This window comes from Pseudomonas sp. 2995-1, assembly GCF_002742505.1.
Taxonomy (GTDB): domain Bacteria; phylum Pseudomonadota; class Gammaproteobacteria; order Pseudomonadales; family Pseudomonadaceae; genus Aquipseudomonas; species Aquipseudomonas sivasensis.
In genome coordinates this window covers 1-57,671 of sequence record NZ_LJSA01000356.1, presented here as the reverse complement: position 1 = coordinate 57,671, position 57,671 = coordinate 1, and the positions used below count along the sequence as shown (strand labels likewise).

The following is a 57,671-nucleotide window of genomic DNA, read 5'->3' as shown; positions in this document are numbered from 1 at the left end:
TTGATTTCCAGGTAATCCTCGATCCCGTACTTGGAGCCTTCACGACCCAGGCCCGAGGCCTTGATGCCGCCGAACGGCGCCACTTCGTTGGAGATCAACCCGGTGTTGACGCCGACCATGCCGTATTCCAGGGCTTCAGCCACGCGGAACACACGGCCCAGGTCGCGGGCGTAGAAGTAGGAAGCCAGGCCGAACTCGGTGTCGTTGGACATCGCGATCACTTCGGCTTCGTCCTTGAAACGGAACAGCGGCGCCAGCGGGCCGAAGGTTTCTTCCTTGGCGACAGCGGCGTTTTTCGGCACGTCGACCAGGATGGTTGGTTCGAAGAAGTTGCCTTCCATGACCTTGCCGCCGGCCAACAGCTTGGCGCCTTTGCTCAAGGCATCCGCGATGTGCTCCTGAACCTTGGCCACGGCTTTTTCGTCGATCAGCGGGCCGGTGGTGGTGCCGTCTTCCAGACCGTTGCCGATCTTCAATTTGGCCACCGCGACTTTCAGTTTTTCGGCGAACGCGTCGTAGACCGAGTCCTGGATGTACAAGCGGTTGGCGCAGACGCAGGTCTGACCGTTGTTGCGATACTTGGAGATGATCGCGCCTTCGACGGCCTTATCCAGGTCCGCGTCGTCGAACACGATAAACGGCGCGTTGCCGCCCAGTTCCAGGGAGACTTTCTTGATGTCCTTGGCGCATTCAGCCATCAGTTGACGACCGATTTCAGTCGAGCCGGTGAAGGACAATTTACGCACGATCGGGTTGCTGGTCAGCTCGCCGCCGATGTCACCAGCGCTGCCGGTGACCACGCTCAACACACCTTTCGGGATACCGGCACGGTGGGCCAGCTCAACCAGCGCCAGGGCCGAGAACGGGGTTTGCGACGCAGGCTTGATCACCATGGTGCAACCGGCGGCCAGGGCCGGGCCGGCTTTACGGGTGATCATCGCGGCAGGGAAGTTCCAAGGAGTGATAGCTGCGGTCACGCCGATTGGCTGCTTGATCACGATCAGGCGCTTGTCGGGCTGGTGGCCGGGGATCACGTCGCCATAGATGCGCTTGGCTTCTTCGGCGAACCACTCAATAAAGGACGCGGCGTAGACGATTTCGCCCTTGGCTTCGGCCAGCGGCTTACCTTGTTCGAGAGTCATCAGGCGACCGAGGTCGTCCTGGTTTTCAATCAGCAGTTCGAACCAACGGCGCAGCTTGTTGGCGCGCTCCTTGGCGGTCAGCGCACGCCAGGCCGGCAGGGCCTTGTCGGCGGCTTCGATGGCACGGCGGGTTTCCGCGGCGCCCATCTTTGGCACGGTACCGAGAATCTCGCCCGTGGCAGGGTTGTTGACCTTGATGGTTTGACCATTGTCCGCATCGACCCAAGCGCCATCGATAAAGGCTTGCTGGCGGAACAACTGGGTATCTTTAAGCTGCATGTCGGCTTTCCTTAACAGCACCGCGCGCACGCGGAGCGAATTAGAGTTGTTGAAAGGCGCCTTGTGGGCTGCCGTCAGGGAAATCAGCCCCAGCACGCGAGAAAGATGAATGCGCACGGGAGACAGAGCGTTTGAAATCTCAAACGAATCCTAGGATCAATGGGGGTACAGGGCAATAGTCTGTTCGAAAAAAAGAACGAAAATGGCGCATTAGCCAGAACTTTCAGATCAGCGCGCTCCCGCCACGTTCCCACACCGTTACCACCGGCGCCCGACTTAGGGCCTTTTCCTACCGGTCTAGCGCCAAACACCAGCATGGACGCCCAAGGACGACATGGGTATGATGTCGCCCGCACAAGCATCCGTAGCTCAGCTGGATAGAGTACTGCCCTCCGAAGGCAGGGGTCGTGGGTTCGAATCCCGCCGGGTGCACCAGATACAGATAAAAAGCCCCAGGTCGAAAGACCTGGGGCTTTTTTGTGAGTCAATGCTTGTACAACGCCTCCAGCCGCGCTGGCAGGTTTTCCTCGGGGAAGCGCGCGTGCAGCGCCAGCAGTTTTTCATCCGCGGCTTTGCTTTCACCCGCTTCACGCAAGCGCACAATCGCCTGCAACTCCTCCTCCAATGACGGCAGCGCGAGCGGCGCGCGCTTGCTCAACTTTGCCGCGGACTGATCTGCCAGCGCTCCGGCGATCTCAGCCTGAACCGGTGCACTTTCAACCTTGGGCGCGGCCGCAATGCGAGCCATCGGTGCAGGGGCGGACAACGCTTGCGGCGCAGGGCGAGCGGCTTCTTCGTGCAAGGCGGAGAAGGTCGCTGTGGATATCTCGGCTTGCGGCACCGGTGAGCGCATGACCACGCCGATCATCAGCGCCAAGCCGGCGACGGTGGCGAATGCCATTTGCCAGCGCGGGCGTTGGCAGGCGTGCAGCCAGCGTTGCCACAAGCTCGGCTGCGTCGCCGGGGCTTCGCGGCGGGCGGTGTTGAGGATGAAGGCGTCGAGGGACGCGGGCGGTTCGCCAGGGCTGTGTTGACGAAAGTGCTGGAGCAGCTCGTCGTCAGGGGTATGTCGGGAGTCAGTCATACAGGTACCTCCTCGGCCAGCAGACGACGCAATTTCTGCTGGGCGTAGCGCAAGCGACTTTTTACGGTTTCCAGCGGCGCGTGGGTGAGCGCGGCGATTTGCGGCACGTCCAAATCGCCGTGCAGGCGTAGCAGGAAGACTTCGCGCTGGTCTTCGGGCAAGGCTTGCAGGGCGGCGTCGAGGCGCGCTTGGTCGCGGCTCAGGCTTAGCTGTTGCTCAGGACCGGCGCTGTCGTCGGGCTGGGCGTGCAGTTGCTCGTCGTAGCTGTCGTGCAACGGGTTGTGGATGCCGTGCTTGCGCCAGTAATCGATCAGGCGGTTGCGGGCGATCTGGAACAGCCATGTACGAAAGCTCGCCCGACCTTGTGGCTGGGTGCTGCTGCGGATCAGGCTGAGCCAGGTCTCCTGGTAGATTTCCTCGGCCAGTTCGGCCTTGTTGCTCAGGGACACGAGGAAGCGGTAGAGGCCCTGGCGGTGGCGCGCGTACAAGACTTCGAACGCGGCGGCCTCGCCGGTGCGGTAGCGGGCCAGCAGGGATTCGTCGCTGGGTGGATCATCGGGAACAGCCATGTAGGGGGCAAACTCCTTTTGTAAAGTTAACGCTGTTCAAGTGTGGGAGGGGGCTTGCCCCCGATAGCTGTGGGTCAGTCAAAAATGTACTGATTGATCTACCGCCATCGGAGGCAAGCCCCCTCCCACATTTGATCCGTGTCGTGGTTAAGATCAGGGTTTTAGGCTTTGGGCCAATTCCACCAGTTGCACGAATTCATTTCTCAGGCCGAACGGGTCATCGCCTCGCGCCGAGCGGGCCAGTGCGGCGGTGTCCTTCAAGCTCATGTTGCCAGTGTAGCGGCCATCGCCCTTGAGCTGTTGGGCGAAGGCGGCCACCGCCGCCGCGAAACGCAGGTCGTCGCTGGCCTTAGTGGTTTCGTTGCTGATGGGCCGTTCGATCAAGCGGCTATCACCGCCCGCCGCAGGCTTGTAGCGCACGCGCACCATCGCCAGTTCATTGGACTTACCTTCCGCCGCAGGCGCGCTGGCATAACGCAAAGGCTCCAACCAGCCCTTCTCGCCCTTCGGCACAATTTCGTACAGCGCTGTCACGGTATGCCCTGCGCCGATCTCGCCGGCGTCTACCTTATCGTTGTTGAAATCCTCACGCTTCAAGGCGCGGTTTTCATAACCCAGCAGGCGATATTCGCTGACTTGGGCCGGGTTGAATTCCACCTGCAATTTCACATCCCGCGCAACCACTGCCAGGGTTGAACTGAGTTGGTCCACCAGCACCTTGCGGGCTTCGCGCAGGGTGTCGATGTAGGCGTAGCTGCCGTCGCCCGCATCGGCCAGTTGCTCCATCAGGTGTTCGTTGTAGTTATCCACTCCGAAGCCGAGGGTGGTCAGTGAGACACCGCTTTTTCGCTGCTCGGCGGCCATCTGCTTGAGGCTGTCGAAGTCGCTGATGCCGACGTTGAAGTCACCGTCAGTGGCCAGCAGGATGCGGTTGATGCCCTTGTCGATAAAGCCTTCGCGGGCCATCTGGTAGGCCAGTTCGATGCCGGATGCGCCTGCCGTGGAACCGCCGGCGGTGAGTTGATCAATGGCAATGCGGATCTTGGCCTTGTCGCGACCTGAGGTTGGCTTTAGCACCACGCGGGATTCACCGGCATACACCACCAATGAAACTCGGTCCTGATCACGCAACTGGTCCACCAGCAATTTCAGTGTGCTTTGCACCAGCGGCAACCCTTCGCGGCGATCCATGGAGCCGGACACGTCCACCAGAAACACCAGATTGGCCGGTGCGAGCTCCGCCACTGCACGGTCGGACGCCTTGATGCCGATGCGCAGCAGTTGGGTGCGCGGGTTCCATGGGGTGGCGGCAACTTCGGTGGTCACGCCAAACGGTGAGCCGTCGGTGGGGAGTGCGTAGCTGTAGGGGAAGTAGTTGACCATTTCCTCCAATCGCACAGCGCCTTCGGGCGGCAGGCTGCCTTGGTTGAGGAAGCGTCGTACGTTGGCGTAGCTGCCCGTGTCGACATCGACGCTGAAGGTGGACACCGGCGTTTCGGCCACGCGGTGCACCGGGTTGTCCGGCAGGTTGGCGTATTGCTCGCGGGGTTCGCTGCGATAGTCCATCGCTGCTGATTCCTGCATGCGCATTGGGGCGGGCATTGCCATGCGTTTGACCAACGCGCCTTGGACCGGCGCGCTTTGCAGCTCGGCGACGGGGGCCGCCGGTTCGGCCAGCTCAGGCGAAGACGACAGCCCACACCCGGCCAGCGCTACCAGCACGGTAACCGCAAAGCCTTGGGCAGCAGGACGCAGGAAGAGCAGAGGGTAGGACATGGGCTGAGCCTCGTGAGTGAATAATCCGTTCACAAGGTCAGACGCAAGGTGCGGGTGGTTCGGGTTAAACCTGATTCAGAAAACACTGCAGTTCAAGTGTGGGAGGGGACTTGCCCCCGATGGGGATGGGTCAGTCACCCGATGCAGTGATTGACACTAAGCCATCGGAGGCAAGCCCCCTCCCACATTGATCTGAGGCGCGTTCAGAATCGAGGTCAGTCCGTGCCGTACTTCGGGTTACGCGGGCCGTACAGGATCCCGGCGCGTTGACCCGGCGACAGCAATCGCGCACTGGTGATGCCGGCAATCGGGTGCGCCGCATCGGTGGAGCTGTTGATCACCTGCTTGACCGCTGCCGTAATCAACATGCCCACCAGGCCGCCACCGTTGTTGTTGCCTTCCTCGCTGGACGCACGTGCGGTGCCGGTCCACAGGGTGGTGCCGGTGCGCAGGTCCACCAGTTTGGCCGAGGCGGTCACGGCAGTGTCGCTGGTGATCAGCATGTACTTGGTGCCGTACTCGCTGACGGTGATGTACAGCGCCGCGTCCGCGCCGAAGATGTCATGCAGCTTGGTCGGCGCCAGGCCTTGGATATCGTTGGCGGTGGTCAGGCCGTTCTGGCGGAAGGTTTCGTCCACCAAAGCGATCGGCAACACGTAGTAACCAGCTTCGGCCAGCGGGTAGGTCACTTGCGAGACCAAGCTGTACGAGGCCTGCACTTCCGGCGATTCGTTGATCGGTGGCAGCACCAGGATCGATTTCGGCCGAGCCTGTTTATACGCCGTGTAATCCACGGTCTTTGGCGTCGCGCAACCGCCGAGCAAAGCCAAGGCCAGCAGGGCGCCAGTGAGTTTCAACAGGCTCATTTGGTGGCCACTCCGGTCTTGGCGTTTTTCAGCAGAAAGTCCATGTAAGCAGCGGACTCGGGGAACAGTGCCTTCTCGGTGCGGAACTCCTGCACCATCTGGTCATCCTTGCCCATGCTCAGGTACAGCATGCCCAGGTGCGCGTGGTAACCCGGCGGTGCCTTGCGACCACTGGCGTTGATCTTTTGCAGATCGCGCTCCAGTGCCTCGACCTGCGCTTCCTTGGGCTCGCCCTTGAAGTACTCGTAAACCTGCGGCTGGTAGCTTTCCCATTGATACAGGGGCTGGGGCGCCGTGTGGCACCCGGCGACCGCCGCGATTGCTGTCAGCATCAGCGCCAACTTCACTGCCTTGCTCATCCGTGTACTGCTCCTTGAGGTGTTGCTGATCAGTTGCGCGGGTTCCAGGCGCCGGCGTTGATGCCGTCGACGAGGCGGTTGATCGCTTCGCGCATGGCCAGGTCCAGAACCTTGCCATTGAGGGTGGAGTCGTAGCTGGCGGTGCCGCCGAAGCCGACCACTTCACGGTTGGACAGCGCGTATTCACCGGCGCCCTGGGTGGAATACACCACTTCGGACGTGTTGATGTTGACGATATTCAACGCGACTTTGGCGTAAGCCACTTGGGTCTTGCCACGGCCGAGGATGCCGAACAACTGGCGGTCGCCGGTTTCTTTACGACCGAACTCGGTCACGTCGCCCGTTACAACATAGTCAGCGCCCTTGAGCTTCTGCGCGGTGCCTTTGATCGCTGCTTCCTGGGAGATTTCGCCCATGTTGTCGCGGTCCAGCACGCTGAAGCGATTGGTTTGCTGCAGGTGAGTGATAAGGATGGTCTTGGCCTGACCGCCGAGGCGGTCGACGCCATCGGAGAAGATGCCGCGCATGTAGCTGGAGCGGTTGTCGAACTTACCTACAGCAATCGGCACGCGCACGCCGGAATAGGCGACGTTTGCACTGGCGACTTGCTCCACCGGCAGGGCTCGGTTGCTTTCGGTGGCGCAACCGGCCACGGTCAGCAGCGCTGCGGCGGTGAGGCCTGACAGCAGGATTTTGGAGAGTGCTTTCACGTAGTGCTCCTGGGGTGATAAATCGGGGGGTAGACAGCGTTAGCGAGAAGGAATGGCGCGCAGGTCATCGACGATGTCGCGACTCAAAACGCCGGTATAAAAACGCTCGACGCTGGAGTTACCGGAGTTGGTGATAATGCCGCCCATGGTTCTCCATTTTTGCGCCTCGCCCATTACGCCAGCAGGCACAAGGTTGTTACGCGTCTTGGCAAAATGCAGCACCTCGCCAGCGCCCTTCTTGACCTTGACCTGATAGCTGAAATCGACAGCGGCCAGAATGGTGTTGTCATCAACGATCAACGTCGAGAGGCCGCCTTTTGAGTCCGGGATATGGCGCGTATAGACAATGCTGACATCCAGCAGGTAATCGGCCTTTTCTTTGCTCGGCGCATAACGCTTGGCGCTGAGCAGACGGTCGACCAGATCGACGCCGAGTTGTTGGCGAACCTTGTCATCCGGCAAAAAACGCTCGTTCTTGCCCACGACCTCGACATCAAACGTGTCGAGCCAGTAAGTGGCGTTCTTGGGAATGGTGACCGGCGCCGGGGAGATGTAGTACTCCGGCTTGGAGGCGCAGCCCGCCATCAGGCAGGCAGCAATGAAAATGGCGAACACGCGCATGTATGACTTCTTCCCTGAAAAGTATCGTGCTTTAAACAATCGCGGCATTTTACGGGGTTGAGAGGGCTTCTCAAGTGCTTTTGGTCGCCTGCGTGCGCCGCCGCACATTCCTCAAGTTGTGTAACATCCTGTCGAGACACTGTTTTGTGTTTGTTTATTAATAGGGATATTGCGTGTTTAAAGTTTTCCTTCGGGCTACGGCCCTGATCGCGACGCTGTCGATGACCGGCTGCGTTTCCTACACCGTCACCGGCCCTATCGCCGCCCCGCTCCACCCGGTAACTGTCAGCAGTCCACGCAGCGCGCAAATCGCTGATGTGACGGTGAGTGCTGCCGACGTTAACGAGGCCAACAAGGCTGCCATCAGCAGTTCCCTGACGGCCCAGATCAGTCAGTACGTGCGCACTGCGGGTTACTTCAAGCAGGTCACCGAGTATCCGGTACGCCTGGGAGAGCAAGACGTAACGCTCAAATTCAACATGACTTCTCTCAAAGGCCATCGCAGCCCTCACCCGGCGTACGTACCCGGCGCGCTGCTGACGCTGACCATCTGGATCTGGGTCAACGGCCCGATCTACGTCGACAGCTTCGAGGTGGCCGGCGACCTGATGATCGTCGACCGCAACGGTAAAGAGCTGGCCAAGGCCAAGGATTCGATCAAATTCGAACATAACGTCGGGCTTTACAGCGGCCAATATTGGGCACCTTCGATGGGCGGCCAACAGCTGACCAAACTGGTCGGGCAACTGCTCGATACCGCCACTGCCAACTTGGCCAAGCCATAATTTCAAGGAGCGAAGCATGAAAGGATTGATGAAACACAGCCTGGTACTGGCCGCCGTGTTGTTGACCGGTTGCGTGTCGTATTCACAGCACGAACTGCCAGCCGTGCAACCCTGGCCGCCAACCGCTAACACCCCGGCGCAAAAACCCACGGCGTACGTGCACACCACAGCGCAAAACCACGTCAACGGCGGCCCGGGCAACGCTGCGGTCGGCGCCCCGGTGGTGCTGTGGGAAAAGGCCGTGGCCGATTCCTTTCGCGAGTCCAACCGTTTTACGCGGGTGAGCACCGACAAGGTCGACTCGGATATCTACGTGGATGCCACGCTGCATAACAACGAAGAGTACAGCCCGGTGTCGGCGTTCATCACTGGCTTTACGTTCTTCATCATTCCGTCCACGGCGAAGAATATTTTCACCTTGGAGACGGTGTTCAAAGACAAGGATGGCAAGGAACTGGGTCGGGTCAAAAAGAGCGAATCGGTGCGCACCTGGATGCATCTGGTGCTGATCGTAGGCATCCCATTCCAGGCCGATACACGCGAAGTCGTGGAAGCGCTGACGCGCAGTACGCTGGATGAGGCGGTACAGCGCAAGTTGCTCTGACCTCACCCCACTGAAGCAGGCCCAGTGGGGCTTGTTATGTGATGAACAGAAGCTTTTTTGTGGTGAACAGGGGCTTTTTTGTAGTGAGCGGGCTTGCCCCGCGCTGGGCTGCGAAGCAGCCCCTGGTACAAACACCGCGTCCTTTCAGAAAGAACGCATTGTCTGGCCTTGGGGCCGCTGCGCAGCCCAGCGCGGGGCAAGCCCGCTCACCACAGATCGGTGTTGCAACCTGCTAACCCGTGCAGCGCAAGTTGCTCTGACCTCACACCACTGAAGCAGGCCCAGTGGGACTTGTTATGTGATGAACAGAAGCTTTTTTCTGGTGAGCAGGGGCTTTTTTGTAGTGAGCTGGGGCATTTTTGTGGTGAGCGGGCTTGCCCCGCGCTGGGCTGCGAAGCAGCCCCTGGTACAAACACCGCGTCCTTTCAGACAGAACGCATTGCCTGGCCTTGGGGCCGCTGCGCAGCCCAGCGCGGGGCAAGCCCGCTCACCACAGAGCGGTGTTGCAGCCTGCTAACCGGTGCAGCGCAAGTTACTCTGACCTCACCCCACTGAAGCAGGCCCAGTGGGGCTTGTTATGCGATGAACAGAAGCTTTTTTCTGGTGAGCAGGGGCTTTTTTGTAGTGAGCTGGGGCATTTTTGTGGTGAGCGGGCTTGCCCCGCGCTGGGCTGCGAAGCAGCCCCTGGTACAAACACCGCGTCCTTTCAGACAGAACGCATTGCCTGGCCTTGGGGCCGCTTCGCAGCCCAGCGCGGGGCAAGCCCGCTCACCACGGATAGGTCTTGCAACCTGCTAACCGGTACAGCGCAAGTTGCTCTGATCACAACCCAAGCAGGGCTGATCTGTGGTGAACAGCCTCACCACAAATCAGTATTACGGCCAGACGGTTGCTTAGAACGCGTAGCGTGCTTTGAGCATTACGCCGTCAGCATCAAAACCACTGCGCGCCTGGCGCGTATAGCTGGCGCCCACGCTGAAGTCCGACACCTGATAGTTAACGCCAACACTGGCCTCATAGCTGTCACGCGCCACCGACGCACCGGTCACGGTAAACGCTGAACCACCGGCCACGAAGCTGGAGGTTTGCGCCACGCGATCACCCATCAGGTCGTGATAGGCCATCAAGGTCGCTTCCGGTTGCAGACTGCCAGCGCCCATCGGCAGGTTGCCCGCCAGACGCACACCGGCGCCCAACTCACCCACTTCATAACGCTGCGAACGCGTGCTCAGTGCGGCCGAGGAGCCTTTCTCGTCGTAGCCATCCATGCGCACGTTGGAATAACGCGCAGCCACCCGTGGCTCGACCACCACCGCTTGCGACGGCTTGAAGCTGTAGCCACCGATCACACTGGCCGACAACACATTGCTGTCGTAGCTGCCCTTGGCCGTGGTACCGGCGATGTGGCGCTTGCTGTCGTTTTCGTTGTGGCCGTAGCTGAGGCTGCCATCGACAAACCAGTCTTGCAGCGACCAGTTGCCATACAGCGACAGTGCGTGTCCCTCGACGTCGGTCTTGTTGCCCAGGTCCGAATGGATATTCGAATTGAGGTAGCTGTAAGCTACGCCCAGGGTCGTGGTGTCGCTCACACGACTGTCCACACCCACCGCCATGCCGCTGCTGTTGGCCGAGTAGCCGTTGTTGCCGCCGCGACCGTCCTGATCCATGTTGCTGCTTAGGCCCTGCACCCACACACCGCCGGCTTTTTTGGCTTCACGCTGCTCGGTGAGGCGGTTGAAGATCGCGCCGTTGACCACGGTCTGCCCGGACAAGGCGATGTCCAGCGCGCCACGGTTGACGTCCGGCGCGAGCTGGTCACCAACCCGTGCCAGTTGGTCGGCGGTGCCGGCGTTGGCCAGCGCCTGGAAGACTGCATCGTCTGCGCTGAGACGGCTCAGGACACCGTTCTTGAAGGTATTGACCGCCGTTGCCGACGCACGGCTCGCGCCCACGCCAGAGAGGTCTGTCTCAACTTGCTGGTCAGCCTTGACCGCCACCACGGCCTTGACCGTCTGCGCATCGGACGAGTAGCTGAGCACATTCAGCAGCGCAGAAGAGCTGCCCACGGACAGGCCGTTGTCTTGCACGCTGGTGGCTTGCAACAGGGTGTATTGCGTGCCGTCGTTGGTGCTGGCGAAGTCGCCGGGGTTAGCGCTCACAGTCAGCTTCGACGCCTGGGCGAAATTGGCGGCACCGTTGACGGTCAGGTACGGCGTGGTCGGCACGACGCTGTCGGACAGATGCATATCGATGCCCGCGCCGCTGGCGACGTTGAGGTTGCCGGTGATGGCGGTGCCGGGCGCCGACAGGTTCAGCGACCCTGAGTTGACCGACACCGGTGCGATGATGCGGTTGCCGGTGAACCCCGCCTGGCCGTCGATATTCACCGCGCTCAGGTTGAGTACATCGCCAATGATGTCGCCACCGGTCCAGTTCAGGGTTGCCAGGTTGCGCGCATCGATGGCGGTGCCGGCGTTGCTGCGGATTTCGCCGGCTTGCTGGTTGATCTCGAACGATGACGTTTGATCGGGGCCGACCAGAATCGCCGTGCCATCGGCGATGACCGTGCCACGGTTGACGATGCCGCGCGAACCACTCGCGCTGTTCTGGGCGAAGGTGGCCTCCAGGAACTCAAAGGCATTGGCATTGGTGCCCTTGGCCTCAAGCGTGCCGGTGTTGAGGATGTAATCGATGGTGCCGTTATAAAAAAATATGCCTTTGGCGTCATTGCCGTTGGCAGAAATCAAACCGCTGTTTTCGATACGCAGCGGGCTGGTATCCGTTTCCACTTCGATGCCCCAAGCGCCTTCACCCGTGGCCTTGATAGTGCCGGAGTTGAGGATCTTGCCGCCGATGGTGGTGGGGGTGAAGTTGTCGCGATCCAGCACGATACCGATCGCGCCTTCGCCGGCCATGTCGATCAGACCAGTGTTGGACACATCGCCGCCGATGGTGGTGCCGTGCAGGTAAATGCCCTCGCCCCCACCGATATAGAACGGCGGCGGTGCAGGCGCCGACGGTGCCGTCGAAATGATCGTGCCGGAGTTGATCACGCTGCCGCCAATGTTGGTCTTGCCGATTTCCAGGCCTTCGTCGCCACCGTTGTTCATCAGGATGTTGCCGGCCTGCACCACGTCACCGGTGACAGAGCCCGGGTTGAGGTTGGGCGGGCCAGTCCAGTACATCGGGTCCAGGGCAAAGCCCCGCACGGTGTAGCCGTCGGCATTCAGCGTGATGTCAGCGCGGTTGATCAACGAACCCTGGATATGGGTATCGGCGACACCCAGCCCGGCTGGGGGCGCACTGGTCGGTGTGGTCACCTGGGTGGTTTGCCCGGTGAGGATCAGCGACTCGTTGTAGGTCTCGCTGACAAACTGGGTCTTGCCCGCGCCAAGGTCCACTTCCACCGCGAGCACTTGCGTGCTGATGGCGCCGACCATGATTGCCAACAGGCTTTTCTGGAACTGCTTACGCTTCATTTCAAACTCCATGAACTACAGGTCAAAGCCGCCAACAGGCCCGGCGGCAGTAGGTGTATCGAGTGAGGGATCAACGGATCCAGAGGCATGCCCTCGGCGCGTTTGCGTAATACGCGCGCGCAGCCATTCGCACCGCACAAGGCAGTGGCGAAGAAGGGAATAGGGGGAAAAAGGCTCACATCAATCCTTAATGTTTTTGAAAACGCTGCAGTCCATGCAGCCCGACCGCGTGCGGGTGGGCGCGGTAAAGACCTTCAAATGTACGAAAAGGTTCAGGATTGTGTCGGAAAGTTGTGTAGTCGATCACAATGCGGCGGTGTTTGCGGGGGAGCGGGATTCCGCTGGGCGGGGGCTTATCGTCCGGCCGTCGTCCAAATGGCCACCGGGTTTGGCGACGATTGAGTGAACCGCCCATCTGCTGGCGATTCTGCTGCGCAACGGCTTTGATCGGTTGGATGCGATCAGTCCATGCTCAATGCCAACCCGGCCTGAGTTAAATCAGGCGACCGTGGTGCCGCCCATCCCATCATTGCCCACGGCACACGTTGTAGGCCCGGTTCTCGGCGACCTCTTCCATATGCTTGCCGACGATTGAGTTCAGCACCAACAGGCGTTCCGACTTCCCCGTCGGTCGGTAGGCAGGTCCCTGAGCATCACTGTGCAGACTGAAACCGCTGGCGGCCAGCGCCTTGACCAGTTGTGTGCGCTTGAGCACATCGCCGTTGCCACGAAAGTCGCTGACAGTCAGAAACACGATGCGGTCTTTCTGCAACAGCCAGATCGGCCGATCACTGGTCTGGCTTTCGAAGATGTAGGCACAGTCCACAACGGCAGCGGGAAAACTGGCCTGGCTAACATAACGCCCACTCTCATACCCCACCAGCGTCACCAGCCCGGGTTGCACCACGGCGATTGCATCCTTTGTCTGGCCGCCCTCCTGAACGCCGTAGTTCGTATAAGCCCAGCGCAACCTTGTGAACTCAGCGGGCGTCGCCTCCAGCGCCAGGTCGGCCCGGATCCGCGCCTGATCTTCCGCACCCCGGTAAGGCAGGCCCTGGCAGCCCGCGAGCGCCGTCAGGCAAAGGAGGATAAAAGCTCTGTACAGCATCTGAAATGTCCTTGTTTGTTGATTGTCAGCCACAGGATTTACCGCCATCAAAACGGTCCGCGAGGCTGAGCACCTGGGCCAGATTGCCGGGCTGGATCATGATGGTATTAGCGTCCAGCAATGCGCGCTCAGGCTCAATCCAAAGCGTGCCGACCAAATAGGCGGCCGCTGCTGCGAGCACCACCACCACAGCAACCCGACTGACCATAAATCGCAGCGTTGCCCGCGGCGTGCGAGGCTGCTCAAACACAAACGCGAACAACAGCCCGATGGCGCACCACAGAACACCGCCCGCCGCCGAGCCCAACATCGACGCACGACGATCAAGGTAGACCCAGACCAACATGAACGCGGCAGCGCTGACGACCATTATCAGCAGGCACAGCCATTGCGCAATTCGACAGCCGATACTCAAAACGCGCGACAGTGGTGTTTGAATAAGGGGATTCATTGATCATCCTTGAAGAGAGAAAATAGCTCAGCGCGACGCTTATCCAAGCTGTAGAGGCCAGCCCCATAAACTACATAACGGCAAACCAGTTTAAATTAAAAAATCAGTTTAATTTAATAGATTACCGCCCAGTGTCACACCCTAACAAAAATTCTTCTACCATAGAAAACTAACGAACATTAAAAAACCAAAGTACAAAACCTAAAGCACCTCCAGCTGCGGCCATTTGCAGATAGAAAAATGCATATTCCTCTAATAGGCTAATAACATCCTCGCCACCACTCAGCCAATAACCCGCCACCTGAAAAAACATACACATAAACACTAGCGCTAACGCCGAGGCACAAGGCAGATAAACAGCTACCCACCAAGGTTCATTTTTTCTCATGGCCACTCCTTGCTATGTAAATACGCTGTCTCCTTTCAACTTTATGCAGAGACGCTAAGTACGACGACACTTCCATACAATTGCATAAGGCAACTCATCATCCAGCGAGTCTAGCGACCGAAAATGATACACCACTGACGCGCTCTCCAAGCTTTTATGAATAAAGGCGCCATCAGACATTATTCGATAAGAAGCATGCTCCATGACGTCACCCATCGCCGTCAATGCTTGTTTTATTTGACTATAGGTCGCCCCTGCCCGCTCAGGTATTAGCACTTCTGGTGGATAACCGAGAGCCATATCATCACTTTCAACTTCTCTGAAACAGGCTCTCCGAAACGCACCCTGACTGGCAGCCCAGTAAAACGAGAGCACCCTCAGCGTGTCCTGTCCGTTCTCATTAATCACATCGGCCAGACAGTATTGAGTGTCTGAAATGCTGTAGACACCCTCATCAATGAGTGAACGGGAGCCCTCGGGTATATCAAGGACATCATCCTGTTTGAATCTAAGCAAGCGAGGCCATTGGATCATAACCGTGACTTCCTGATTTATTTGATAAATTCGTGGTTCCCTGTCAACTAGCAGGGCAATGGGAAAACCACAGGGATCAGACCACTATTAATGTAATAGTGGTCTGACCCCTATTTCAAGGGCAGGGAAACCAACATCAAACTTTGACCAGCCAAAGAATCCGAGCTAGTTGGACATTCGCGCTACTTGAAGCCCCAACACATTGATTGATAACAATAAATAATTATCAAAAAGTTTGGCGACCTGAGACCGAATCTATTAATCCGACAGGCGGCAGCTGTTTTGATATCGATTCGTCGGAGAACTTAGAAGCTGCCACTAGTTGGCCGCCAAGTTATTGCGCAGTAAATTAGTAATGGGAAATGCAGAAAAGTTCGCGGGGGTGGGCCTGGGAACTGGATCGCAACAATCACTATTGGCAGGATGAAACAGCCGCCGATGAGGGAGCGTCAGCTAATAAATCTGTAACTGACCCACCGCTACCGGTGCATGGATATAGACGCAAATATTAAAGGCTGCCACACGACTCTGTGGTGAGCGGGCTTGCCCCGCGCCGGGCTGCGAAGCGGCCCCATTAAGACCGGCGCGTTTACTCAGTAAAACGGCGGAGGCAGGTTTTGGGGCGGCTTCGCAGCCCAGCGCGGGGCAAGTCCGCTCACTTCAGAGTTATGGGTCGGCCTTTAGGCGTTGTTTAGCGCACTAGCTGGCGTCTTTGTTCTGGACAGCGCCAGGTACCAAGGTCAACCCCGGTTTCTCCACGTCACGAGAGACATGGGATTTCACTTCCGACACGCCGCCCTCTTCGTCGTTATGAATCACCAGCACGCCTGGCCGGCGCAGTTGCTCCAAGTCGCCTTCTGCCAGGCTGAAGCTTTCGCTCAGGCTCTTGTCGCTGAGGGCCTTGGCCTGGGCGCGACGCTGGGCGAACTTGCGCCCCTTGCGCTGCTGGTAGCGTGCCCAACTGACTAGGATCACGGCGTTGAACAACGCGATCCAGAGGTAGATCTGCAAGGTGTTGAGCGCCGCAAAAATCGGCGCGTCAATGCGCGGGCCGCCGTGGGTATCCAGCATCGAGGTAATCCCTCGCGCCAGCAGCCAAACCAATCCGGCCCAGGCCATCAGGGTCAACACCACGTCGATGATCCACATGACGGTACTTTGGCGAGTTCTGACCAGTTTCATGATCACGCCTCCTCTTCAACAGGTTTGATGCCACGGTCCGGGCTGACCCAGCGCGCGCGCTTCTGGTGCTGGTTGAACAGCACCTTGGGGAAACTGACCAGGGTGGTGAACAGACTGACCAGCCAGAACACCATCGGGTACCACACGGTCCAGAACAGGGTTTTCCACAGGTCTTTCTCGTAGCGGCGGTCGATCAGGATGCTCACGGCAAATTGCAGCAGGCATACCATCGCCAACACCAGGCCGGTAAACGCGGGCGGCATCAGTGAGTCCACCGCGATCGCCTGGGGCAGCGGCGTGAATTTGCCCACGCCCCAAAAGATGACCGACAGCATGAAGGTGAACGCCCAACCGGTGGACAGGCAGTATTCGAACAACAGCGGCCACAGGTAGCGGTGACGCCATTGCCAGATGCCACGGATGTTTTTGAACAGTACTTCGGCGCCACCCTGGGCCCAGCGCAGCCGTTGTTTCCACAGGCCGCCGACGGTTTCGGGCATCAGAATCCAGCACAGCGCGCGGGGCTCGTAGAAGATGCTCCAGTGGTCGAGTTGCAGCTTCCAACTGACGTCGATGTCCTCGGTGATCATGTCGGTGGACCAGTAGTCGATGCGGTCCAGCGCCTTTTTACGAAACGCCACCACCACCCCCGACACGGTGAAGATCCGACCAAACACCCGTTGCGTGCGCTTGATCAAGCCAATGATCGACGAGAACTCGCCCACCTGCACGCGGCCGATCAAGGTCGAGCGTGTGCGGATACGAGGGTTGCCGGTCACGGCACCCAAGCGCGGGTTGTCGAGCATCGGCGCGACCATATAAGCCGCCGCGTTTTTATCGAGCAATGCATCACCGTCGATGCACACCAGGTATTCACTGCGCGCCGCCACGGCGCCCATGCGCAAGGCCACGGCCTTGCCCTGGTTCTGCGCCAGGTGCAGCACCCGCAGGCGTGGATGCTCCAGCGCCAGGGCGTCGAGCACTGCGGCGGTGTTGTCTTTGGAACCGTCGTTGACCGCGATCACTTCGATGTTCGGGTACATCTGACCGAGGGCCGCATGAATGGTGTCGGCGGCGTTATCACCCTCGTTGTAGCAAGGGATGATGATCGAGATCAGCGGGTTGCCGGCCAGGGTCGGCGCCGGGGTGTCTTCTTCCCAGGGCCAGTGGCGCTCCCAGTGCAGCCAGAAGTACAAGCCGCCGGAGATCCACAGCGCCGACATGAACAGCGGGTAGAAAAACACGAAGTCCATCAGGAACTGCCCGGTAACCAGGAAGATCAGTCCCAGGGGCACGCCTAATACCAGTGCCAGCACGAATAAAGCCAGGATTCTGTCGAACATGGTCAAGGGTTCCATTGGTTGGAAAGGGCCGGACGCACAGTCTTCAGGTCCGGGGAGTTTTCCAGGAAATTGTCCGGGTAGTAGCCAAAACTCGTGACACCCTGGCGCTTGAGTACACCCATCCATTCAGCCATTTGCTCGGCGGACAGGTCGGGGGCTGCTGGGGTGCGCCAGTCTTTGGCTTGCAGTTCGAATACCGTTCGCTGCATCGCACCGGGGCGGGCTTTGACCGTCGCCACCAGTTTCTCCAGCCAGGCGTTGGAGTTCTTCAGCGTCTCCCCTTCCATCAGCGGCATGGCCATGGGCGCGGTCCAGTCGTAGGTCTGGAGGAAATCGTCGAGGTTCTGCGCGAACCAGGCTTCGCTTTCTGGGTTGAGCATCGGCTGCGCGAAGATGTTGCGCGCGGTCAGCACCTGCGGCCCAGAGATAGCGCGGACCTTGGCGGTCAGCTCCTTGGTGAAGTCGATCAGGTAGCGGCTCTTGAAGCGCGTCCAGCGCTGCATCACCGCAGGGTCGGCGCGCAGTGCCTCGATGCTGCCCGGCAGGCCGTTGGCAGCATAGGCCTTGAGCGCGGCGGGGCTGGCGTCTTCGAAGTCCGAGAACACCGCATCGTCGTGGTACAGCACACCGTCGATGGCACTGTTGCGCGCCAGGTCTTCATAGATCTCGCCAATGATTTTGCGCACTTGCGGGTCGAACGGCGACAGGCGTTTGTATTGATCCGGGTCGATGCCCACTTTGCCGGTTTCCGGGTCCCAGCGCGTCACACGCGGCAGCTTGGGATCAAGGGCGAAACTCAGCACTGGCATCCAGGCATACACGCTGGCATGGGCACGGGTGTGCAGTTGCCAGGCGACGCGGTTGAACAGGTCGGCGCGCACTGGCAGGTGGCGGTTGGGGAAGTACAGCGAGTGGACCAGGCCGTCACCCTTGGGGTCGGCGAAGGCTTGCAGGAACACCGTGCCGGCGCCCATGTCCACCACGCGCTGCACCAACTGGTCGAGGTTGCGCGCCTGTTGGGCCGGGTCCGGGTCGTAGACGTTATCCAGGTCCACATGCAACACCCGCAGCGGTGCCGGGGTTTGCACGGCGACGATGCTGTTGGCGAAATGCTCGCCGTCCGGGTCGGAGGCCACCAGAAAGCGCGGGCTGTTCATCAGGTCATCGGAGCTGTCGAGGCCGTCTTCCAAGGTCAGGGCCATTTGGTAGCCCTGCTCACCAACAATGGCCAGCGAGGTGCCTTTGGCGGCGCCATACGGCCATACCCAGACCCGTGGTTTCTTGCCGGTCACGGTTTGGATCTTGTTGGAGATCGCGACCACATCCGCACGCAACCGCGCATCGAACTGGGCCTGGCTTTCATAACGACCGGTGGCCGGGTCATAACGCAGGGAAGTCGCAGCTGGCTCCAGGTTGCCCTGGGGGTTGGCCAGGATGCCTTTGTGATTGGCATCGGTGTGCGCGGCGATTTCCACCAGGCCGGACTGGGACACTTCGCGAATCTGCTGCCAGGTCAGGAACTCACCACGCGGCCGGGGTGAACCGGCAAAATCCACCGGCTGGTTGAGCGGTGTGTCGATCCAGCTGCCCACCGGCGCCAGCAACGCCGGCCAATGGTAGGCGCGCAGAATCGGCAGCACGCGGGTGTAGAAGCTCGAATAGCCGTCGTCGAAGCTGAGCATGATTGCTTTGGGCGGCAATGCCGGGCCGCCATGGCGGGCGGCCAGGATCTGGTCAACGCTGACCGCCTGGTAGCCGTTCTCGCGCAACCAAGCCAACTGCTCGATCAAACGCTCGGTACGCACCGCCACCACGGCCTGGTCAGGATCACGATCCGACACATCGTGGTAGGCAATGCCCAGGAAGTGGTTTTTCGGCCACGCCTGTTCGTTGAGCGGTGTCGGCCGCTCGGCGGGTGGAGTGAAAGGTGCGGGTTGCTGGGCGCAGGCACTGGCCAGCAATACGCCCAGAACCAACAAGCAACGGCTGAGGAAGGTCATGGTCAGGCTCTTTTAGAAACGGTAAGTGAGGTCGACGAGCAGGCGCAGATCGCGTTCGCGATCACCGTCGTAAGGTCGGCTGATCAGGCTCAGGTTGGCGCCAGCGTCGAGTACATCGTTCCAGCGATAGCGTTGGCCGTAGCCGATCAACGCCATGCCGCCGGTGGAGTAATCGCGCTGGCTATAGGTACCCGCACCGACCTGGAACTGCTGACTCCACTGGGTCTCGTAGCGGTGATAGAGCACATGGTTGATGTTGATGACGGGCAGCACGGTCAAATCCGACTTCGGATTGAAGTACACCGTGTCTTCCTTGCTGTTGCGGCTGGCACCGACTTCCAGGCCCAGGTCCACTTGCACTCGCGGCGAGCTGTAGAGGCCTTCGCGGCCGCTGAGCAAGGCTTCGAAGCGGTCGTTGCCGTCGCTGAAGTGGGACGGGCTGAGGGTCAGTTTCCACTCGCGACTTTCGTTGGCGCGCCAGCGAATAAAACCGCTGCCGCCGTTGGCGGTGACGCCATCATTCAGCGCGCGCAACGGCGTGGTGCTCAGCAGGTAGCCGAGGCTGCCGCCGTATTGCCAGTTGTCGTTGATGTCGCGCGCAATCGAGATCGCGGCGCCTTGTTTGGAGCCATCGCCGTAGGAATGGTTGGAGACCTCGGCTTCGATGGTCATGTCACGGGTGCGCCGCTCCACGCCGACAACCTGCCAACGATGCTGGCCGGTACCCTCTTCGAAATCTGCGCGGGCATAGCCGGCACCGGCAAACAGGCGCCAGTCTTCGTCGATAGGCGGCGTGTAGAGACGGCTTTCGATGCCCCAGTCACGGCTCCCCGAGACCGCACCCGCTTCGCTGTCATTACCGCCGCCGAAGCTTTTACCCGTGTAGGCCTCGACACGCAGCTCGGCCATGTCATGCACATCGCGCAGGCGGCTGAGGCGCTGCACCTGACGGTTATCCGGGTTGCGCGCAACCACGTCGTCGGTGAGCACGTCGAGCTGGCGCCACTCCTGCAGGTCCATGGCGGTGTAGGCCTGGCTCACTTCCAGGCCGATGTCGCGCGGGGCCTGGGCTTCGGTTTCCTTGAGAATGCCTTCGGCGCGCCGGGGCAGATCGCGGGCGCGGTACATGTCAGCCTGGGCCAGACGCAGGCCGACGTTGCCCGGTGCTTTTGCTACCAGCGCTTCCAAACCGGCTTCGCTGCCCGGCAGGTCGCCACCGTAGACGCCGGCCTGGGCCGACAGTTGCTGGGCGTCCATCCACGCGTCGTTGGGGTTGCCGATGGGCAAGCCCTTGAGTTCGACCCGAGGGTTCTGGCTGTTGGCGAGTCCTTTGGCGACCTCGTTGGCATCCTCGCCTTTGTCGCTTTCCTGCAACGCGTAGAACAGCGCGGTGGTGTCTTCGACCCGATCATCGGGCTCCGCGTCGGTGGCGCTCAGCGCCTGGCGATACAGCGGCTCGGCTTTTTCCGGCTGGCGCTGGTCGAGGTAGGACGCGGCCACCCAACGCACGGCGTAGGTCGGCAGTTGCACACCTTCGGCCTTAAGCGTTTCGTACTCGCGAATCACCTCGGCGGTACGTGCACGCGCCTTGAGTGCACCCAGGCGGTCGATGCGCCAGCGCACCACATCGTCATGGGCGGTGGCGTCCGGGGTCCAGCGAGCGAGCAGTTTGTCGTAGTCCGCCAGGGCGCGGTCGGCAATCACATAGCGGTCTTTTTCGCTGCGCGTGGCGAACTCGGCCATGCGCACCCGTTCGGCGGCGAGGTCACCCTCCAGGCGGCGTTGGGTCACCGGGTCCAGCAGGCCCGGACGCTGGGCCGACAGGCGCAAAGCGGCTTCCGGCAAGCGAGCCTTTTGCAGGGCGACGATGTATTCGCGGGCGACTTCGGGCTTGTCGCCAGCACGGATAAACGCCTGATCGAATTCAAACAGCGCGTCGTAGTTCAAGCCGGCGCGGGTCAGCGCATATCCCAGGGCCATGCGCCGGTTGGGGTCGTCTGGCTTGGCGGCCACCAGCGCGCGGGTGCGTTGCACGGCTTCATTGGCTTTGCCGCCGTCAGCCTGGGTCAGGGCCAGGCCCAGTTGCAGGTCGAGGTTATTTGGTTCACGCAGCAGCGCCTGGCGATAGGTCGCCTCAGCCTGGGGCCACTGCTTTTGATTGCGATAGGTGCGCGCCACGGTGGCGAGCGCCTGGGTACTGAGGTTGCGATGTTTACCCTCAGCTTCGTACACCTTCAGCACTTCGGCGTCCAGCCCGGCCCAACCGGCGATCACCACATGATCGCTGACCTGGCCTGGCGTCTGGCGCTCGGCAGACAGCTGACGCAATTGCGTAAGGGCGGGTGTGAAGTTGCCGTTGCGCGCCTGGATAATCAGCGCGTCATAGGCCGGATCGGCCATGGCGAAAGTGGGCATCAACAGCTGGCTGCATAAAGCTGCCCCGATGAGCAGTCGCAACCGGCCTGATGCACTGAGTGGTAGGTTTCGCAACATATCGTGAGCTTCCTTACACACGGAAAGCTGTAACGATAGGTGATCCTGAGCGACATGCTACAGGGTGCCGGCGTCTAATGACCCGGCCTAGCTTTCCTGTGTGAACTATCTCTTAGGAACGTAGGAAGAAGACCAATTCAGAACAATTGTTCAGAATTGATGGGTAGCCGCTGAGTCGGGCCTGCACAAAACAAATGTGGGAGCGGGCTTGCTCGCGAATACGCAGTGGTGACTGATCCACTGCATTCGCGGGCAAGCCCGCTCCCACATTTTGACTGCATTTCAAGCAGCCTCACGAAGAGGCTGGGTGTTGAGGCGTTACTGTGCGCCGCTGACCGCGCCGACTTTGGCCATTACAAAACCAATGAACTGCTCGACGGTCATCTTCTGGCCGTTGAACGTCACTTCATTGTTGGCGTAGTGCAGCTTGGAAACCACGTCGCTACCGACCAACGTTGCCAACTGCGTGCCAACCGCCATGCCGCTGACCATCTCGGCGGCCATCTGGGATTGCTGCTCGATGGCTTTAGGGTCGGTCACGCCACCGAGTTGGGCTTGCAGTGCGGAAACGTCAGCGATCATCGGCTTGGAAAGGGTCAGATTGGCATCCAGCAGCGCAATCATCTGCTTGCCCAGCTCAACTGGCGGCAGCTCCATGGACACCGGTTTAGCCAGGTCTACCAGCAGGCTGAACTTGCTTTCACCGTGGGTGGTTTTCAGCGACAGGTTTTCCACAGCCACTTGCGGCTTGGCAGCCAGGACCTGATTGACGTTGGCTTCAGCCAGGGCTTGCTCGGCTTCAGTCAGTTGCAGCTCGGGGGCCGGCTGGTTGGCTGCGGCGGCGGCTTGCACCGGTTGCATCTTGTCCTGGTACAGCTTGGTCAGCACCAGCATGGCCGGGATGTCGACATTCTTCATGCTCACGGCCAAGGCCGCCGAACCTACAGGTTTACCCTGGTAGCCGATCTCGTCGATCTTGTAGTCGACACGGCCGGCCAGGTTGTTGTCCTTGGTTTCGCTGGAGTCTTTCTGCTCGAAGCCTTTGACGGTCAGCACGGCTTTCTGCGGGCCGAAGGTGAACTTGCTGTCGGTCAGCTCAACGGTGTTTTGCCCGGTGTAGAAGCCGAAGGTGGATTTTTCCAGGTTGCTGGCGATGGTCAGCCCAGACAGCTCAGCTTCGAAGTGCTCGCCCTTGGCGTCTACCGCGGCGACCTTGACGCTGTTCATGAAGCCGTCGGCCTTGACCTTCTGGCCTTCGGCAGTGCTGTCGAAATTCATGTTCGCGCCGGAGAAGCTCACCGAAGACGTATCGTCCTTGAACTCCAGGGGCAGCAATTCGATATTGCCGTTGACCGAACGGGTGTAACCAATGTTGGCTACGCCTTTGAGTGGCGATACGTCTTTGGCGGCGGCGAACCACTTCTCGGTGGTGGCGTTCTTTTCCAGCTCGTAGTGACTGGTGGCCATGACCGGCAGCCACTTGAGTGTCACCAGGCGCGAGAACGGCAGCGGGCCGTGTTCGATATGGTCGACGAACAGCAGTTCCGGATTAGGGTTTTCTTCGCCGAAGACCGAACCCTGGCCTTTCAAGCGGTAATGGGCGGTGCTGCTGAACACGCCACGGTCCAGGGAGACCAGCTCCAGGGCCACAGTGCCATCGACGCCGGCCATGGAGGTCTGCAGTTCCTTGTTGGCGTTCTGGATCGCGGTTTGCAGCACTGGCTCCAGTTGTTTACCGGTGTACCAGGCGCCGCCTGCACTGACGACGCCTACGGCGACAACAAAACCCAAAAGAACGACTGCTGGCTTATTCATGAAGTGACCTGATCAAATCCTGTGAGAAGTGGGCTGTCTTCCTTGAACCCCGATGGGGTTGGCTCAAGCCCGCCGAAAACGGGGGAAGATTAGCACTGGCGGCCGCGAAGGGCCCAGATTTCTCAGAGGTTCAGGCGAGCAGTTGGTTCACGAGTATTCCAGTTCGATCTCGTCGAGTTGGTGATCGAAACTCTTCAGCCGCGCCGTCCAGGTGTACACCAACACCTCAAATTCGCGGTGTATCACCGCGTTGCCGGGGGTATCGGCCTTGGGGTCGCAGAAGTCCAGTTGGTAGCGTTCGCGGGCCATCTGCGTCGCGACGTCAGACAATTCACGCGCATTGTTAAGCCAATGCCTACCATCGGCGACCTGCTGATCGAGGGCCACGCACTGTTTTTTCAGGACTTCGAGGCTTTTTTCCAGGGGGGTGCCGGTGAGGTCGCCCATGACTTCCTGGAAGGTGCGACCCGGCTGCCAGTAGCTGCCCCAGAAATAACGATCGAACACGGTTTCCACACGCCGGAGCGCGACCTTGGTGTCCCAGATCGCCACGCGGGTCTTGCCTTGTTCGAGAAGTTTTTTCTTGATCCGTTGATTTTGGTAAGAGGCCCAGGCCACCACGCCGATGGACAAGGTGCCGATCACCAGGCAGGCGCTGTCGAGAAAGACCATGGCCTTGTCGAGCTGGTGGGCGAGCATGACGCCGTAGAAATACGCGGCCGATAACAGCACCAGTGCGAGGAGCACGCACCAGAAAGCGGGAGCATAAGGGTTTTTCATTATTGGAATCCCCATGAGCAAACGCGAGCAGTGTCAGGTAGGCCATCACGGCGGCCCACCTGACAAAGCATAGCTACCCGCTCAGGGTTTGCCGGGCTGTGACGCTTGCGTTCGTCCGCTTTCCCAACCGCCGCCCAGGGCCAGGAACAGATCGATCTGGCTCATGGCGACCTGGGTATTTGCCGCCGCCAATTGCGCACGCACATCGGTGTAAGTGCGGGTGGCTTGCAGGTCGGCCAGGAACGACGCGCGGCCGGCCTGGAAGAAGCGATGGGTCTGCCCCGCCGCTTCCTTGGCCGACTCGCCGGCTTCGGCCAACGCATCACGGCGTTGCAGTTGCGCGGTGTATTGCGCCAGACCGGTCTGGGTTTCGCGAATGGCGTTGAGCACCACCCCATCGAAATGCGCCAGGGCGCCCTGGGTGGCAGCTTCGGCTTCGTGGACGCGGGCCCGGGCGCCGTTGGTCGGCACGGTCCAGCTGATCATCGGGCCAAAACCCCAGCGGTTGGTCGCAGGCGTGCCGAGGTTGTCGAGCAAACCGACGGTGCCCACGGTGGCGCCGATGGCGATGTCTGGGTACAGGGCGCCGGTGGCCACGCCGATACGTGCGGTAGCAGCGGCCAATTGGCGTTCGGCCTGGCGCACATCGGGACGCCGCTTGAGCAGCGCCGCGCCGTCACCCACAGGCAACAACTGGGCAATGTGCGGCAGCTCGGCGCAGTTGCCGGTGCCCGCCGGCAGTTGGTCCAACGGCTTGGCCAGCAGCATCGACAGGCGGAACAGCCCGGCCTGGCGCGCAGCTTCGTAGCGCGGCATGTCGGCGCGAAGGGATTTGTACTGGGTTTGCGAGCGGGTGACCTGGGTTTCATCGCCACGGCCGGCGTCACGCAGGCGTTGGGTCAGCTTGGTGCTCTGGGCTTGCAAGTCCAGGGACTCGTTGGCAATCGCCAGCTCTTCGTTGGCCGCACACACCTGGGTGTAGGAACGCACCACATCGGCCACTAGGGTGATGCGCGCGATATCGGCAGCGGCCTGAGCGGCATCGGCGCTGGCCTGGGCGCTTTCGATGCCCCGTTGCAAGGTGCCGAACAGATCGAATTGATACGAGGTGGTAATGCCGACGCTGCCGATGTTACCCACCGGCACTTTGTCGGCCAGCAAAAATGCTTCGCCGGACTCCTGCAGGCGCTGCGCCTCAGCCTTGGCGCCGAGGCTCCAGCCGCCGGCGGATTCAGCCTGTTGGGTCTGGAACCGCGCGCGCTGCAAATTGGCAGCGGCCACGCGCAAGTCGGTGTTGGACGCCATGGCCTGGCGCACCAGCTCATCCAGGCGCGGGTCTTTGTAGAGTTTCCACCAGTCGGTCGGCACCGGTGCTGACACCACGTTAGAGCCCTCGCCCGCGAGTTGCCCTTGCAGGTCGCCACGGTTGACCGCGGCCTTGTCCGGCAACTGGTAGTCCGGGCCTACCACTTGGCAGGCCGACAGCAGCAAACCCAACGCGGCGGTTGCCAACAGTTGCTTCATGGCGTGGCTCCGTCATTGGGCTTGTCGCCAATGATCGAAACCGTGGCCGTACGCCCGGCGATCATGCGGAAGTCCGCCGGCACGTCGTCAAAGGCGATGCGTACCGGAATCCGCTGGGCCAGGCGCACCCAGCTAAACGCCGGGTTGACGTTGGGCAATAGGTTGGAGCCGCTGCTGCGGTCGCGATCTTCGATACCGGCGACGATGCTCTGCACGTGGCCGCGCAAGCGAGCGTTATCACCGATCACGCGGATATCCACCGCCATGCCGACGTGGATACCGTCGAGTTTGGTCTCCTCGAAATAGCCATCGATATGGAAGGAATTGCTGTCCACCACTGACAGGACCGGCCGGCCGGCGGTGACGAATTCCTGGTTACGCGGCGCCCGGTCGTTGACGTAGCCGTCCACCGGGCTGCGGATTACTGAGCGATCCAGGTTCAGTTGGGCCGAATCCACCGTCACTTGTGCTTCAGCCAGGGCCGACTGGGCACGGGCCACGCGGGACTGGCTTTCTTCCAGTTGCTCGCTGGGCACCAGGTTGCCGAGGCCACGGTTACGCTTGTACTCGCGCTGGGCCTGGGCCAGGGTTTCCTGGCGGTCGGCCACGGCGGCCTGGGCTTGGCGCAGGGCCAGCTTGAAGCGGTCCTGGTCGACGGCAAACAGCACTTGGCCCTTGGTCACCAACTGGTTGTCGCGCACGTCCACGCGCTGGATCAGCCCGGACACGTCCGGGGCGATCTGCACGATGTCGGCACGGATGTGCCCGTCGCGGGTCCAGGGCGCAAACATGTAGTACATGACCATGCGCCACACAACGACGACCGCGAAGCTCACGATCAGCAGCGTCAGGACTACACGGCCGATGGTCAAAAAAGGTTTTTTCATGTCATCAGGTATCGACTGAGTGAGTCCACCGCGCCCAGCAACAGCGCGTAGAGCCCCACATTGAACAATGCCCGGTGCCAGACCAGGCGATAGAAGTGCATGCGCGTCAACAGCCCGTGCACCACCAGAAACAACACGTACGTAATGCCCATCAGCACCAGTAGCGTGGGCAGGAACACCCCGCTGATATCCAGATCACCGATCATAAAGGCGCTCCATCAGGCAGCGGCGCCTCCATCTCGGTGCCGCCAATAAATTCGACGCCAGGCAACAACGCCAGTCGCAGGCCGGCCAGGGCGTGCAACAGGTGCAGGCGAGTATCGTCCTCGTCTTGCAGACCCTGGCCGTTGAGGGCGCGGCGCGTGCGGTCGAGGGTCATCAGCAGACCGCTGGGCGCGGGCAAGCGTTCACCCGCCTTGAGGCAGGCCTTGAAGTAAGCGCCCACCCCTTCGACGACCTGGTTGAGCAACACCCGTGGCACTCCAAGGATGCGCGGCGAGTACGCCAGCAGGTCGAGCAGGTTCAGCGCCACGCGCAAATCGCGCAGGGCGATGCCGGTGTCCTGGCCGGTGAGTGCCAGGCGCGGCAGGTGCTGCATGAGGCGATCGAGCATCTGCACGGCGAGGTGTCGGTGTTCGGCCAGGGTTGCGGGCTCGGTGAGGCCGACGATGTCACGCCAGCTGAAACGGGTCAGGCGCTTGGCGGCGAATTCGGCGCCGAAAGGCCGCGCAACCAATGTCCACACAAACGCAAACAGCAGGCCCACGGGGCCGGCGAGGTTGACGTTGGCGAAGTTGAGAAAGTCCGCGTCGTAGGCACCCTGGATGCTGATGAACGACGAGGTGTTCACCAACGTCAGCAACATGCCCAGGTAGAAGCGCGGCTGCACAGTAAGGGTACCGATGCAGATGAACGGCACCGCAAACGCCAGCACCAGCATCGGGAAATCGTGCAGGTTGGGCAGCACCAGAAACAGATACAGGCTGGCGAACAGCACCGACATGGCGGTCCAGAAAAAGAACCGGTAGATCTGTGGCGCCGGATCGTCCATCGAGGCGAAGAAGCTGCACGCCACGGCGGCCAGAATCACCGCGCTGCCGCCGTCGGTCCAGCCCAGCAGAATCCACAGCACCGAGGCGACGATGATCGCGGTGACGGTAGAAAACGCCGAATAGAACATCAGACCACGGTCAAGGAATGGCGTGAGCCGACCCAGCCGCCAGTGACGATACACGGCGCGCCAGCTGTCCTGGCTTTCGCACTGGATGGCCGCTTGCAGGCTGCGGCAGTCTTGCCACAGGTCGATCCATTCGCCCAGGCGATACAGCGCGTTGGAAAACAGCAGGGTGTGGCGGTCGTCCAGCGCCTCGCCTTGGGGTTGCAGGGCGTCGACCTGGTCACGCAGGGCGCGCCAGCTTTCCAACGGTGCACTTTGTTGAGTGTTTTCCAGCCACTGGCTTGTGGCTTCCAGAATCGGCTGGATGCGGTCGAGAAATTCCGGCGCCCGATGTTCGATGGCGTAGAGCGCATCGTCGAGGGCATCCACCACCGGCAGCAGGTGGATCATGCGCCCGCGCAGTTCCTTGGTGTTACGCACCGTTTGCGGCCGCGCGCCTTCGTGAGGCAATTGGCCGATCATCAATTCGAGGGTGTTGAAGGTGGCGACCATGCCGCTGCGCAAAGTGCTGACTTCTTCACGCTGCACATTGCGCGTCAGAAAGCGTTGGCTGTAGACCTGAGCATCGGCAAACCACTTGGCCACCGAGCCATCGAACACGGGCATCAGGCGGCGCGGCCAGAACATCGCACCCACTACGGCGGCGACCGCAATACCGAGGAAGATTTCTTCGGTTCGCGCCTCGGCCACATCCCATACCGCCAACGGGTTATCCACCACCGGCAGGGCGATCAGCGGCAAGGTGTAGCCAGCGAGCATCAAGGCATAGTTGTTGGCGGTGCGCAGGTGCATCGAGAGGAACAGCAAAGTGCCCGTCCACAGTGCGATCACCACCACCAAAATGTACGGCGACTGCACGAACATCGGCACAAAAAACACCGCCGCCGCCGCGCCCATCAAGGTGCCGATGGCGCGGTACAGGGCCTTGGAACTGGTGGGGCCGACAAACGGGCTGGAGACGATGTACACCGTGGCCATCGCCCAGTACGGACGCGGCATTTGCATCAGCATGGCGATATAGAGCGCGATCATCGACGCGGCGAAAGTACGCACGCCGTAGAACCAGTCGCGGGCCGGCGGAAAACCGGTAAAGAATCCGTTCAAAGCGTCGCTGCCTCAAAGGCCCGCAGCACACGCAGCGCGGCTTCCATATCGGTGGAGTCGATGTCCGCCAGCACTTCACGGCGCAGGCGCACCAATTGGACTTCCACCGCTTGCACAAGCTCACGGCCACGCTCGGTGAGGCTCAAGGCCTTGGCACGACGGTCGTGGACATCTTCGGTGCGGCATACGTAGCCGTCACTGCACAGGCGATCGAGCAGGCGCACCAGGGATGGGCTCTCCATACCGGATGCCTGGGCAACTTTGACCTGATGCACACCGTCGCCCAAGCGGCCGATCATCAACAGCGGCACGGCGCAGGCTTCGGAGATGCCATAGCTCACCAGCGTGGTCTGGCAGATTTTGCGCCAATTACGGGCGCCCACCACCATGCTGCTGCTGAGGTTCATCTGGAGTTGTTCGAGGGATTGAGGCACTGGATAGTTCGCATACAGTTAGTTTGCTAACTATCAATATGGTGGAAGGAGGAGGATGCGTCAAGTTTTGAAACAATTTTGCGGATGGGGAGTGGCTGATTTTCTGCGCTTCGCAATATGGGCTGGCTTGCCCAACCATGGCGTCAGGTTTCGTACATACCCCCAGACGTTTCAAAACTCACCGCTTTTTAGCGCGCTCATAAACATCGCTACGCTCACGCTTACCTACCGCGACGACCGCGACTACTACACGCGCCTCGATTACCTGATAAACCAAGCGATAGCCTGAAGCCTTGAGTTTTATCTTGTAGCAATCTGGCATTCCATGCAGCGCGTCAGACTGTATGCGCGGCAACAAAAGACGCTCGGCCAACTTCTTTTTAAACTGCTCTCGCAATGTGTGTCCGAGCTTGTCCCACTCCTTACGTGCCGAAGGCAGAAATTCAAGCTTATAGGTCATCCAGGTTCACCGGCTCAGGCGTCTCGTGGCTACGCTGACGAACGAGTTCAGCCAACTCCAAGTCATCTAAACGATCCATCATCGCTTCGAATACTTCGGCGGGGACCATGTAACCCATCACACGGTTATGGTTGAGCACAGCAACCGGGCCACCGTGCGCACCACTCAGCACTGCAGAGGGGTTTTTTTTAAGTTCGGAAACACTGACGGCCATATCGGCCAAGACAATCTGCATAATAAAGACCTCAATTAGGTGCTTTATTCTGGTCTATTTTTATCCCACTCAGCAACACCGAGCAGTTTGATTACAGAGCGTTCTACACAGATCCTTCATCCTTTCATCAGATTTTTCACATCCGACGGTGTTGCCTAAGCTTTCTGCCCTCCTCGCCCACCCCTCAACATCAAGTTCAACTCATCCACCACCTCAGCCCAATCCGCATCCTCCAGAATCTCCTCACGCAAAAACGCCCGTTGACTGCCCGTCCAGAAAAACGCGTCCGCCAGATTCAGCTCAGACTTGAGTGGCGAGTGAACGGACACAAACTTTTCGATGCTCACCGGGTCATCCGGCAGGCCCAGCTGTTTGAACAATGACGACAAGCTATGCACAGGCGATTCCATGATGAGCTCCTGATAAAGGCGGTTGAAACGAGTCTAGCGGCAGCCCTCGGGTTGCGCCGATGGCGCGTTGCACAGCACGAACAACCGCGCCCTGGCGCCACCACCGTCCTGGCGGCTGAGTTCGCGCCAGCCCGCAGGCAGTGGGGCGAAATCGTCCGGGGCTTCGTTGCTGCTGATCAGCCAAACGCGGCGGGTGCCTTCGGGCAATGCCGACAAGTGGTCGAGATATATACGGCCACCGTCCTGGTCCACCAGGGTGCCGAAGCCGTAGGCGTTGGGGCGGGTCGGCGTGCCATCGGGTTTTGGCGGGGTGTAGAGCTGCAACTGGGCATCGGTCTGGTCGTAATACACGTAGCTGAGGTACCACATCATGTCGCTGAGCACGATGCGGTCGTCTTCCTGGTAGTTACGGTTGACGAATTCCACGGGCACGTTGAACTGGTCGTGTTCATCCACAGCGAAGTTGTTCTTCAGCCCCACCAGCTCCACGCCCACAAACAGTACAAACACCGCCGCACCCAGCCACGACAAACGCTCGATGGCCAGCGCCAGCAGGATCGGCAAAGCCAGGGCGTACACCGTGAGATACCGCTCGATAAACACCGGTGAAATAAACGACACGGCGTAGACCAGCAGCAGCGGCAGCAGAAAGAACAACGCCAGCAGGCTCGCCGGTCGATAACGCTCGCGGTCGCGCCAGGCGGTCACCACGACGACCGCGACCAGCAGCAACGGAAACAGCCAGAACAGCGGCGGCCAGAAACCAACACCTTCATCCTGCAGCACGAACTGCCAGATCATCGACGGCAGGGACAGCAGGTTGACCGGTTCTTCCCAGCCAATGTCACCGCCCACTTTGAGCTGGTCGACGTGTTGCACCAGGTCCAGCAAGTTCGGCAACCAGGGCAGGTACAGCAACACAATCACGACATTGGCGCCCCACCACGCCGGGCGCTTGATCAAACGCTGACCGGGGGCGGCACTCAACAGCCCCAGGTACGCCCAATGCACCAGCACGCATAGCGCCGTGAAGTAGTGGGTATAAAACCCGGCACTCATCAGCAGTACATACACCGCCATGTATCGCGTGCGCTCAGGTTGGCGCACCCAGTACACCAACGCCAGCGTGGCACCCAGCAGCCACACACCGAGCAGTGAATACATGCGCACTTCCTGGCTGTAGCGCACGGCGGTCGGCAGTAGCGCCAGCAGCACGCCCGCCAGCACTGCAGCGCGACGGGTGGACAGTTGCCGCGTCAGCCAGATGCCCAGCCCCACCGCAATGACACCGGGAATGGCGCTCATGCCGCGAATTGACCAGATGCTGTCGCCAAACAGCTCGATCCAGCCGCGCAGCAGGAAGAAATACAGCGGCGGGTGGACATCATGGGCGGCGTGAAACCACAAGTCGGCAAGGGCGTACTCGCTGAGCAGCAGGCTGGAACCTTCATCTCCCCAGATCGCCGCCGACGTGAGGTGATAAAACCGCAGGGCCATGGCCAACGCCAGGATCGGCACCCACCAAAGACGGCTCAGCCAAGCAGCCCCCTCCCACGTGAGACGGTTGATTGCGGGCAACGCCCCGACCTTTTCATTTTGCTCTACCACAGACCGACGCACCCCGATTCCCCTGCCACTGCCTTGATTGCTCATGTGCAAACTCCCGCCACTCTAGGACAAAAGCCCCTGAGTCGCTGCTGGAATCGGACAAATCGGCAATTTGTGTAGGGCTTCAACGAAGCACGCGTCGGATCAGGCTATGATTGCCTCCCTCCAAGGACTCAGGATCAAGGACACGTCATGCGCATCGGTTTTCTGTCACCCCTGGCATTGGCCCTGCTGGCCAGTATTTCCCTGCCGGCCCAGGCCAGTTCAGACGATTCGTGCTACCCGGACTGGCGGGGGTCACGTGACAGCCTCGATCCCTGCAACAACCTACCGTTTCTGAGCCCTGGCAATGACAGCCGGGCCAACCTGCGCCTATTGCTGGCCGACAAAAAGAACGCGGCGCTGACGCCCAACGCGCTGAGTGAAGATGATCTGTCCCAGGGCTTTGGCCCGGTGCCGTTTCCGGTGTATCGCCTGATACCCGCCTCAAGCGCAGAGACGCAGCCCGACTCCGACCAATCGCCCACCGCCGAGCTGGACACCTTGTTGACCGGTCTGGGGATCAAGCGCGAAGAGTACAAGACCGCTGGCGAAGCCTTCGTCGACGGCGAAGGCAGCCGCTGCCGCAGCAATGACGATGACAGCGCCACCGCGTTTATCAGCCAGGTCATCAACGCCGACATGCCGAGTACCGAGCGCACGGCGCTAGTGAAGGCCCGCCTGCAATTGCTCACCACCTGCGATTGGGATGGCCAGGTGGTGACCGATCCCATCGAGTCAGCCCACGGCCTGCTCTTTCGCACCTACCTGCAAGCCGCCGCTGACTTCTACAGCGGCCGCTTCAGTGACGCCGAACGCGGATTCGCCGCCGCTAACCTGTCGACGATCCCTTGGCTGAAGGAGACCGCGCTGTACATGACCGCGCGCAATTCACTCAACCAGGCTCAAGCTGAGGCCTTCGATGAGTACGGCATGCCGCAGCTTGAGCATGTGGATAAGTCTGCACTGGGCCAGGCGGAAGCTGGGTTTCTGGGCTACCTGAACACTTATCCACAAGGTGTTTACGCGACGTCCGCCCACGGCCTGCTGCGCCGCGTGCACTGGCTGGCGGACGACAACGACAAACTGGCCGAAGACTTCGCCTGGCAGTTGACCCAAGCCACCGACGCCCAACGCAATGTGTCGGTGGACGAACTGGTGGAAGAAGCCGACCTCAAGCTGCTGATGGTCAACAGCGCCAACCTCAAAGAGCCGCTGCTGCAAACCGTCACCGATCTGATGCTGATGCGCGCCAACACTCCGCCACGCCTGACCCGCGAAGCCCTCGCCCAGCAGAAAGCCACGTTTGCCAACACGCCAGCACTGTACGACTACCTGCAGGCGGCCTTTGCGCTGTACGTCGAGCATCAGCCCGACGCCGCCTTGAAGCACCTACCCCAGGATATGCCGTCGAAACTGGATTACTTCGCCTTCAGCCAACAGACCCTGCGTGCATTGGCGCTTGAAGAAAAAAAGGACTGGAAAAGCGCCGAAGCACTGTGGCTGAAACTGCTCGCTCAGGCCAAGTTGCCATTGCAACGTGACCAACTGGAACTGGCCCTGGCCATGAACTACGAACGCAGCGGCCAATTAGCCAAGGTGTTTGCCAGCGACTCGCCCATCAGTGCCAAGCAGGTGCGCTACATTCTGCTGCGCAACGTCGCCGGGCCTGAGTTACTGCGCCAGCAGATCGCCCAGGCCAGCGATCCGCTGGAGCGCCAGACCGCGCAATTCGTCCTGCTTTATAAAGACCTGCTGCGCGGCCAGTACGCCACCTTCGCCGAAGATCTCAAGCAACTGCCCGCCTCGCCCACTGAGGACAAATTGGGCACCAGCCTGGGTTATGTCTACAGCGGCAACCAGACCCTGAAGTTGTTCCAGTGGAGCGGTGACAAAGCCGAATCCGGCTACGCCTGCCCGAGCATCGCGCAAACCGCAGCGGCGTTGCAGGCTGACGCGAAAAACCCGCAAGCCCTGAACTGCTTCGGCGAGTTCATCCTGCGCAACAACTTGGACGGCATGCCCCTGGAGCAGGCCCGCGCCGCCGGTAGCCTGGGCAGCACCGCGTCGGACTTCAAAGGAGAAACCTTCTCGCGCCTCGACGGTTACAAGCAGGTCATCGCCAATGCCAAGGCGCCGAAGAACGACAAGGCTTACGCGCTGTTCCGCGCCATCAACTGCTACGCGCCGGCCGGCTATAACAGCTGCGGCGGCCAGGACGTGGAACCGGCTGTGCGCAAAGCCTGGTTCCGCCAACTCAAGACCGGGTTTGGCGACACCCAGTGGGGCAAATCCCTGCAGTACTACTGGTGAAAAAGCTGTGGCTGGGCTTGCTGTTGCTGGCAAGCCCGGCCTTCGCCGCCGTCGACGCTCGCGACTATGACGCCTTCTGGCTGTGGAGCGGCGTCACGCCCCAGCCGGTACTCAAACAGGCGAAAACCCTGTACATCCTCCAGGGCCAGATCAACTCAACGCGCCGCGCGCCCCAACGCAGCGTGCAATTTATCGCCCAGGGCATCAGCGTGCCGCGCATCACTCAAGGTGAAGTCTGGGTGGTCTACCGCGCCCACACCCTGCATTGGCCGGAACGGGTCTACACCCAACTGCTCGGCCAGGTGCAACGCTGGCGCGACGCGGGCAACCCGGTGGTCGGTATCCAGATCGACTTCGACGCCCGCACCCAATACCTGCACGAATACGCCGACTTCCTGCGCGACCTGCGCCACCGCCTGCCCGCCGACCTGCGCCTGAGCATCACCGGCCTGATGGACTGGAGCAGCAACGCCGACCCGGCCGCCATCGCCCAACTCAAGGGCGTGGTGGATGAGGTGGTGGTGCAAACGTATCAAGGCCGCCACAGCATCCCGGATTACGCGGCGTATTTACCGCGTATGAATCGGTTGGGGCTGGCGTTCAAGATTGGTTTGATCCAGGGCGGGGCGTGGGAGGAGCCGAAGTATTTGAAGGGGAGTGAGTGGTTTCGGGGGTATGTAGTGTTTTTGCAGAACCGCTGATGAACGCTAGAAAAACATCAACAAATACGCGTGCATTCTGCATGCACGCGGCGACTGCTGGCCCTTCGCGAGCAAGCTCACGTCTACTAAGCGGTAAGGAACGCAGACGCTATTCCCAGCGCCCACAAACTCACGCCTATGACGATCCAAATTCCGTTGGCCCATGTAAAACGGCTGTTGGCTGTGCCTTTTGGATCATCCTCAAGGTGGTTCACCGCAAGCTGAATCTGCACCATCAGGGCAACCTGAACAATGGTGAAGCAGACACCCACTTTTACTACCGTCAAAGGCGATACAAACCAGATGTAGGTATAGGGTAAAAAGGCGCAGCCTATCCAGCCCAGGGCGAAGCAACGAGGCCACCATCGATAGGACGCATCTTTCAAATCGAGCGCCCGCTTGATTTTCAGGACGAGCGAATAAGCAAAAAAAATTGAAAAAAATGCCCGAACCACAGGCAGCACTCTGGCACCAGTAGCGCTGCGATAGGTATCCCAGTGCTTATACAACCAGTAAAAGCCATAAAGGCCATAGGACAACAGCATCATCACCAGCAGCTTGCGGTGGGCCACCACAAAAAAGGCAGCGGGCCGGGCCGCTGCGAGGGTGAGATCGGCTTGCGGCGGTGCGTAAGGGTTTTCAGCAATGGACATAGCGAGGGCTCTTTAAGGAGTAGCCCGCCACAGTACTGCTCGCGTTCCCGATTTTTTGGCCCGCGCCAAAATAGAGAGCCTTCCTACTCTCGACTTCGTGAGTTCATCGGTTAACAGCTTGCAGCGGATACACCGACTCCCATCCTCCCCCCAACGCCTTGTACAACCCCACCATCGCCAACGACACGCCGGTCGAGCTTTCCACCCACTGCTCTTGCGTCGCCAGCAACGCGCTTTGCACGGTGAGGACATTGACGAAATCTGCCACACCTTCCACGTACTGATGTTGCGCGGTGGTCAGGGCGATCTGGTTCTGACGCACGGCTTCGGCCAGGCTGTCGCGGCGCAGTTGGCTGGCGTTGTAGCGGGTCAGTTGGTCGTCGATTTCATGCCAGGCGCGCAGCACGGTTTGCTGATAGGCCAGCGCCGCTTCCTGTTGCTGGGCTTCGCGCAGATTCACCATGCCTTGCAGGCGCCCGCCGTTGAACAGCGGCAGGCTGAACTGTGGACCGAAGGCAAAGGCGCGTGAGCCCCAGGAGCCGAAATCCGACAGTTGCATGGCCTGTGAACCGAGGCTGCCGGACAGGGTGATACGCGGATAGAAATCGCCCTTGGCCACGCCGATGTTGGCGGTGGCGGCATGCAAGCGAGCTTCAGCCTGGCGGATATCCGGACGGCGTTCGGCAAGCTCCGACGGTAGGCCGATAGCAACTTGGCGCTGGGTCTGCGGTACCGCGGCGTCCTTGGACAACTGCGCGTGCAGGGCTTGGGGGGGCTCGCCCATCAGCAGGCTCAGGGCGTTGATCAACTGGTCCTGGCGTTGCTGCAAATCCGGCAGGCGCGCTTCGATGGCGGCGACTTGGGCGGCGGCTTCGGCCACGTCCAGGTCGGTGGCGACGCCATCGGCGAGCCGCAGTTGCGACAGTTTGAGGCTATGGCGTGCGACGTCGAGGTTTTGCTCGGTCACCGCGCGGGTATTTTGCACGCCGCGCAGTTGGATGTAGTCCTGGGCGGTCTCGGCCAGCACCGAGAGCAGCACGGCACGACGGTCGTTTTCGGCGACTTGCAAGGTGGCATCGGCGGCTTCAGTTTCGCGTTTGACCCGGCCCCAGAAATCCAGCTCCCAGGAGGCGGAGAAACCCGAATCCCATTGGCTGAACGCCGCGCGGCCATTCTCGCCGGACGGGTCGCTCAAGCCTTTGCCACTGTTGCGTTTGCGCTGGTAAGCCCCCGTGGCATCAACCTTGGGGTAACGCTCGGCAGTGGTCACCTGGCGCACGGCGCGGCTTTGTTCCAGACGGCTGCTGGCCAGTTTCAAGTCGAGGTTATCGGTGAGGGCGCGGCGCGTCAGGGCCGAGAGTTGTGCATCGTGGAACACGTCCCACCAACGCTCCTGGAGCGGGTCGCTGACCGCGCGGCTGTCGGCTTGGCGGCCTTGGGGTGCGCTCCATTGCGTCACTTGAGCGTTCTGCGGGCGCTGAAAATCCGGGCCGACGGTGCATGCATTCAGGCTGATCAAACTGAGGGTGAGCCAGGCAACTCGTTTCATTGCTGGGCAACCTCACGCTGACGTGCGACCGGCTGAGTGTCGACGCTGGCCTCCACCGACATGCCGACGCGCAGGCGCTCGGTCAGCGGCTGGTTGGGCTCCAGCACAATTTTGACCGGAATGCGCTGCACCACCTTGGTGAAGTTACCCGTGGCGTTGTCCGGTTTGACCGCGGCGAAGGTCACCCCAGTCGCGGGTGCGAGGCTCTCCAGATGGCCGTTGAGCAGCTCGCCGTCGAGGCTGTCGACACGCACCTGAACGGCTTGGCCGGCTCGCATGTGAGAGAGTTGGGTCTCTTGAAAGTTAGCCACCACGTACGCCTGCGCCAACGGCACCACGGCGAGGATCTTGCTGCCCGGCGTCACATAGGCGCCGACCCGCACGGCGCGCTCGCCGACCATGCCATCCACCGGCGCAACGATGCGCGTGTAGGACAGCTGATAGCTGGCCATCTCCAACGCAGCCTGGGCACGCTTGAGCCCGCCTTCAGCCGCATCGCGCTGGGCGTTGAGAATCTCCACCTGCTTACGTTCGGCCGCCAGCACCGCCGTAGCATTGGCCAGGCGTGCGGTGGCCTGGTCGATGCGAGTCTTGGCTTGCTGGGCGTTTTGCACAGTACCGGCGCCCACACCGGCGAGGTGGTTGTAGCGGTTCAGTTCGTGCTCGGCGAAGGCCATTTCGGCGCGATCCGCCGCGACGGTGGCTTGGGCTTGGGCGATCACCGAGCTTTGGCGTTCCAGGGTCGCGGTGGCGTTTTTCAGCTGGGCCTGGGCAACCAATGTGTCCGCATCAGCGGCCTGGGCGGCGGCGCGAAAATCACGGTCGTCGATCAGCGCCAGTAACTGGCCGGCCTTAACCCGCTGGTTGTCCTCCACCAGCACTTCCTTGATAAAACCCGCCACGCGCGGGGCAACCAGGGTGAAGTCTGCCGCAACAAACGCGTCGTTAGTGCTCTGATGCTTGCTGCCCAGCAAGCCTGGCGCGACCAGATAGAACAGCACACCGACGGCAAATACGGTGATGACGGAGACGGCAATTTTGTCTTTGCGTTTCATGGAAAGTCCTTGTGGCTAGGTCGGTGCGCGAGGCGGGAAGATCCGCGTGGGCATCCAGAAAATCAGCAGGATCAACGCCACGGCGACACCGCCCATGACGTAATAAAGATCCGAAGAAGTGAGCACCACCGCCTGCTCGTGCAGCCGATGGGCGAGGCCCGGCGCGTCGCCGTCGGCCAGGGGCGAATTGCCCAGGCGATCCACCAACATGGTCGAGTGAAAGTGCAGGCGCTGGGTGGTCAGCGCGTCCAGCACGCCGGTGGCGACTACGGCGGCCAGGCCTTTGACGGTGTTGAACCAGGCCGAAGCGAACGGGCCGTCCTGTGGCTGAATGCTGCCGGTGGACAGCATCAACAGCGGTAACACAGCCATGGGCTGCCCAAAGATTTGCAGCACGTACAGGCCGTAAAAATCGTCGCGGATCCACGCCGAAGTGAGGTGCGCGCTGCCGATGCAGCACAGCACCAACATGCTCAAGCCGATCCCCAGCACCCAGCGGCAATCGACCCAGCGCAGGTTACACAGCGCGGCCACCAGCGGCAGCGCGATCAACTGCGGCAACGCCATCAGCAGCATCACTGGCGCGGTTTGCAGCGGTCGATAGCCTTGGACTTGGGCGAGGAAACTCGACGGGATGATGATCACTGAGGTCAGGACCATCAGCACGCCTGCCAGCACGATCAAAGCAAACGAGAGGTTACGCAGGCCGAGCATCTGCAACTTGAAAAACGGCATCGGGTGCGACCATTCATTGAGCATAAACAGCACCAGCAGCAGCGAGCCGCCACTCAGCAAAAAGGTGATCAGGCCCGACTCGAACCAGTCCAGCCGATTGCCTTGCAGGATGCCGATCACCAGCATGCAGATCGCCGGGAAGCCCAGCAGCAGACCGCGCCAATTGAACTGCTTGAAGCGCTCCAAGCGCAGCGGGTCTTGGGGCAAGCCATAGGCCACGGCCGCCATCGCCAGCAGGCATGGCGCGACGATCTGCCAGAACGCCCACTGCCAGCCGACGTATTCGGTCCACAGCGCCGCCAATGGTGTACCAAGGCTCGGGCCGAAGGTAGCGGTGAGCGCGTAGCCGGCCAGGCCATACAGCTTGACGTTGGCCGGCAGGAAGCGCAGCGCCACGGTCATTAGCATTGGCGGCAACGCGCCACCGGCCAGGCCTTGCACGGTGCGCAGCAGCAACAGGCTTTCGTAGTTCGGCGCGAAGGGGCACAGGGTCCCGAGTACGGTGAACAGGGCTATGGCGCACAGGGTGAAGCGGCGCAGGGAGAACGTCACCGAGCACCAGGGGGCAAAGGCCATTGCCGCGACCGAGGTGGCGGTGTAGGCCGCGACGAGCCAGGTGCCTTCGTCAAAACCGATGTAAAGCGCACCACGGATATCGGCGAGGGCCACCTTAGTGACCATCTCGTTGAGACCGGACACCAGCACCGCCAACAACACGCCGACCAGGCCGATGATGATGCGCGGGCCGAATACGGGTGGGGTGATGGCGGTGGGTTTGGCTGCGGCCGCGAGGGTGGGGGCAGCGAGGGAAGTCATGAACGGGTAACTCAGGATTAGAAATACCCGAGCAGTTTAATCAGGCACACACATGACAAAAAGTTACATGTTGGCAGGGTATAAGTGCGTCAGACGCAATCCTGAATCCACCACAGATCTCTCGTGGGAAGGGGCTTGCCCCGATTGCCGTGTGGCAGGCTCAGATTCTCTGTCTGATCCACCGCGATCGGGGGCAAGCGCCCTCTCACATTTGCCCTGTGTACGCTTGATGTTCAGGTCGGCTGGGCTTCCAGCCACGTGGCGTGGCAGCTCTCGCGCATGGTTTCGCGCAGCCATTTGTGAGCGGGGTCTTTATCGAAGCGAGGGTGCCAGGATTGGGCCAGGACAAGGGTCGGCAAAGAGATCGGCAGCGGGAAGGCGCGCAGGGGCAGCTTCAGGCGATTAGCGCTGTAGAGCGCCTCCTTGGGCACCGGCAGGATCAAGTCGGAGTCAGGCAGCATGAACATCGCACCGTGAAACCCTGGGGCGATCATCGCCACACGGCGCTCCAAACCCTGGGCATTCAGCGCGGTATCGATCGGCCCCCGGGCGATGCCGCGTCGCGAGATGCTGATGTGGGAATAACTGGCGAAACGTGCGGCGGTGATCTCCTCGTCGAATAACGGGTGATCCTGCCGCGCCAGGCCGACGAAGGTGGTGGAGAACAGGTTCTGCACCTTGACCTCGGGGCTTGCCGGCTGGGTGTTGCTCACGCGCAAATCCAAGCGTCCTTCGCGCAACGCTTCGTCGTCGGTGTCGCCTTCTGGCACGAAACACAGCTCACACAGCGGTGCCATACGCTCCATGGTGTCGAAGAGACGACCGCCATACACGCCAATAAAAAAGTCATTAGCGCGCACGCTGAAGCGGCGGCGCAGGGTGGTCAGGTCCACTTGATCCGCCGACCGAAACAGCAGCGCCGCCTGTTCCACCACGTTGCGCACCTGACCTTGCAGTTGCAGGGCCTTGGGCGTTGGCACCAGGCCCCGACCGGCCCGCACTAGAATCGGGTCGCCCACCGCTTCGCGGATACGCGTGAGGGTACGGCTCATGGCTGCTGGACTGAGGTTCATCCGCCGGGCGGCGCCGACCACACTGCCCTCGTCGAGCAAGGCGTCGAGGGCGACCAGCAGATTCATGTCCGGTAGTTGCATGCCAAGCACTCGTGATCAGAAGGGAGTGAACTGGGCGCAATCGTAGCAGGCTTTACAGGTAACGCTTGAGGTTGCGTGGCAGGTAGTCGGCGTAGGTTCGTTTGGGATTGGCCTGGCATTTGCGCACGATGTCCGGCAGAGCGCTTTCAAGCTCGTCGGCCTTGGACAGGCCTTCGTTGTAGTCGCTTTTACCGCTTAACGCCGGGAACATCACTGCCACACGGGTAATGGCAAAGCTCTTCATGGCGATCAGTGGCCGGGAGGGATGATCGCGCCGGAACTGGCTGACTTCCTCGTTCAACGCGCTGCAGGATTGATAGGTGGTTTGCGTAAAGGTCAGTCGCGTACTTTCTTCACTCGTCGGTACGGGCGAGAAAATCATGTCGTTCTGAGCATCGATTACCTCTGGCCGATCGGCATTCACCGTCCAGGGTTTGAAGCGCCATTTTGAGGCTGCAGCCACGGCCGCCTCACCGAACTCCGGCTTGGTGGCGCTGAGTGCTTTGACGTCACTGACGGTGCCGTCGCTGTGAATGTTCAGGCTGATGCGCGCATGCCCTTGGGTGTTAGTCAGGTTGCCAGGGTAGACCGGCTTGGGCATCGATACCGTTTCGGGTATGAACTCGGCCAACGCAGAGGTCGACAGCAACAAGGCCGCAGCCAAGACAAAAAAACGCATCGTCGTAAATCCTTTTACCAAGCCTATCCGACGCCGGAGCAGCGTCGAATTCGGCCGGCATTATCAGGTTCACGTCGGACAAAGAGCAATCATTCCTGTTTAGTGCTGCATGCCCCAACGCTTCACGGTGAGCCGCTCGAAGGTGTCAAACACGAGGTTTTCCACCAGTAGGCCGATCAGGATCACCACCGCCAACCCGGCAAACACCTTGTCGGTATACAGTTCATTGCGGTTCTGGAAGATGTACCAACCCAGCCCGCCCTTGCCGCTGGTGGCGCCGAACACCAACTCGGCGGCGATCAGCGTGCGCCAGGCAAACGCCCAGCCGATTTTCAGGCCGGCGAGGATCGACGGCAGTGCAGCCGGGATCAGGATAAACAGCACAAAGCGCATGCCCTTCAGACCATAGTTGCGACCCGCCATGCGCAGTGTCTCGGACACACCGAGGAACCCCGAATAGGTGTTGAGCGCCAGCGCCCACAACACCGAATGCACCAGCACGAAAATCAGGCTGTTCTGGCCCAGGCCGAACCACAGCAGCGCCAGCGGCAGCAACGCAATGGCCGGCAGTGGATTGAACATCGAGGTCAGGGTGCTCAGCAGGTCGCGGCCCAATTGGGTCGACACGGCCAAGGTGGTCAGGGCAAAGGCGAGCACTATGCCGATCAGGTAACCCTTGATCAGCACCACCAGCGAGATACTCACCTTGCTCAGCAGTTCACCGCTGAGCAGGCCGTCGGACAGCGCGTTAAAAGTCTGCAGAAAGCTCGGCAGCAGCAGGTCGTTGTTCTGATAGCGCGCCACGACTTCCCAGAGGATCGCAAGCACGATCAGGATCAGGCCCTTGCGCAGCCAGCCTTGTTGCCAAAGGCGTTGGCGCAGGGGCAACTCGCGCTCCACGGGGACACTGAGCAGCGGTTCGAGGGTGACTTCATATTCCTGGCGCATGGGTTGCCCCCTTAGTAAGCGATGCGGATGTCGGCAAAACCCAACTCGGGCTCCGCTGCGCTGGTTTCATCGAACAACAAGCGATGAATACGCCGCGCCGACGCCTGGAAGTCCACACCGCCCAAGCTGTGCAGGTCGTATTGATGGCTGTGGATTTCTGCACGTACGCGCCCCGGATGGGGGGACAGCAACAGAATGCGATTGCCCACCACGAGTGCTTCTTCGATGGAGTGGGTGACGAACAACAAGGTGAAGCGCACCTCCTCCCAGAGCAGCAGCAATTCTTCCTGCATCTTGCGCCGGGTCAGGGCATCAAGGGCGGCGAAGGGTTCGTCCATCAGCAGGATTTTCGGCTGCATGGCCAGCGCGCGGGCGATGGCCACACGGGCTTTCATGCCGCCGGAAAGCGTGTGGGGGTAAGCGTCGGCGAAGGCACTCAGGCCCACCTTGTCCAGGTAGTGCAGCGCGCGTTCTTCGGCCTCACGGCGCTTGAGGGTCTTGGACGCCAACAGTGGGAACATCACGTTCTGTTTGACGGTTTTCCACGGTGGCAGTTGGTCGAATTCCTGGAACACCACAATGCGGTCCGGGCCGGGTTGTTCGACCTTTTTCCCCAGCAAACGAATCTCGCCTTCGCACGGTTTGATAAACCCGGCGATGGACTTGAGCAACGTGGATTTGCCGCAGCCCGAAGGGCCCAGCAGCACGTAACGGTCAGCCGGATCGATCTCGAAACTGACTTGGTGCGTGGCCCGTACCACGCGCTCGGGAGTACGGTATTCGAGGCTGACGCTATCCACCGCCAGCAGCGGCTCGGCGGTGTGCAGGTTGCTGGCCGTGTGGCCTTGCAAGGGCGCGTTCATCTCAGCTTCCTTGCAGGGGCTTGGCGTCCTGGAAGAAGTAGTCCTTCCACGATTCAGGCTTGTTTTTGATGGCGCCGACGCGGTAGAGGAATTCCGCCAGCGGGTAGGTGTTTTTCGGCGTGACGCTGAACTCGAACTGCGGGTTGTCGATGATCTTGAGCAGCTCGGCGCGGTCGATCTTGGCCTTGGTCACGCGGATGTAAGTGTCGGCTGCGGCGCCCTTATCGTTCTGGGCGAATTGTGCGGCTTCGGTCAACGCGTCCACAAAGGCCTTGTAGGTTTTCGGGTTGTCGTTGCGGAATTTTTCGGTGGCGAACAACACCGTCGGTGAGTTCGGCCCCAGCAGGTCATAGGTGTTCAGCACCACATGCACATTGGGGTTGGCCAGGGCCTGGTCCTGGAATGGCGGGTTGGAAAAGTGCCCGGTCAGTTCAGTACCGCCTGCGATCAATGCGGCGGTGGCGTCAGGGTGCGGGACGGCGACGGTGTACTTGTCGAGGCGATTGAATTCCTTATCACCCCACTGCTTGGCAGCGGCGTATTGCAGGAAGCGCGACTGTACCGAAACGCCCACCGCAGGCACGGCGATACGGTCCTGGTCGGTGAAGTCGGCAATGGTCTTGACCTTGGGATTGTTGCTGACCAGGTAGTACGGGAAGTTACCCAGGGACGCTACGGCCTTGACGTTCTGCTTACCGTGGGTGCGATCCCAGATGGTCAGCAGTGGACCGACACCGGCACCGGCGATATCGATGGAGCCGGACAACAGCGCATCGTTGACTGCCGCGCCACCGGAAAGTTGGGTCCAGTCGACCTTGATGTCGATGCCTTCCTGCTTGCCGTATTTCTCGATGAGGTTCTGGTCGCGCACCACGTTGAGCAGCAGGTAGACGATGCCGAATTGTTCGGCGATGCGGATCTCGCCTTCGGCCTGGGCCGCCGCTGGAGCGACGAGGCTGCACGCCAACAGACTGATACCCAATCCAACTGTGGCGGCCAATCGTGCAAATGGAATGTTCCTGGACATGGTGATGCTCCGAATCAGAAAGGCGCGTCGCCCTGGATGGTGGTGCGAAACAGCTTGCGGCGCAGATGGCTCGGGCAACCGGCGGCCAAGTGGATCAGCGAACGGTTGTCCCAGAACACCAGGTCGTGGGGCTGCCATTGGTGGCGATAGATGTTGTGCGGCAGCACGCTGTGGGCGTACAGCTGAGCCAGCAGATCGCGGCTTTCGTCTTCCGGCAGGCCGACGATACGGGTGGTGAACCCTTCACTGACGAACAACGCTTTGCGGCCGTTTTCCGGGTGGGTGCGCACAATCGGGTGTACCACTTCTGCGACTTGCGCCAACTGCTCGGGAGTAAGCGTGGGGCGCCAATTGCCTTCGAACTTGGTCTCGCTGTAGCGCGCGGTGTAGGAATGGGCGGCGCTGCGGCCTTCGACAGCGTTGCGCAGGTGCTCGGGCAGTTGGTCCCAGGCTTTGTGCATGTCGGCGAACAAAGTGTCGCCCCCTTCAGAGGGCAACTCCTGCGCATGGAGCATCGAGCCAAGGCTCGGCAGTTCTTTATAGGACAGGTCCGAATGCCAGAATTTACCCGCGTCGCCCAGGCCGATGGATTGGCCGTTTTCGATAATGTTGGAAACGATCAGGATTTCCGGGTGGTTGGCCAGCAGAAACTGTTTGAGTACGTGGATCTGCAGCACGCCAAAACGGCGACTGAGGGCAATCTGTTGTTCGGGGGTGATGCGCTGGTCGCGAAAGACCACCACATGGTGATCCAGGTGCGCGCGATGAATACGCGCGAAATCCTGGTCATTGACTGGCCGGGACAGGTCCAGACCGATAATCTCCGCACCGACGCTGCCGGGCAGCGGGCGAACCTCGAAATCCTGGGCGGAAAAGATCGCTGTTGGAACAGTAGAGGTGGCAGACATGAGTTCACTCCCGGTCAGACAGGAGAGTGACTTTATAGGTATAAGAACGGCATTTTAAATACCGTTAATGAATATCGATATGCGGGAATGTCGCAACATGGCAGCAGCGTGTAAGACCCCGGAAAGCTCGGATGTGGGCCGCCGGAGCCCCGCGTTGAAACGCTTACAAGCCGAAACCGTGGCCGTTTGACAAGCTTATTGGCAGCCACTAGTGTGCATTGGATCCAATTAGCCACCACTCTTTGAATAAGGAGGATAGCGTAGCCGTGACGCAGAAGCCGAACCCTTTGAACAGCATCAAGATCAGCGGTCCTATTCCCGCCCATCTCGCTCGCTCCGTGATTGAAGAAACATTGCGCAATGCCATCCTCGATGGCCGGTTGCCCTGCGGTACCGCCATGCGCCAGCAGGAGCTCGCCAGCCTGTTCGGGGTCAGCCGCATGCCCGTGCGTGAAGCCTTGCGCCAGTTAGAGGCGCAGTCACTGCTGCATGTGGTCACCCACAAGGGCGCCGTCGTGGCACCGTTGATCGAAGACAACTCAGCTGAGACCTATGAGCTGCGACTGTTGCTGGAGTCTGAAGCGCTACGCTTGTCGATTCCCTTGCTGACCGAAGCAGATCTGGCCGATGCAGAGAATTTCATTTGTGCCCTCGAACAGGAAAAGGACTACACCGAGATCGGTCGTCTCAACCGCCTGTTTCACATGACCCTTTACAGTAAGGCGCCTAACCAACGGCTGCTCAAATTGGTAGAGCACGGGTTAAATGAGGAAGAGCGCTTCCTGCGTTTCAACCTAGAAGCGATGGGGCTGGGTGAGACATCCCAGGAAGATCACCGTGAACTGCTAAACCTTGTGGCGCAGAGGAAAACCGACGAAAGCATCCTGACACTGCGTAATCACTTGATGCGCGGAATGGAAGTGATCACAGCCTATCTCAACAGCCCGAATACCACTGTAAAAAACACCCCATAACAAAGCGCCAGGTCTCTCGTCTTGACGCTCCAGAGCTGCGGGGCTTCCTACCTGATCAGGTAGCACACCCCGCGCCGAAGAAACTTCTCACTCTTATAATGCAAGTTGCCGACAGCTAATATTATTTAGCAAAACATCTAATGCATTCATATGCTTACCAACTTGTTTAACCCGCTTATTATCCACCGCCACTAAACCAGACACTTAACTCGACGGCGCAGCCCCAATCGCGCGAGCGTTTGTGCGCGCCAAGTCTGGCTTATATCTCTTTATCTCCTTGCCACTCACAACAACCCAATACTGCTTAAACAGCAGACGCAACAACTCATAGGCATCAACCATGTACCCACCATTACTTGAAAAAAGAAAACTGAAGTTGTGCAACCATCCGTTATTTCTGGAAATAACCTCACTGCAAAAATTACAACTATTCATGGAGCACCATGTGTTTGCAGTTTGGGACTTCATGACACTCACCAAACGCCTGCAACAGGACCTGACATGCACTCGCCTGCCTTGGCTGCCACCGGACGACCCGAACGCTGCACGCCTGATCAATGAGATAGTGCTGGGCGAAGAGTCGGACTCACACCCCAGGCAAGGCTATTGCAGCCACTTCGAGTTGTACTTGGAAGCCATGGTCGAAGTCGGCGCCAGCACCTCGTCGATAAACCGTTTCATTGCACTGCAACACCAAGGCGTTGATGCAAATACTGCCCTGAGCATGTCGGACGCTCCTGCTGGTGCTGCACGCTTCGTCAGCGACACATTGCACATGGCACTGAACGCACCCACCCATTGTGTAGCCGCCGTATTCCTTCATGGCCGTGAGTGTGTCGTCCCACGCATGTTCGAACGCATCCTTCAGACTGATACGTTTATCCATCGCCAAGCACCCACCTTGCGCGGCTACTTCGAGCGCCACATTGAGTTAGACGCTGAGCATCATGGGCCGGCAGCTGAGCAGTTGCTCGAGCGCCTGCTGGCAGTGGCTCCGAGTTACCCGCAACAAGCCGACGAAGCAGCCCTCGCCGCCGTAGAAAGCCGTATCACGTTCTGGGACGAGGTGCGGGCCGCGCTGCAAGAGGTGCGCCCATGAATACCGCGGGCTACACCCCCATCGCCGACGACTGGGAACGCCGCGCGACCATCCGTACACGCCCTCGCCGCTTGCTGGAAAACGATGACAATCTGATCTATCCGATGTGCCGCCAGCCCTTGGTACTCAGCAAGACCTTTGTTGAACACTGCGCACAATGGCGCGACTTCGTGCTGGTGCAAAGCTTCTACAAATTCATCAACGACGTGGTCATTTTTGAAACCGAAATCGTCGAAAAAACTGCGCGCAATATTGCCAAGAATCGCTTCTCGCTACCCTTCCCCCTAGCCTGTCGCGTTGATGCGATGACGGTGGTGGTGGATGAGGACTACCACGCCTTGGTAGCGCTGGATTTCCTGCAACAGACAATGGAAATGACCGGCATACAACCGCTCGACCTGCCGGAGCATATCGAACTGAGCCGTGCGCTGCCGGCGGCACAGGCGCAGGCCCCCGCCCATCTGAGCGATGCTGTGGAACTGATTGGCGTGGCTATCGCCGAAAACACCGTAACCCACGATGTCGCAGCGTTCTCTAAGGACAGCAGTGTCAAAGCTTCTGTTCGTGGCTTGATGGCCGACCATCTGTTTGACGAAGGCCGCCACGCGCAGTTCTGGACCCGGCTGGTGCGTATTTACTGGCAAACCGCGAGCCCGGACGACCGTGACAGCATCGCTCAGGTACTGCCCACATTCCTGGCGCATTACCTGACCAACGACCTGCAGAAAAACTTCGACCTGCAACTGATCGAGCACCTCGACATCAGCGACCGCCTACGCGGGAAGCTGCGCGATGAAGTCGCAGCGCTGGCGTTTCCCATCACCCGCCAGCACCCATTGATGGGCAATATCATGGGTTTCCTGCAACACAGCGGCTTGCTGCAAACGCCAAGTGTGGCACAGGCGCTGAACGACTACCTGCCGGTGTCGCCATGAGGTGCCTGACAATCGGCTGGCTCGGAACAAGCAAGGCACTTGGCGCCATCAGGCCCGTATTGGAGCAATACGGGCATGTGTCGGGCGATAAGAACATCGACTTGTGGATTGAAGACGGTAGCCTGCCGTTGCCGGATGACGTGAGCAAAGCCTCCTGTATAAGTCTGCGCCTTGGGGTCGGTCCGGTAACCGATTGCGGGTTGCCCCTGTTGCAATTGCGCGCCTATGACCGTGAGCGACGTTTGTCTGCCGTGCTGGACATCGCCGAAGAACCCAGTGGTAACGGCCAGCGACTGCGTCGGCAGGTCACAGACACAGTGGTGGACTGGGTCGCGCTGCTCGTCAGTGGTTTTTCACGTGATCCCGGGGCTCTCTCTACGAGCGCGATTGCCACTGACTGGCCCGAGCAGAGCTTGCGGGGGCTGGAGACGCTGGCCTTTATGCACCGATTCAATCGTACGGCAGACCCCAACCTGATCCAGAAAGCCCAGGTGCCTGTGATCGAACAGCTCCAGTCCAGCCTTTATGCCTTCGCTGACCGGACGGCTCTGAATATCGCCGGGCACACGGTGACCTACCGCGAGTTGCACCTTCAAGCCATAGCAATCCAGCAACGATTACAGCCCTTGCTGGACGCTGTTGAAACACCGTGGATAGTTGGCGTGTGCATGGAAAAGTCCATCGAACTGTATGCCAGCATTCTTGCGCTGCTCGGCTGTGGCGCGGTGTACCTGCCACTGGAATCTGAGCAGCCTCTCAAACGGCATCAGACCATGCTCGAAAGCGCCGGGGCTCAAGTGTTGCTGGATACCGGCCAGCACCCGTTACGGGCGCATTTCACTTCACTCGATGTCAGCACCGTTAAGCCACACACCCTCAAATTTGCTCATCCGTTAAAGCACAATCGCCCCTGCTCGGATATGCCGTGCATGGTGCTCTATACCTCTGGCAGCACGGGGCAGCCCAAGGGGGTGCTCCTCAGTCAAGGTAACCTGGCGCACTTCACTGCTTGGCTTGGGTCCTGCATGAAGCCAGATGAATGGAGCCGCGTTCTACAGTTTTCGCCCCTGGGTTTCGACTCGTCATTGATCGACATTTTCCCTGCGCTGATTGCAGGTGCGCAGTTGATCGTGCCCAGTGAAGAACAACGACGCGACCCTGAGCAACTGGTGGAACTGCTCCGTCGACAGTGCGTTACCCATGCCTTCCTACCGCCCGCGCTGCTCAATATCCTGCCGCTGGATCAACCCTTGGGTGTGACGCACCTGCTCACCGGTGGCGATGCCTGCGAACCCCATGTCATCGAGCGACTGGCAGCGCAGTGTCAGCTTCACAACCTCTATGGCCCCACCGAAACCACAGTGCTGATTACGCACCGGACGCTCGCACCCGATGACAACAATCGCAACGTTGGCCACCCGATCGCCAATAGCCAGGTGCTGATACTCGATGACGATCTGCAACCTGTGGATGAACAGGTGATGGGCGAGTTGTACATCGTCGGCCCCGGATTAAGTCTGGGCTATGTGAATGCGCCGCATCAGGCTGACAGCCCATTCGTCGAACTGCTGATGCCGAGCGGCCAACCGCTGCGGGCCTACCGCAGCGGCGACTTGGCACAGTGGACGGCCCAAGGGATTGTGCTGGGTGGGCGTCGCGACGATCAGGTGAAGATCCGCGGTTTCCGGGTCGAACCCCGAGAGATTGAACAATGCCTGCGCAATAGCCGGCTGTATCGCGAACTGGCGGTAGTGATCGACCATGAAAGCAGGATCTGCGTCTTTGTCGCCCAGCCCGCACCCGGCGCCACGCTGGTGGCCCTACAGCAGCATGCGCGCCAACGGTTACCGGACTATATGCAACCCGGTTTCTGGGTGGAGCTGCCAGGCATGCCGTACACCAACAACGGCAAGGTCGACCGGAAGACGCTGCTGGGGCTCCCCTTCCAACCGATTTTCAGCGCTGCGCACCGGGCTGCACACACACCGCTTCAAGCACGATTGAGCGAGGTGTGGCGCGAGCTGCTGGGTGTGCCCAGCCATCAGTTGTCCATCGACGAAAGCTTCTTCGCGTTGGGCGGCCATTCAATTTTGCTGTCGACTCTCTTACTGCGTGTTCGCGAGCAATTTGGGCGTAGTTTCGCGTTGAGCCACTTCATTGAAGTTCCGACGATTCGTACGCTCGCAACGCTGATGGAGGACGGAGAACCACCCGACGCATCCTCTGGCCAGGCAGTCTTGGATGCCCAACGGGATTGGGTGATCACTCCCTTGCATAGGAATTGCGCTGGTGATCCGCACAAGGTGATTGTGACGGGGGCCAACAGTTTCGTCGGCGTCCATATTGTCGAAGCATTGCTGGCCTCTGGTGTAACCGAGGTGGCATGCCTGGTACGTGAGATGCCGGGGAAGCCTGCAATGGCACGCTTTACCCAGTCGCTGCGCGAATACCACCTGGAACACCTGGACTTGAGCCGGGTACGGGTAGTCGCCGCCGACATCAGCCTGCCGCGATTGGGTTTGACCTGCGAGGTGTATGACACGCTCGCCGCAGACTTTGGCGTGCTGGTGCATAACGCGGCGCAGGTCAACCACGTGATGGACTACGCGTCACTGGCCAGAGACAACGTTGAACCCATATTCGAATGCCTGCGCCTGTGCGAGACCCGCTGCAAGAAGGTCTTCAACTTTGTCTCAACGTTGTCGGCGTCCAGCAGCATCGACCCGCAAGGGTATGTGCTAGAAGCACCGGCTGCGACCACCCTGCCGCTGTATATCCGCAATGGCTACAACCTATCCAAGTGGGCAGCCGAGCGAGTGTTGGGGCGTGCGGTCGCGCAAGGTGCCTGGGTAAATATCCATCGCCCTGGAAATATCAGCTTCAACAGTCGCAACGGTGTCTGCCAGCCGCAGAAGAATCGCCTGATGCTGATGCTTAAGGGGTCTCTGCAGTTGGGAATGTTGCCTCGGCTAGATCTGAATTTCGACCTAATGCCCGTGGACTTCCTGGCTCGATTCATTGCTTACCACTGCACGCGCTTTGAAGCGGACAGAAGCGTATTCAACCTGCACAACCCACAGCCATTGAGCTGGGATCACTACCTGGATGCGTTCAGCCGGGCCGGCCATCGGTTCGAACGGGTGAGTACTGCGCGTTGGCAGCAGGCGCTGCGAACAGCGGGCCAGGACAATGCGTTGTTTGGCGTAATCGGGTTTTACCTGGATCGACTGGATGAAGACATTGGCGACACGTTGATGATCCGTCATGACAACGCACAACACGGCGTCCAGCAGATGGGCGAGCAGTACCCCGAAAAGAACGCGGTGCTGCTGAGTAGAGGCTGCAATTACCTTAAGACCATCGGCTTTCTCTGAACCGCTTCAGGACAACTTCATGAAACCGCTGCAACCCGATACGTTAATTCATAACCCAAACGGCCGGCCGATCGTGGCCTCTGTGGTGATCGACTGCCATGCCACCCGCCTATGGAACACGGTGGGACGGTTTGCAGGCTTCGATACCTTCATACCGGCCCTGACGCATATCGAAATGACCGGCACCGGTGTGGGCGCCTTACGCACGAAATTTTTCCGCGATGGCAACCGAGTGGTGGAACAGCTAAATAGCTGGGATGAGCACGCGATGCACATGACCTGGACCACGATCTACAACACCCTGGGCGTGGCCAGGCTGTGGGCGGCAATCAAAGTAGACGCTCTTGGAGAGCACTGCTCCAGGGTAACCTGGACCATCATTGCCGAGCCCTTAGACGCAGCACAGGTGGGATTTGAGCAGTTTGTGCAGGGGTTCGCCGATGGCGCCCTGGAGAATGTTCGCCGCTTGCTGGGTAAGCGATAGGAGCGAGATCGCTCGCTCCTACACACTCAGCAGATCAAATTTTGAAGCTATCGACCAACTGCTTCAACCGATTGGCCTGTTGAGACAGCGCATCGCAGTCTTTCAGGGTTTCGTTGAGGTTGGTCACACCTTGCTGGTTCAGCAGGTTGATCTGGTTGATGTCGACGTTGAGGGTTTCCACCACGGCAGTCTGTTCCTCAGTAGCGGCGGCCACGGACTGGTTCATGCCGTCGATCTCGACGATTCGCTGCGTTACGCTGACCAGGCGCTCACCGGCCTGGTTGGCCACCTGAACGCTTTCTTCGCTGGAGGTCTGGCTGGCATTCATGGTGGTCACCGCCTCACGCGAGCCCACTTGCAGCGAAGTGATCATCTTATGAATCTCTTCAGCCGACTCCTGGGTACGGTGAGCCAGGTTACGCACCTCATCGGCGACCACGGCGAACCCGCGTCCGGCTTCACCAGCACGTGCTGCTTCGATTGCCGCGTTCAATGCCAGCAAGTTGGTTTGCTGGGAGATGCCTTTGATCACATCAAGGATGTGGCCGATGTTGTCGGTGCTGGCGTTAAGCGTTTCGATCTGGGTGCAGGACAGGCTGATCTTTTGCGACAGTTCCGACATTGCCAGGATGGTTTGCTCAACCACTTTGCGCCCATCGTCGGCCTGCTCGCTGGCACCACTGGCGTGCTGTGAGGCGTCAGCGGCGTTACGGGCGATTTCCTGAGTAGCGGCGCCCAGCTCGTTGATTGCTGCGGCGACGCTGTTGGTACGTGCGCTCTGCTCGTCAGAGCCTATGATCGAAGCGTTGGAGGACGCCATCACACGCTGGGACAGGTCATGCACCTGGCGCGTTGCTGAAGACACTTCGGAAATCGAGGCGTGGATACGTTCTACGAACCGGTTGAACGCACTGCCCACTTCACCGAACTCGTCTTTGCTGGTAACCGTCAAACGGCGGGTCAGGTCACCCTCACCCTGGGCGATGTCCTGCATGGCAATGCCCATGGTGGTCAGAGGGCGCAGCAATACTTGAATCAGCAGGCTCAAGAGCACCGCAATCGCGACAACAGCGATCAGCATGGCGATCAACGCGGACGTGCGGAATTTGCCCAGCGGTGCATAGGCTTTGTCTTTATCGATCGACAGACCGATATACCAATCAGCACCGGGCAAACCGCTGATAGGCGTGAACGACAGGATGCGGTCCTGACCTTTGAGGACGACCTCCTGGTTAACTTTCTCAATACGGACGCTGGTACCTGGATAGATGTCCTTGAGGTTTTTCATCACTTGGTCTTCGTCAGGGCTGACGATGACTTGGCCGTCGCCGCTGACCAGGAACGCATGGCCGATACCGCCGAAGTCCACCGAGTTGATGATCTTCACCAGGGTTTGCAGGCTCAGGTCACCGCCGACCACACCGAGCAACTCGCCGTTCTTTTTCACCGGCATGGCGATCGTTACGATCTGCCCACCCACTGCGGCCATATAGGGCGGCGTCAGCATGGGCTTATCGGCAGCCACCGCTTGCTTGTACCAGGGACGCTGACGAGGGTCGTAGCCGTCAGGCATCTTTGCGTCGGGACGCTGGGTGAACACGCCGTTGGTTTGACCAACGTAGGTGAACTGGAAGTTCGAGGTGAACGCCGGTTGATCGACCAACCCCGGGAGGTCAGCCGCACTGCCTTGGTGGGCAACGTTTTGCGTCAGACTTTCGAGCACCAATATCCGACCGCTGAGCCAGTTCTGCACACTGCTGGCGGTGAGCTCACCCGACTGCTGGATAGACGACTCCAGGTTCTGCTTGATGGTGCTGCGCTGCAGGTAGTCGTTGTAAAGAGTAAATAACGCGAAGGCTAGAACCACGACGCCTGACGCGGCCAACAAAATTTTATGACTGAACTTGAGATTCATTTCATCGACTTCTTTTTGCCAAAGGGGGGGTGAGCGGGCCGAATGGAGCATTCCATGTACGGTCTAGGCAGCGTCTCGGGCCGCTCTATTTCGGTGCACACATGGCTTATCAGGCTTTCGGCCACGCCGAAGTAAAACTTAGTGATTTGTGGGAAAGATCTTCTTTTTAGGTAGGAAACCGACAAAAGGTTGTCGTACAAGGAGCGAAGTAAAAAATTTTTCCGCCTGCCAAGCACTGAGACAAATTGACATCTGTGGCGCCTGGACGAGCTTGTTTACAGGCCTCCCTCTGAATACACCTCGCGTGAAGATAGCGTTGTGCAGACGCTTTACTGCACCCACCACAACTGGCTTAACACGTGGCTGCGCGGCCGTATGGCCAATGTCGCAGATGCAGCAGAACTGCCTCAAAACGCCTTCATTCGACTGCTGTAGAGAATCGAACGTTTTGAACTCAAGGCGCTACGGGCATTGTTGCGCACAAGTGCACGAGGGGTGGTCGTTGATCACTGGCGCCGCGAGGAGATCGAACGAGCCTATATCGAGTCAATCGCCCATCTGTCCGAAGCGCTGGCGCCAAGCGCTGAGGCGCGGGCGTTGGTATTGGAGTTACTGGAGGACATCGCCCGGCTTTTGGAAGGGTTAAAACCTGAGGTGCGTAAGGTATTTCTGATGGTTCAGTGTGATTGGCTAACGTACAAGCTGATCACAAAACAGATGGGTATATCACTGAGGTCAGTTGAGCGTTATGTCGCCGAGGCGCTTTACTACTGCTCCGTCCTGCGTTACGGCGCCAATGAATAACACCACACGCTCCGGGCCAGACTCGAGGGTGGTCAAGCAGGCCATCAGTTGGATGCTGCGCTTACGTCACAACCCCGCCAATACACGGCTGCGCCTGCAATGTGAGCAATGGCGCGAAGATCATCATGATCACGAACTGGCCTGGCAACGGGTACTGGCGCTACAACAGGAGCTCAATAGCCATCTGACCGCGATCCCCGGGGTACATAAAGCACTGGAAAACAGTACACAAGGCCTGGGACGGCGGCAGGCACTGAAGTTATTGGCCGGCGCACTGCTGGTGGGCTCAACAGTATGGCTAAGCCGGGACCTGACCGGTTTGCAGCGCTGGACTTCTGACCTCGCAACAGCCCCCGGCGAGCGCCGCAGCATGCAATTGCCCGATGGCACTCGCCTGCAACTCAACACAGACAGCGCGGTAGACCTGGACTTCAATGCGCAGCAGCGTCTGATCACATTGGTGCGTGGGGAAATCCTAGTGACCTGCAGTGCTGCTTCCTCTGCCCCATTGTTGGTTCAAGCTCAACACGGCTTGCTGGAAGGCATCGAAGGGCGTTTTACAGTTCGTCAGTACAGTGACCGCACACGCTTGAATGTGGTCAGCGGTACTGTAGCGATTCACTCACCGCACAGGCCGGATGGACTTTCGACGCGCGTTCACGCAGGTGAGAGTTACGTCGTGCGTCAGACCGAAGCAATGCTTGCTCCGCCGCCAGATATGGACATTGCTGCTTGGTCAGATGGGCTGCTAGTGACCCAAAATATGCGGTTGATCGACTTCCTTGCAGAAGTTGGGCGTTATCGCCCTGGTTATCTGGGCTGCTCAATGGATATTGCAGATCTACGGCTGTCGGGTGCATTCCGCCTGGAGGACACCGATAAATTGCTAGCGATACTGCCACGCATACTGCCGGTACACGTGCGCTATCGCACGCGTTGGTGGGTGAGCCTGGAGCGAAGGGTCTAATTTTTCACTTTTTTGGCGGCTTTTTTCCGTGAGTCCGGCTTAGACAGTGAGCCAGTCAATCTGCGCTCACCAGGCATCTACAGATGCTGAACATGCCAGCGTGTTTTCCCCGCAACACGCTCGACTCTTCCTACCCGCTATTGGGTCAAGCCATACGCGCAGCATTGCTGTTGACGGCGCTGGGTAGCGGTACGGTACTCATCAGTGTCTCAGCGGCAGAAACCCGCACCGAGCAGGTCAATCAACCCTACAAGATAGCTGCAGGCCCACTGAGCCTGGTACTCAATCAGTTCTCACGACCGATAGGCGTCACTATGTCCCGCATGCCAGCGCAAACTTAGGACCGGCACTCGGTGGGGTTACAGTGCGATGCGCTGCTTAAATGATCGCTCGGTGGATAACATTTACCTTGATGGCTTGAAGTCCATGAGGGACAGAGGCACCTATAGCACGATGCAAGTTGCATCCGTACTTCCTGGAGCGCGTGGACATTCTCAAGGGTCCTTCCTCACTACTCTATGGGCGCAGATGTCCCGTCTGAGCATCGACTTTACCGATGACACTTCACTGACGTTACAGGCCTATCTCCACTAGGGCGACCAAGCAAACCATGCTGATAGGTGCGGGCTATCAAGGGCGTAAACAGTGGTGGATTGGACAAGTGGGCCGCTTGAGCCAATCAATGCGTTTAACCCAGCCTATGGTAACTCTGCTATCCGCTATTACAGCCCTACCAGCTACTTGCGCCGGGTGGAGCAGACCGGGTTTTATCTGCAAGACCTGATCGAATTGATCAGGAAAATCTGGCAACCAAGCTAACGCAGGAAAGCTTTTATCGTGCTGTCGGCGCTGTACGCTCGCTGGGGCTGGAATTGGAAGCACATATGGAGCTAAGTTCCTGGGCAGCTATACCTTTAAGGTAACGTCGACTTAAAGGGCGTGGATATAAGGCTGAATGCTAACAATCTGACCAATGAAACTTATGTAGCGTCCTATGCCAGTCTGAACTTCTGCTATCTGGGTGAAGAGCGCAGCGTAAGCGCAAGGTAAGTTACCAGTTCTGAGCCATTGTTGTGACCCCCACCCACCAGCGCCTCTAAACGACAAAACCCCTGTCTGTATAACAGACAGGGGTTTTGGAATTTAATCTTGACGATGACCTACTCTCACATGGGGAAACCCCACACTACCATCGGCGATGCATCGTTTCACTACTGAGTTCGGGATGGGATCAGGTGGTTCCAATGCTCTATGGTCGTCAAGAAATTCTGTGTATCGGATCGTTGCATTCGCATCGCGCCGATGAAATTCATGAGTTTCTACATAAAACAAAACCCCATCTGCTTTCGCAAATGGGGTTTCGGAATTTAATCTTGACGATGACCTACTCTCACATGGGGAAACCCCACACTACCATCGGCGATGCATCGTTTCACTACTGAGTTCGGGATGGGATCAGGTGGTTCCAATGCTCTATGGTCGTCAAGAAATTC

At 59.7% G+C, this 57,671-nt stretch carries 49 protein-coding genes, 1 tRNA gene, 2 rRNA genes and 3 pseudogenes (1 of these 55 running past the window's edge); 14 read left to right on the top strand and 41 right to left on the bottom strand.

Features of this window, described 5'->3' with window-relative positions; genetic code table 11:
* Window positions 1-1,421: the 5' portion of an NADP-dependent succinate-semialdehyde dehydrogenase gene (gabD, locus tag AOA61_RS15845; protein WP_095186318.1), read on the bottom strand. Its footprint begins 22 nt before the window's first position; 1,421 of the gene's 1,443 nt are visible here — the first part of the coding sequence; the start codon lies at window positions 1,419-1,421; its stop codon lies off the left edge, out of view.
* Window positions 1,422-1,779: 358 nt separating this feature from the next.
* On the opposite strand from gabD, the gene AOA61_RS15840 reads away from it, so the two are divergent.
* Window positions 1,780-1,856 (top strand) — tRNA-Arg (locus AOA61_RS15840).
* 49 nt (window positions 1,857-1,905) lie between these two features.
* Here AOA61_RS15840 and AOA61_RS15835 read toward each other — a convergent pair.
* The 7 genes from AOA61_RS15835 to AOA61_RS15805 all read right to left on the bottom strand — a co-directional run bounded on the left by AOA61_RS15835 (window position 1,906) and on the right by AOA61_RS15805 (window position 7,406).
* On the bottom strand, window positions 1,906-2,505 hold the full coding sequence (locus tag AOA61_RS15835; RefSeq protein WP_099602114.1) for a hypothetical protein: 600 nt from the start codon (window positions 2,503-2,505) through the stop codon (window positions 1,906-1,908).
* Window positions 2,502-3,074 carry an RNA polymerase sigma factor gene (locus tag AOA61_RS15830; RefSeq protein WP_032884859.1) on the bottom strand — a complete coding sequence of 191 codons (573 nt, stop codon included), beginning with the start codon at window positions 3,072-3,074 and terminating at the stop codon, window positions 2,502-2,504. Before AOA61_RS15830 ends, AOA61_RS15835 begins: the two co-directional genes overlap by 4 nt.
* A 153-nt stretch (window positions 3,075-3,227) precedes the next feature.
* Window positions 3,228-4,850: a VWA domain-containing protein gene (locus AOA61_RS15825; protein ID WP_099602113.1), complete on the bottom strand. Its 1,623-nt coding sequence runs from the start codon at window positions 4,848-4,850 to the stop codon at window positions 3,228-3,230.
* Window positions 4,851-5,065: 215 nt separating this feature from the next.
* Entirely contained in the window at window positions 5,066-5,716 is a 651-nt protein-coding gene (locus AOA61_RS15820) for a DUF799 domain-containing protein (RefSeq protein ID WP_032884857.1), read from the bottom strand.
* Entirely contained in the window at window positions 5,713-6,075 is a 363-nt protein-coding gene (locus tag AOA61_RS15815) for a DUF4810 domain-containing protein (RefSeq protein WP_032884856.1), read from the bottom strand. Before AOA61_RS15815 ends, AOA61_RS15820 begins: the two co-directional genes overlap by 4 nt.
* 29 nt (window positions 6,076-6,104) lie before the next feature.
* Window positions 6,105-6,785 (bottom strand): CsgG/HfaB family protein, encoded by a 681-nt coding sequence (locus AOA61_RS15810; protein ID WP_032884854.1) that lies wholly within the window; start codon window positions 6,783-6,785, stop codon window positions 6,105-6,107.
* A 39-nt stretch (window positions 6,786-6,824) separates the two neighbouring features.
* Window positions 6,825-7,406, bottom strand: coding sequence for a hypothetical protein (locus AOA61_RS15805; protein WP_032884853.1), 582 nt, complete (start codon window positions 7,404-7,406; stop codon window positions 6,825-6,827).
* A 173-nt stretch (window positions 7,407-7,579) separates the two neighbouring features.
* Between AOA61_RS15805 and AOA61_RS15800 the strand changes: the two genes are divergently transcribed.
* Both AOA61_RS15800 and AOA61_RS15795 read left to right on the top strand, forming a co-directional pair.
* Window positions 7,580-8,191 carry a hypothetical protein gene (locus AOA61_RS15800; protein WP_099602112.1) on the top strand — a complete coding sequence of 204 codons (612 nt, stop codon included), beginning with the start codon at window positions 7,580-7,582 and terminating at the stop codon, window positions 8,189-8,191.
* Between the two features lie 16 nt (window positions 8,192-8,207).
* Complete coding sequence (locus AOA61_RS15795) at window positions 8,208-8,795, top strand: lipoprotein (RefSeq protein WP_032884850.1); 588 nt, start codon at window positions 8,208-8,210, stop codon at window positions 8,793-8,795.
* 893 nt (window positions 8,796-9,688) lie between these two features.
* Here AOA61_RS15795 and AOA61_RS15790 read toward each other — a convergent pair.
* The 20 genes from AOA61_RS15790 to AOA61_RS15690 all read right to left on the bottom strand — a co-directional run bounded on the left by AOA61_RS15790 (window position 9,689) and on the right by AOA61_RS15690 (window position 32,198).
* Window positions 9,689-12,274: an autotransporter outer membrane beta-barrel domain-containing protein gene (locus tag AOA61_RS15790; protein ID WP_032884849.1), complete on the bottom strand. Its 2,586-nt coding sequence runs from the start codon at window positions 12,272-12,274 to the stop codon at window positions 9,689-9,691.
* 526 nt (window positions 12,275-12,800) lie between these two features.
* Window positions 12,801-13,382 (bottom strand): hypothetical protein, encoded by a 582-nt coding sequence (locus tag AOA61_RS15780; protein ID WP_099602110.1) that lies wholly within the window; start codon window positions 13,380-13,382, stop codon window positions 12,801-12,803.
* A 25-nt stretch (window positions 13,383-13,407) separates the two neighbouring features.
* On the bottom strand, window positions 13,408-13,833 hold the full coding sequence (locus tag AOA61_RS15775) for a hypothetical protein (protein ID WP_099602109.1): 426 nt from the start codon (window positions 13,831-13,833) through the stop codon (window positions 13,408-13,410).
* 169 nt (window positions 13,834-14,002) lie between these two features.
* On the bottom strand, window positions 14,003-14,221 hold the full coding sequence (locus AOA61_RS15770; protein WP_099602108.1) for a hypothetical protein: 219 nt from the start codon (window positions 14,219-14,221) through the stop codon (window positions 14,003-14,005).
* 54 nt (window positions 14,222-14,275) lie between these two features.
* Complete coding sequence (locus AOA61_RS15765) at window positions 14,276-14,755, bottom strand: hypothetical protein (RefSeq protein ID WP_032884845.1); 480 nt, start codon at window positions 14,753-14,755, stop codon at window positions 14,276-14,278.
* 699 nt (window positions 14,756-15,454) lie between these two features.
* On the bottom strand, window positions 15,455-15,937 hold the full coding sequence (pgaD, locus tag AOA61_RS15760) for a poly-beta-1,6-N-acetyl-D-glucosamine biosynthesis protein PgaD (RefSeq protein ID WP_032884843.1): 483 nt from the start codon (window positions 15,935-15,937) through the stop codon (window positions 15,455-15,457).
* 2 nt (window positions 15,938-15,939) lie between these two features.
* On the bottom strand, window positions 15,940-17,280 hold the full coding sequence (gene pgaC, locus AOA61_RS15755; protein WP_032884842.1) for a poly-beta-1,6-N-acetyl-D-glucosamine synthase: 1,341 nt from the start codon (window positions 17,278-17,280) through the stop codon (window positions 15,940-15,942).
* Window positions 17,281-17,282: 2 nt separating this feature from the next.
* A complete protein-coding gene (gene pgaB, locus AOA61_RS15750; protein WP_095186326.1) occupies window positions 17,283-19,280 on the bottom strand; it encodes a poly-beta-1,6-N-acetyl-D-glucosamine N-deacetylase PgaB in 1,998 nt (665 codons plus the stop codon).
* A 12-nt stretch (window positions 19,281-19,292) separates the two neighbouring features.
* Window positions 19,293-21,773 (bottom strand): poly-beta-1,6 N-acetyl-D-glucosamine export porin PgaA, encoded by a 2,481-nt coding sequence (gene pgaA / locus AOA61_RS15745; RefSeq protein ID WP_099602107.1) that lies wholly within the window; start codon window positions 21,771-21,773, stop codon window positions 19,293-19,295.
* 318 nt (window positions 21,774-22,091) lie between these two features.
* Window positions 22,092-23,588 carry a YdgA family protein gene (locus AOA61_RS15740; RefSeq protein ID WP_032884838.1) on the bottom strand — a complete coding sequence of 499 codons (1,497 nt, stop codon included), beginning with the start codon at window positions 23,586-23,588 and terminating at the stop codon, window positions 22,092-22,094.
* A gap of 147 nt (window positions 23,589-23,735) precedes the next feature.
* Window positions 23,736-24,368 carry a hypothetical protein gene (locus tag AOA61_RS15735; RefSeq protein ID WP_032884836.1) on the bottom strand — a complete coding sequence of 211 codons (633 nt, stop codon included), beginning with the start codon at window positions 24,366-24,368 and terminating at the stop codon, window positions 23,736-23,738.
* Between the two features lie 81 nt (window positions 24,369-24,449).
* Window positions 24,450-25,892 carry an efflux transporter outer membrane subunit gene (locus AOA61_RS15730; protein WP_099602106.1) on the bottom strand — a complete coding sequence of 481 codons (1,443 nt, stop codon included), beginning with the start codon at window positions 25,890-25,892 and terminating at the stop codon, window positions 24,450-24,452.
* The gene (locus AOA61_RS15725) at window positions 25,889-26,779 is read right to left on the bottom strand and encodes an efflux RND transporter periplasmic adaptor subunit (RefSeq protein WP_095186330.1); all 891 of its coding nucleotides are present in this window, start codon (window positions 26,777-26,779) and stop codon (window positions 25,889-25,891) included. Before AOA61_RS15725 ends, AOA61_RS15730 begins: the two co-directional genes overlap by 4 nt.
* A complete protein-coding gene (locus AOA61_RS15720) occupies window positions 26,776-26,985 on the bottom strand; it encodes a DUF1656 domain-containing protein (protein WP_003187469.1) in 210 nt (69 codons plus the stop codon). The genes AOA61_RS15725 and AOA61_RS15720 overlap by 4 nt, the downstream gene beginning before the upstream one ends.
* Window positions 26,982-29,060 (bottom strand): FUSC family protein, encoded by a 2,079-nt coding sequence (locus AOA61_RS15715; protein WP_032884832.1) that lies wholly within the window; start codon window positions 29,058-29,060, stop codon window positions 26,982-26,984. Before AOA61_RS15715 ends, AOA61_RS15720 begins: the two co-directional genes overlap by 4 nt.
* Window positions 29,057-29,467 (bottom strand): MarR family winged helix-turn-helix transcriptional regulator, encoded by a 411-nt coding sequence (locus tag AOA61_RS15710; protein ID WP_032884831.1) that lies wholly within the window; start codon window positions 29,465-29,467, stop codon window positions 29,057-29,059. Before AOA61_RS15710 ends, AOA61_RS15715 begins: the two co-directional genes overlap by 4 nt.
* Before the next feature lie 205 nt (window positions 29,468-29,672).
* The gene (locus AOA61_RS15705) at window positions 29,673-29,954 is read right to left on the bottom strand and encodes a type II toxin-antitoxin system RelE/ParE family toxin (RefSeq protein ID WP_099602105.1); all 282 of its coding nucleotides are present in this window, start codon (window positions 29,952-29,954) and stop codon (window positions 29,673-29,675) included.
* Window positions 29,944-30,189 carry a type II toxin-antitoxin system Phd/YefM family antitoxin gene (locus AOA61_RS15700; protein ID WP_095186332.1) on the bottom strand — a complete coding sequence of 82 codons (246 nt, stop codon included), beginning with the start codon at window positions 30,187-30,189 and terminating at the stop codon, window positions 29,944-29,946. Before AOA61_RS15700 ends, AOA61_RS15705 begins: the two co-directional genes overlap by 11 nt.
* 134 nt (window positions 30,190-30,323) lie before the next feature.
* Window positions 30,324-30,578: a DUF2789 domain-containing protein gene (locus tag AOA61_RS15695; RefSeq protein ID WP_099602104.1), complete on the bottom strand. Its 255-nt coding sequence runs from the start codon at window positions 30,576-30,578 to the stop codon at window positions 30,324-30,326.
* A 33-nt stretch (window positions 30,579-30,611) separates the two neighbouring features.
* A complete protein-coding gene (locus AOA61_RS15690) occupies window positions 30,612-32,198 on the bottom strand; it encodes a glycosyltransferase family 39 protein (RefSeq protein ID WP_099602152.1) in 1,587 nt (528 codons plus the stop codon).
* A 180-nt stretch (window positions 32,199-32,378) separates the two neighbouring features.
* Here AOA61_RS15690 and AOA61_RS15685 point away from each other — a divergent pair, with 180 nt between their 5' ends.
* A complete protein-coding gene (locus AOA61_RS15685; protein ID WP_099602103.1) occupies window positions 32,379-34,538 on the top strand; it encodes an outer membrane assembly lipoprotein YfiO in 2,160 nt (719 codons plus the stop codon).
* Window positions 34,535-35,239 (top strand): DUF3142 domain-containing protein, encoded by a 705-nt coding sequence (locus tag AOA61_RS15680; protein ID WP_099602102.1) that lies wholly within the window; start codon window positions 34,535-34,537, stop codon window positions 35,237-35,239. Before AOA61_RS15685 ends, AOA61_RS15680 begins: the two co-directional genes overlap by 4 nt.
* An 86-nt stretch (window positions 35,240-35,325) precedes the next feature.
* Here the strand turns inward: AOA61_RS15680 and AOA61_RS15675 are convergent, their stop codons facing one another.
* The 10 genes from AOA61_RS15675 to AOA61_RS15630 form a co-directional block, all read right to left on the bottom strand.
* The gene (locus AOA61_RS15675) at window positions 35,326-35,892 is read right to left on the bottom strand and encodes a hypothetical protein (RefSeq protein ID WP_099602101.1); all 567 of its coding nucleotides are present in this window, start codon (window positions 35,890-35,892) and stop codon (window positions 35,326-35,328) included.
* A gap of 103 nt (window positions 35,893-35,995) precedes the next feature.
* The gene (locus AOA61_RS15670; protein ID WP_099602100.1) at window positions 35,996-37,441 is read right to left on the bottom strand and encodes an efflux transporter outer membrane subunit; all 1,446 of its coding nucleotides are present in this window, start codon (window positions 37,439-37,441) and stop codon (window positions 35,996-35,998) included.
* Window positions 37,438-38,496 carry an HlyD family secretion protein gene (locus AOA61_RS15665; protein WP_099602099.1) on the bottom strand — a complete coding sequence of 353 codons (1,059 nt, stop codon included), beginning with the start codon at window positions 38,494-38,496 and terminating at the stop codon, window positions 37,438-37,440. The genes AOA61_RS15670 and AOA61_RS15665 overlap by 4 nt, the downstream gene beginning before the upstream one ends.
* Window positions 38,497-38,511: 15 nt before the next feature.
* Window positions 38,512-40,047, bottom strand: a complete 1,536-nt coding sequence (locus AOA61_RS15660) for an MFS transporter (RefSeq protein ID WP_099602098.1) — start codon at window positions 40,045-40,047, stop codon at window positions 38,512-38,514.
* Window positions 40,048-40,280: 233 nt separating this feature from the next.
* Window positions 40,281-41,201 carry a LysR family transcriptional regulator gene (locus AOA61_RS15655; protein ID WP_032884818.1) on the bottom strand — a complete coding sequence of 307 codons (921 nt, stop codon included), beginning with the start codon at window positions 41,199-41,201 and terminating at the stop codon, window positions 40,281-40,283.
* Between the two features lie 52 nt (window positions 41,202-41,253).
* Entirely contained in the window at window positions 41,254-41,880 is a 627-nt protein-coding gene (locus AOA61_RS15650) for an energy transducer TonB (RefSeq protein WP_099602097.1), read from the bottom strand.
* Window positions 41,881-41,979: 99 nt separating this feature from the next.
* A complete protein-coding gene (locus tag AOA61_RS15645; protein ID WP_099602096.1) occupies window positions 41,980-42,828 on the bottom strand; it encodes an ABC transporter permease in 849 nt (282 codons plus the stop codon).
* Window positions 42,829-42,839: 11 nt separating this feature from the next.
* On the bottom strand, window positions 42,840-43,691 hold the full coding sequence (locus AOA61_RS15640; RefSeq protein WP_099602095.1) for an ABC transporter ATP-binding protein: 852 nt from the start codon (window positions 43,689-43,691) through the stop codon (window positions 42,840-42,842).
* A 1-nt stretch (window position 43,692) separates the two neighbouring features.
* The gene (locus AOA61_RS15635; RefSeq protein ID WP_099602094.1) at window positions 43,693-44,718 is read right to left on the bottom strand and encodes an ABC transporter substrate-binding protein; all 1,026 of its coding nucleotides are present in this window, start codon (window positions 44,716-44,718) and stop codon (window positions 43,693-43,695) included.
* A 14-nt stretch (window positions 44,719-44,732) separates the two neighbouring features.
* Window positions 44,733-45,626 (bottom strand): TauD/TfdA family dioxygenase, encoded by an 894-nt coding sequence (locus tag AOA61_RS15630; RefSeq protein ID WP_099602093.1) that lies wholly within the window; start codon window positions 45,624-45,626, stop codon window positions 44,733-44,735.
* 266 nt (window positions 45,627-45,892) lie between these two features.
* On the opposite strand from AOA61_RS15630, the gene AOA61_RS15625 reads away from it, so the two are divergent.
* From AOA61_RS15625 to AOA61_RS15605, 5 genes are all read left to right on the top strand, one after another.
* On the top strand, window positions 45,893-46,600 hold the full coding sequence (locus AOA61_RS15625; protein ID WP_032884807.1) for a GntR family transcriptional regulator: 708 nt from the start codon (window positions 45,893-45,895) through the stop codon (window positions 46,598-46,600).
* Window positions 46,601-46,940: 340 nt separating this feature from the next.
* The gene (locus AOA61_RS15620) at window positions 46,941-47,699 is read left to right on the top strand and encodes a DUF3050 domain-containing protein (RefSeq protein ID WP_099602092.1); all 759 of its coding nucleotides are present in this window, start codon (window positions 46,941-46,943) and stop codon (window positions 47,697-47,699) included.
* Window positions 47,696-48,634 (top strand): diiron oxygenase, encoded by a 939-nt coding sequence (locus AOA61_RS15615; protein ID WP_099602091.1) that lies wholly within the window; start codon window positions 47,696-47,698, stop codon window positions 48,632-48,634. Before AOA61_RS15620 ends, AOA61_RS15615 begins: the two co-directional genes overlap by 4 nt.
* Window positions 48,631-52,008, top strand: coding sequence for an amino acid adenylation domain-containing protein (locus AOA61_RS15610; RefSeq protein WP_099602090.1), 3,378 nt, complete (start codon window positions 48,631-48,633; stop codon window positions 52,006-52,008). The genes AOA61_RS15615 and AOA61_RS15610 overlap by 4 nt, the downstream gene beginning before the upstream one ends.
* A gap of 19 nt (window positions 52,009-52,027) precedes the next feature.
* Window positions 52,028-52,492 carry an SRPBCC family protein gene (locus AOA61_RS15605; RefSeq protein WP_032884798.1) on the top strand — a complete coding sequence of 155 codons (465 nt, stop codon included), beginning with the start codon at window positions 52,028-52,030 and terminating at the stop codon, window positions 52,490-52,492.
* A 34-nt stretch (window positions 52,493-52,526) separates the two neighbouring features.
* Here the strand turns inward: AOA61_RS15605 and AOA61_RS15600 are convergent, their stop codons facing one another.
* A complete protein-coding gene (locus AOA61_RS15600; protein ID WP_032884796.1) occupies window positions 52,527-54,407 on the bottom strand; it encodes a methyl-accepting chemotaxis protein in 1,881 nt (626 codons plus the stop codon).
* 375 nt (window positions 54,408-54,782) lie between these two features.
* On the opposite strand from AOA61_RS15600, the pseudogene AOA61_RS15595 reads away from it, so the two are divergent.
* The 4 genes and pseudogenes from AOA61_RS15595 to AOA61_RS32240 all read left to right on the top strand — a co-directional run.
* A pseudogene (locus AOA61_RS15595) lies at window positions 54,783-55,211 on the top strand (sigma-70 family RNA polymerase sigma factor).
* Complete coding sequence (locus AOA61_RS15590; protein WP_099602089.1) at window positions 55,204-56,178, top strand: FecR domain-containing protein; 975 nt, start codon at window positions 55,204-55,206, stop codon at window positions 56,176-56,178. The pseudogene AOA61_RS15595 and the gene AOA61_RS15590 overlap by 8 nt, the downstream one beginning before the upstream one ends.
* Window positions 56,179-56,270: 92 nt before the next feature.
* Window positions 56,271-56,704: pseudogene (locus AOA61_RS32530) on the top strand (TonB-dependent receptor plug domain-containing protein); the annotation flags it as partial.
* 69 nt (window positions 56,705-56,773) lie between these two features.
* Window positions 56,774-57,242 (top strand): annotated as a pseudogene (locus AOA61_RS32240) (hypothetical protein); the annotation flags it as partial.
* 83 nt (window positions 57,243-57,325) lie between these two features.
* Here AOA61_RS32240 and rrf (AOA61_RS15580) read toward each other — a convergent pair.
* A 5S ribosomal RNA gene (rrf, locus tag AOA61_RS15580) occupies window positions 57,326-57,441 on the bottom strand.
* Between the two features lie 108 nt (window positions 57,442-57,549).
* Window positions 57,550-57,665, bottom strand: a 5S ribosomal RNA gene (rrf, locus tag AOA61_RS15575).
* Window positions 57,666-57,671 lie beyond the last annotated feature (6 nt).

Coding starts and splice junctions, on each gene's coding strand:
- AOA61_RS15775 (WP_099602109.1), bottom strand. CDS start 13,833: ATGAATCCCCTTATTCAAACACCACTGTCGCGCGTTTTGAGTATCGGC.
- AOA61_RS15610 (WP_099602090.1), top strand. CDS start 48,631: ATGAGGTGCCTGACAATCGGCTGGCTCGGAACAAGCAAGGCACTTGGC.
- AOA61_RS15640 (WP_099602095.1), bottom strand. CDS start 43,691: ATGAACGCGCCCTTGCAAGGCCACACGGCCAGCAACCTGCACACCGCC.
- AOA61_RS15820 (WP_032884857.1), bottom strand. CDS start 5,716: ATGAGCCTGTTGAAACTCACTGGCGCCCTGCTGGCCTTGGCTTTGCTC.
- AOA61_RS15620 (WP_099602092.1), top strand. CDS start 46,941: ATGTACCCACCATTACTTGAAAAAAGAAAACTGAAGTTGTGCAACCAT.
- AOA61_RS15815 (WP_032884856.1), bottom strand. CDS start 6,075: ATGAGCAAGGCAGTGAAGTTGGCGCTGATGCTGACAGCAATCGCGGCG.
- AOA61_RS15630 (WP_099602093.1), bottom strand. CDS start 45,626: ATGTCTGCCACCTCTACTGTTCCAACAGCGATCTTTTCCGCCCAGGAT.
- AOA61_RS15730 (WP_099602106.1), bottom strand. CDS start 25,892: ATGAAGCAACTGTTGGCAACCGCCGCGTTGGGTTTGCTGCTGTCGGCC.
- pgaA (WP_099602107.1), bottom strand. CDS start 21,773: ATGTTGCGAAACCTACCACTCAGTGCATCAGGCCGGTTGCGACTGCTC.
- AOA61_RS15675 (WP_099602101.1), bottom strand. CDS start 35,892: ATGTCCATTGCTGAAAACCCTTACGCACCGCCGCAAGCCGATCTCACC.
- AOA61_RS15720 (WP_003187469.1), bottom strand. CDS start 26,985: ATGATCGGTGATCTGGATATCAGCGGGGTGTTCCTGCCCACGCTACTG.
- AOA61_RS15645 (WP_099602096.1), bottom strand. CDS start 42,828: ATGCGCCAGGAATATGAAGTCACCCTCGAACCGCTGCTCAGTGTCCCC.
- AOA61_RS15670 (WP_099602100.1), bottom strand. CDS start 37,441: ATGAAACGAGTTGCCTGGCTCACCCTCAGTTTGATCAGCCTGAATGCA.
- AOA61_RS15725 (WP_095186330.1), bottom strand. CDS start 26,779: ATGAAAAAACCTTTTTTGACCATCGGCCGTGTAGTCCTGACGCTGCTG.
- AOA61_RS15740 (WP_032884838.1), bottom strand. CDS start 23,588: ATGAATAAGCCAGCAGTCGTTCTTTTGGGTTTTGTTGTCGCCGTAGGC.
- AOA61_RS15665 (WP_099602099.1), bottom strand. CDS start 38,496: ATGAAACGCAAAGACAAAATTGCCGTCTCCGTCATCACCGTATTTGCC.
- AOA61_RS15795 (WP_032884850.1), top strand. CDS start 8,208: ATGAAAGGATTGATGAAACACAGCCTGGTACTGGCCGCCGTGTTGTTG.
- AOA61_RS15655 (WP_032884818.1), bottom strand. CDS start 41,201: ATGCAACTACCGGACATGAATCTGCTGGTCGCCCTCGACGCCTTGCTC.
- AOA61_RS15705 (WP_099602105.1), bottom strand. CDS start 29,954: ATGACCTATAAGCTTGAATTTCTGCCTTCGGCACGTAAGGAGTGGGAC.
- AOA61_RS15770 (WP_099602108.1), bottom strand. CDS start 14,221: ATGAGAAAAAATGAACCTTGGTGGGTAGCTGTTTATCTGCCTTGTGCC.
- AOA61_RS15735 (WP_032884836.1), bottom strand. CDS start 24,368: ATGAAAAACCCTTATGCTCCCGCTTTCTGGTGCGTGCTCCTCGCACTG.
- AOA61_RS15685 (WP_099602103.1), top strand. CDS start 32,379: ATGCGCATCGGTTTTCTGTCACCCCTGGCATTGGCCCTGCTGGCCAGT.
- AOA61_RS15710 (WP_032884831.1), bottom strand. CDS start 29,467: ATGAACCTCAGCAGCAGCATGGTGGTGGGCGCCCGTAATTGGCGCAAA.
- AOA61_RS15590 (WP_099602089.1), top strand. CDS start 55,204: ATGAATAACACCACACGCTCCGGGCCAGACTCGAGGGTGGTCAAGCAG.
- AOA61_RS15805 (WP_032884853.1), bottom strand. CDS start 7,406: ATGCGCGTGTTCGCCATTTTCATTGCTGCCTGCCTGATGGCGGGCTGC.
- pgaB (WP_095186326.1), bottom strand. CDS start 19,280: ATGACCTTCCTCAGCCGTTGCTTGTTGGTTCTGGGCGTATTGCTGGCC.
- AOA61_RS15660 (WP_099602098.1), bottom strand. CDS start 40,047: ATGACTTCCCTCGCTGCCCCCACCCTCGCGGCCGCAGCCAAACCCACC.
- pgaD (WP_032884843.1), bottom strand. CDS start 15,937: ATGAAACTGGTCAGAACTCGCCAAAGTACCGTCATGTGGATCATCGAC.
- AOA61_RS15615 (WP_099602091.1), top strand. CDS start 47,696: ATGAATACCGCGGGCTACACCCCCATCGCCGACGACTGGGAACGCCGC.
- AOA61_RS15790 (WP_032884849.1), bottom strand. CDS start 12,274: ATGAAGCGTAAGCAGTTCCAGAAAAGCCTGTTGGCAATCATGGTCGGC.
- AOA61_RS15765 (WP_032884845.1), bottom strand. CDS start 14,755: ATGATCCAATGGCCTCGCTTGCTTAGATTCAAACAGGATGATGTCCTT.
- AOA61_RS15780 (WP_099602110.1), bottom strand. CDS start 13,382: ATGCTGTACAGAGCTTTTATCCTCCTTTGCCTGACGGCGCTCGCGGGC.
- AOA61_RS15635 (WP_099602094.1), bottom strand. CDS start 44,718: ATGTCCAGGAACATTCCATTTGCACGATTGGCCGCCACAGTTGGATTG.
- AOA61_RS15835 (WP_099602114.1), bottom strand. CDS start 2,505: ATGACTGACTCCCGACATACCCCTGACGACGAGCTGCTCCAGCACTTT.
- AOA61_RS15695 (WP_099602104.1), bottom strand. CDS start 30,578: ATGGAATCGCCTGTGCATAGCTTGTCGTCATTGTTCAAACAGCTGGGC.
- pgaC (WP_032884842.1), bottom strand. CDS start 17,280: ATGTTCGACAGAATCCTGGCTTTATTCGTGCTGGCACTGGTATTAGGC.
- AOA61_RS15605 (WP_032884798.1), top strand. CDS start 52,028: ATGAAACCGCTGCAACCCGATACGTTAATTCATAACCCAAACGGCCGG.
- AOA61_RS15650 (WP_099602097.1), bottom strand. CDS start 41,880: ATGCGTTTTTTTGTCTTGGCTGCGGCCTTGTTGCTGTCGACCTCTGCG.
- AOA61_RS15600 (WP_032884796.1), bottom strand. CDS start 54,407: ATGAATCTCAAGTTCAGTCATAAAATTTTGTTGGCCGCGTCAGGCGTC.
- AOA61_RS15825 (WP_099602113.1), bottom strand. CDS start 4,850: ATGTCCTACCCTCTGCTCTTCCTGCGTCCTGCTGCCCAAGGCTTTGCG.
- AOA61_RS15830 (WP_032884859.1), bottom strand. CDS start 3,074: ATGGCTGTTCCCGATGATCCACCCAGCGACGAATCCCTGCTGGCCCGC.
- AOA61_RS15700 (WP_095186332.1), bottom strand. CDS start 30,189: ATGCAGATTGTCTTGGCCGATATGGCCGTCAGTGTTTCCGAACTTAAA.